Here is a 49,548-nt window from a genome sequence, read left to right on the forward strand (position 1 = left end):
TGTCCAAACGTTTTCCGTTCGCGGTTTATTACACTGTAGAAAATACAGACATCATCGTTTACGCTGTGTTGGATTGTCGGAGTAATCCGGCTTGGATAGAAGGAAGATTAACAGACAATGAGTAACGTAAACGGCATCATAAAATTTGTCCAAAAATTTATGCGTTAAAACATCTGCATCAGTAATGAAAAGCTGGATGTCCAGCAACTGAACTGAATGCTATTAAGGTATCTTTTAAGAAAAAGGATGGTACGCTTTTAACATTGACTCATGCCATACAACTTTATCACTAGAGGGCAATCCCTCGCTAAGTGACTTTTTAGCTATCATTAGGACGATGGAGCTATGGCAAGGATAGAACCATTCCACCATTTATAAATAATCTTAATTTGATAAAGAATAATAAAAGTGTTCACCGATTACCATGCCAAATATTTTGCTTTTGAATTAACACGCCAATGTGCAAGTGATGGCGTAGATAGGTTATCGCAATCGTTATTCGATGCGACTGTTGACCTAAATCCCCATCAGATCAATGCCGCTTTGTTTGCGCTTCATAATCCTCTCAATAAAGGCGTTATCCTTGCGGATGAAGTCGGCTTAGGAAAAACGATTGAAGCTGGTTTGGTGCTTTGCCAGTATTGGGCGGAAAGAAAACGAAAATTACTGATTATTTGCCCCGCCTCGTTGCGTAAACAATGGGCGCAAGAATTATTAGACAAATTCAATCTCCCTTCACAGATTTTAGATGCGAATATCTGGAAGCAATTAAAAGCCCAGGGCATAAATAACCCCTTCAACAACAAATGTATCAACATACTCTCTTATCATTTTGCTGCGCGATTAGAAGAATTACTGCTTGTTGAGCCTTGGCATTTGGTGGTCATGGACGAAGCACACAAGTTGCGAAATTCATACCGCCCCAACAATAAAATGGGTCAAGCCTTAAAACGCGCCCTTCATGGCAGGCAAAAATTATTATTAACCGCTACACCACTGCAAAACTCCTTGCTTGAGCTTTACGGATTATCGACATTATTGGATGAACATTTGTTTAGTGACGAAAAATCCTTTCGTCAGCATTACATGGGGAACGGCGGTATTGCTCAGTTAAAAGATCGCCTGAAAGGATTTGTAAAACGGACATTACGCAAACAAGTCCTTGAGTACATCCGTTATACCCAGCGTAAAGCCATAACCATACCGTTTACGCCATCCCAGGCAGAAATGCATTTGTATAATGGAATAACGGCAATTCTTGAACGTGAAGATAGCTACTCTTTACCCAAACGCCAACGGCATTTAACCGGGCTTATCCTTCGTAAACTGTTGGCATCGAGTACCCATGCGGTGCTTAACACATTAATTACCATAAGAAATCGGCTTGTTAACCTTTCAAATAATCAACAAGATGATACCGACATTATTGCGGATTTGATTGAAAACGACGATTTGGAATCCGATTACCTTGACGAGTTGGAAAGTGAAACTGTTGATGACTCAGAACAAACTATCGACCAAAAACAACTCAAATGCGAAATTGAAGAAATCAACGGACTGATCGAGCAAGCAGAAAAAATATCTGAAGACAGCAAAGCCAAAGCCTTGTTGATTGCCTTAAATAAAGGCTTTAAACAAATGGCCGCAATGGATGCACCGCGCAAAGCCGTAATTTTTACCGAGTCCAAACGCACTCAGGAATACTTGCAAGCTTATTTGTCCGCTAATGGTTATCAAGAAAAATTGGTGACTTTCAGCGGCACTAACAATAGCCCTGAAACGACGGTTATTTATCAGCAATGGCTACAAGAAGTTAAAGGCACTAACAAAATTACGGGTTCCCCCCAAGTAGACAAACGCACAGCCTTAATTGACCATTTTCAAAATCATGCAGAAATAATGATTGCAACTGAGGCTGGCGCAGAAGGCGTTAACCTGCAATTTTGTTCCTTGGTCATCAATTACGACCTGCCTTGGAATCCGCAGCGAGTTGAACAGCGCATAGGCCGCTGCCATCGCTACGGGCAAAAATTTGATGTTGTTGTTATCAATTTTCTTAATCAAAGCAACTATGCCGACCAACGGGTACTGGAATTATTAACCGATAAGTTTCATTTGTTCGACGGCGTTTTTGGGGCATCTGATGACGTACTTGGTTCTATAGAATCCGGTATTGATTTTGAAAAGCGGATACAAGCAATCTACGAAACTTGCCGAACAACCGATCAAATTGAATCCGCTTTTGCCCAACTCCAGAAAGAAATGGAAGTGGACATCAGTAAACAAATGCAGGAAACCCGTCAGCAATTGTTGGAAAATTTTGATGAGGACATCCACGATTTATTAAAAGTACAGCTCGATCAAGCCGAACAAAGGCTCGACAAAATCAGTCGATGGTTTTGGGCTGTCACCAAACATCGCCTAAAGCCACACGCCGATTTTAATGAACAAGATTACCTTTTCAATCTCAATACTTATGTCATTAATGAAGCACCACAAGGACGCTATCAATTACTGAGGCGAACCCATAAGCAAAATCCAGTCAGTGTAAACGCTCATGTTTACCGTTTGAACCATCCGTTAGGTGAATGGGTACTAGAAACCGCAAAACAACAAGCCACGCCCAGCGCACATATCACATTCGACTATACAGCGCATAAAGCAAAGATTAGTGTCATCGAAGCATTGTTGGGAAAATCCGGTATCCTAAAACTTCAACGCTTCAGTGTTGAAGCCTTGGAACAAAACGAGGATCACCTTTTGTTTGCCGCCGTTACCGATGATGGCGAAGAGTTACCAGCAGAAACGGCGCAAAAGCTTATGCTACTGCCTGCCAGCCTATGTCTTCCGCAAGTGCTGAGTGATTGCCAACAACTGGATACCTCACTCATTAGTGCCCAGAATGACATCATAAAAATGGTCAATAGCCGTAATTTGATGTTCTTTGAAGATGAAGTCAACAAACTCGATCTCTGGGCTGACGACTTAAAGTACGGCCTAGAACAAAGCATTAAGGATATTGACCAACAGATAAAAGAAGTGCGCCGAAATGCCAAAATTGCGCCCACACTGGAAGAAAAATTAAATTACCAGAAAAAACAACGAGAATTAGAGCGGGATCGGAGTCAATTACGCAAAGAACTTTTTGATCGTCAGGATAAAATTGATGAACGTAGAGAAGCCCTAATTGGGCAACTTGAAAGCAAATTAAATCAAAAAACCGAAGCAGATGATCTGTATATGATTAAGTGGTCTATTATCTAAGTAAAAGCCGACTTCAACATCCCGCTTGAGGCAAACATGACCAATCCCAGTGAGAGATTAATGACAAAAATCATTCAGCAACTACAGGCAGAACAAATTCTGACAGAACAGGAAGCCAATAAAATTGCTGGCAAAATACTGTCAGGGAAAATCAGAGCAGAAGATTGGCGATTAGCAATTGAATTATCAATGGATAAGGGCGATCAAAATGCCGAAGAAACCCACCCTTAAAAAACTTACAGTTCATGCATTACGCGGGGCTATGCAACCCGTTGAAATCGAATTTCATAAGCCGCTGACATTGATATATGGTGAAAATGGCACAGGGAAAAGTACGCTTTGTGATGCCTTAGACTTGCTGGGTAATCAGAAAGTAGGTTCGGTTGAAGGGCGGGGTCTAGGTACAACCAATGTTTATTGGCCTTCGATAGAAAAGACCAAAGGAGACATTTATGTCGAATTAGAAACTAAGTCGAATACTTGGCGGGCGACCGTTAGCACGAAAAATGTCAATATAAATCCTTCTACTGATGTGCCATCCGTGCATGTTTTACGTCGGGCGCAGATTTTAGATTTAATTCAAGCAAACCCTGCTGATCGTTTTAAGGTTATAAAACCTTTTATAGATATAACTGAAATTGAAAAATCAGAAACCGAATTACGCAGTTTGTTAAATACGTTAGAAAAGGAACAAACAGAGGCAAGTACTAGGCTGGGAGAGAACAGGGTAACAATAGAAAGTTATTGGCAACGCCTAGCAAACAGTAAAGGATCAGTATTTGAATGGGCAAGACAAGAAACACAAACAAATCTTGATGGCTTTGACAACGAAATCAGCAAGCTGAGACAACTTGAACATACATTAAATAATGTCAAACGAGAACAACAAAATTATCAACAAGCTCAAGAAAATCTAACAAAAACCCAAACAGAAGTTACTCAAGAACAGCAAAAAGTTGAAACAATCACTCAACAAGCCCTGCCAGGAACGAAGGAAGTTTTAGAAATACTCCAGGCAGCGAGTAGACATTTTTCATCTCACCCGATAGTAGAAAAGTGCCCACTATGTGAGAGTTCAGAATTTGCCAATGGACTTCCTGATAAGGTCGCACAAAAAATCAGTCAGTTAAACATCCTTGATCGGGCGATAGTCAGCAAAAAGCAGGTAGACGCAAAATTTAGCAACGATCAAAATAAGAAAGAATCAGAAGGCAAAAAATTAACGGAAACAATAACTGCACTTAGCCAAAATATTGAAGACTGTATTAGTTTTTCATTATTACAAGAAAGTAAAACCCAAGAAATTATTTCTATATTGAAACAACAACTTTCTAACTCTATAGACCTAATTTCATCCCCGATTCTTAATCAAGCTATTGATTCATTAATCGGTACTATCAATCAAAGACGTGACGACATAGCCAATTACAAAGGTGAAATCAATGGCTTAAAGTCAGCTTTACAACAATACGATACCAATATTGAAAATCAACGAGCTTCATCAATACTACTGCCAGCTTTAAGGCAAGCTCTACAAATTCATGAAATCCAACGTAAGCAATTTGTTGACGACATACTCAGTAAAATTGCGAATGAAGTAGGTCGTCTCTATGAGTTGCTACATCCAGGCGAGGGACTTAATAAAATCGCCCTTATGCTTGATCCAAAGAAAAAAGCATCTCTTGAAATTGCGGCTAATTTTTTCAGTCTCGAAAATGCGCCACCCGCAGCTTATTTTAGTGATTCTCATTTGGATACATTGGGATTGTGTATATTTATCGCTATCGCTGCATTGAATAATCTTGAAAACACCATTCTCGTGTTGGACGATGTGCTTGGGAGTATTGATGAGCCTCATGTCGAACGATTGGTTGAGATGATTTATAGCGAAACAGAACGTTTTATGCATTGTATTATCACAACGCATTACCGCCCTTGGCGTGAAAAATTCCGACTTGGACAATTAAGAAACGGGCAATGTCAACTAATTGAACTTGGAAAATGGTCGCATTCAAATGGGGTTTCTATCGGAGTGAAAGGCGCACCACCTGTTGATGAATTAAGAAAATTAATTCAAGCAAATCCACAAAGCCTTCAACTTATCTGTGCGAGTGCTGGTGTTTTACTCGAACAAATTTGTGATTTTATAACTGAAAAATATGAATGTTCAGTTCCAAGAAAAAAGCATGGGCATACGTTAGGCGATCTGTTGCCATCGATAAACAACAAGTTGCTTGCTGCGTTACGAACAGAAACTAAAAAAGCTGATGGGAGTTATTTAAATCATACTCTGGGTAGCAAACTGGAAGAACTCAAAAATATTTCATCTACAAGAAACATCTTTGGCTGCCATTACAACGTATTATCACAGCACCTTCCTGAGCAAGATGCCCAGCGTTTCGGACAACTGGTTTTAGAAGTAGCAGAGTGCTTAATTTGTCCTGAAGAAGGCTTGCCATCCTCTGATAGATCAGGTTCTTATTGGGCAACAAAAGACGAAACGCTACGGTTACACCCCTTACGAAAACCATCTTAAAAAACTAAATGAATAATAAACAAAAGTTAGAGCTAACTTGGATCGGCAAGGACAAGCGGCCTAAGTTGGAGCCGAGGATTTTATTGGAAGACCCAAGTTTGTCGTATCATGCTAAACATAAGGTAAGCGATAACGATCAGTTCGATAACAAGCTAATTTTTGGCGACAACCTGCTGGCGTTGAAAGCGTTGGAGCAAGTGTATTTTGGAAAAGTTAAATGTATTTATATCGATCCTCCTTACAATACAGGTAGCGCGTTTGCCCATTTTGATGACGGGTTGGAGCATTCGATCTGGCTGTCATTGATGCGTGATAGGCTCGAAATTCTCAGGGAATTGTTGGCAGAAGATGGCAGTATTTGGGTATCTATCGACGACAACGAAGCTCATTATTTAAAAGTCATGATGGACGAGGTGTTTGGTAGAAGAAATTTTATTGCTTCAAATGTTTGGCAAAAACGATATTCAAGAGAGAATCGTGAGGCAATTGGTGATGTACATGAATATCTTTTTGTTTATGCTAAACATCCAGAGGTTTTTAAGGAAAATCGTAACTTAGTTACTTTGACAGAACAACAAGCAAAGGTTTACAGAAATCCTAATAATGATCCACTTGGTCGTTGGCGACCAATTCCAATGACAGCCCAAGAAGGACATGCAACATCAGAACAGTTTTATGAAGTTGTAACCCCCATCTGGAAAGAGACATCGACCACCTGAGGGCCGTTGTTGGGGGATAGCACGAGCAACTTATGAAAAACTTCTGTCGGAAGGTAGAATATATTTTGGAAAAAATGGTGATGCGCAACCTAATATTATTAGGTACTTATCTGAAGTAGCCGGTGTTGCTCCTTGGACATGGTGGCCATCAGATGAGGTTGGGCATACAGATGAATCAAAAAAAGAAATTCATAGTCTTTTCGGTAAAACGGCGGCTTTTGATAGTCCAAAACCAGAGAGGTTAATTCAGCGTATTTTACATATTGCGACTAATCCTGACGACCTTGTACTAGACTCTTTCGCCGGTTCAGGCACTACTGGCGCAGTCGCGCATAAGATGGGTCGTCGATGGATCATGATTGAACTGGGCGAACATTGCCATACCCACATCATTCCGCGCTTGCAAAAAGTTATCGACGGCGAGGATCAGGGCGGTATCAGCAAGACCGTCAACTGGCAAGGTGGCGGCGGTTTCCGTTATTACAAACTCGCGCCTTCCTTGTTGGAACAAGACAAGTGGGGCAATTGGGTGGTGAATAAAAACTACAACCCGGCAATGCTGGCCGAAGCCCTGTGTAAGTTGGAAGGTTTTACCTATGCGCCTTCCGATAGCCAATGGTGGAATCACGGCTATTCATCCGAACAGGACTTTATTTACGTTACCACGCAAAACCTGTCGCATCAGCAATTGGTGGAACTGTCCGAGGAAGTGGGCGGCAATCGTTCCCTGTTGGTGTGTTGCGCGGCATTTCGCGGCAAATCCGAACAATTTGCCAATCTAACGGTTAAGAAAATTCCCAAAATGGTGTTGTCGCGCTGCGAATGGGCGCATGACGATTACAGCCTGAATGTTGCCAACTTGCCGCAAATGCAAAAACCCGCCGCCGCACCGGAGCAAACGGATTTACTGGGAGACGAGGCATGAAACAGAAAATTTTACAAAGTATCGCCGGACGCTTAAGTTTAAGGCAACCGCAACGGGATTCCTTGGAAGCCTTGTTGAGGGCGATTGAAGCAAGCCCGGATATTCTGCATCCAAAACGCGATGTCGCAACCGTTTTGGAAATCATTAAAAATGAATTCCCTAAGCTGTCTGATTTTGAACGTGAGTTTCCCTCCCTTTGTTTTGCCTTGGCAACCGGGGTCGGCAAAACCCGGTTGATGGGTGCTTTTATCAGCTACTTGCATCTGGCGCATGGTATTAACCATTTTTTTGTATTAGCCCCCAACCTGACGATTTACAACAAGCTGATTACGGACTTTACTCCCAATACCCCAAAATATGTCTTTAAAGGCATTGCCGAGTTTGCCGTTAATTCGCCCGTGATAATTACTGGCGACGATTATGAGGTTAAAGGCCGTCATGCTGGCGATATATTTTCTGCTGTGTCCATCAACATTTTCAATATTTCTAAAATCCATTCAGAAGTGCGAGGAGGCAAGTCGCCTAAGATTAAACGATTGTCCGAATATTTAGGCGATAGCTATTTTAATTATTTGTCTGAGTTGTCAGACTTGGTTTTGCTGATGGATGAATCGCATAGGTATCGTGCCGATGCCGGAATGCGGGCGTTGAATGAATTAAAACCATTACTGGGTTTGGAGCTGACGGCAACCCCGTTTACTGAAAGCGCACGAGGGCCGATTCCCTTCAAAAACGTCGTAGTGGATTATCCCTTAGCCCGCGCCATGGATGATGGTTTCGTTAAAGAGCCTGCTGTGGTGACTCAACGGAATTTCAACGCTAACCAGTATTCCAAGGAAGAAATTGAGCGCATTAAATTGATGGATGGCATTCGCTTACATGAGGCCACCAAGGTTGAATTACTGACCTACGCACGGGAAAACGATGTGCCTGTCGTTAAGCCGTTTATGCTCGTTATCGCCAGGGATACCACACACGCTGCACAGTTATTGGAGTTAATGGAATCGTCGGCGTTTTTTGATGGACGTTATCAAGGCAAAATAATTCAGGTGGACAGCAGCAAATCCGGTGCTGCCGAAGAAGAGATGATCGCCCGTTTGCTGGCGGTAGAAAGCCAGGATGAACCAACGGAAGTGGTAATTCACGTCAATATGCTGAAAGAAGGCTGGGACGTGACGAATCTTTATACCATTGTGCCATTACGAGCCGCCAATGCACGGACATTGATAGAGCAATCAATTGGCCGTGGTTTGCGCCTGCCTTATGGTAAACGCACAGGCGTAGCGACGGTGGATCGCTTGAATATTGTCGCCCACGACCGTTTTCAAGAAATTATTGACGAAGCGAACAACCCTGAAAATCCGCTGCGTTTGAAACAAGTGATTCTGGAAGCACCGACCAATCAAGATAAAACCGAAAGTGTGGCGGTAATATCGAATCTTGGAATGCTAGTAGGTAATTCATCATCAGGCATGGTTTATCCCTCTTTAACTAACAAAACGCCTATTTTTCAAGGCGTAGCAGAAAAAGCGGTCGCACAAATTGCCATTGCCGAATTGAATAAATTGCAACATCAACCCGCTATTGCTGCAACCAGTAAGGCATTGCTAGGGGAAGCTATTCAGTCATCGATTGTCAAAGCCGTTACTGAGCATCTGAATTCCAGCCAGCAATCCGTATTTGATGACGATAAGACGATAGATGTTGCGAAGATCGTTGCCAAAGCAACCCTATTGATGGTTCAGCAAACTATTGATATTCCGCGTGTAATTGTTGTACCTAAAGGTGAAGTCAGCTATGGCTATAAGCCGTTTACTTTAGATTTAAGTGGTTTGAATCTTCAACCATCCGAACGGGATATTTTGATTCAAAGTTTGCAAACCAATCAGCAGGTGTCGATGGCATCCCAAATTGGCTTAACTGAAGCGAAACCGGAGAATTACATCGTTTATGCGTTGATTGATTTTGATGATATTTCTTATGACGAACATGCCGATTTACTGTATGACTTGGCAAAACAGGTTATTGACCATTTGAACGCCAGTGCCTTATCCGATGACGAAATTCATAATGTGTTGAGTAACCATCGTAATTTAATCGCCCAAAACATTCATGCACAAATGGCCGGACACTTTTGGGAAAAGGCTGATACCTATGAAGTGGAAGTGCGGAGCGGATTTACGCCATTAAAAGATTGTGCTTATACCGTGTTAGAAGGCCAAGCGGTGCAGTCTTATCGTCAAACCGTCGCCGATAAAACCAAGATTAAGCAGGTATTGTTTGGTGGATTTGAAAAATGTTTGTATCCCGTACAAAAATTTGATTCTGATACTGAACGACGCTTTGCCGTCATATTAGAACGTGACGCGCAAAAGTGGTTTAAGCCCGCCAAAGGTCAATTTAAAATTTATTACAAAGACCGTAACGAACACCCGGAATATGTACCCGACTTTATCGCTGAAACTGAGCAATGCGTGTTGATGGTGGAAACCAAATCACTGGCGGAAATGACTGACCCAATTGTCCAAGCCAAAGCCGAAGCCGCAAAAACTTGGTGCAAAAATGCCAGTGAATATCTGCTTAAAAATGGCGGAAAATCCTGGAAATATTTACAGATACCCCATGATGAGGTCACGGAAAATCTTAAGCTGGAGGATTTTGTCCGAAGGTTTTGATTGATAAGGTTAGTATTATGAATTCCCTTTTTGCGATGACAAAATATTACACAATTTAACCCAACAACCTTATTTTTAAGGATTAAAGCCAAACAAAAAAGACAACTCCACAAGGTTATGCACAAAATCTGTGGATAACTCTAATACATTGGAAAAAGGTAGCATAAAAATCTAACTTAATGCTTTGTTCCAACTTATGACCCTATTAGCTATCTTCTACAATCCCTATTACTTGATGAATAACCAAAGCATAACAATTGCCGAAACCAGCGCCATTATCGAAGCGGCAAAATTAACATAGAGCATTGACCTCATAGTTTTTAACTGGCTATTTAAAGACCTTAAATTCTTTGAAGCCCTGAGTTGTTGCTCCATGGCGATGTTACCGCTTTTGTCTGCAATTTCCATGACAAGGTTTTCAATCTGCTGTTCAATCAGCTCGCCGACAAGATGACGGTGGCTGTTTTCCATGCTGCCTAGAATCGCCTTAGCTTTACTTTCCATGTTCTTGCTCCACAAATCAGCGGCTGCTTCCAAATTGACATGGAATTCATGAATTAACACTTCTTGCTTGCTGGCGAATTCGTCCATTAATAAACCGTTGATGGTTTGCAAAACCAGGATTGGATCGTTATTGCCAAGGGCAATACCGTGCTTTACAGCAACAGCACGTATGATGGCTTCCATGCCATCGTCTGACCGATCAGTTTTTACCTTAGTTGCTTGATTCGCTGGGCTTCTATCAATGCCCCGACTTAACAATCCCTTGCTCATAAAATTACCGCAGCATCCAGTCTCTTAAAAATATCGTCTTGTATGATTTTTAATCTTTGCCGGGTCATGATTGTTTTACTTGGATCGTTGATTGCTTCGTCGAAAGTCAGGTTTTGATTGAGCATTGCGCTTAGGTCATGGCCGAAGGTTTCTTGCTTATGCTCCGGTATTTGGATCAATGCAGTGATGGCCTCCTTATTCGCCTTATAAACAGCCATCTGCTCAAATGTTTTACCATCAGACTTCACTTCGCCCCAGTAGGGATTGAGCCAGACAATAAATTTGGTATTTCCCTTTAAGTGGTGCGCCATTTGAGCAAAGCCCACTAAGGTGTCGTTTAACGCCTGTCCGCCTGTGATGACGGTATGGATGATCAACTCATGGCCGAGGCTTTGTAATATTTCCGGTATGCCCATCTCCCTAATGTATGTTGATAAGGCAATGAATGAACTCGCACCGTTATCAATTACCGTGTCGCCTTGTGATTGCACTATTAATTCTATAATTTCATCGAATTTACGCTGGTTGATTTCATCGTTCTCGATAATGTCTAGCGACATAACAGGCAAACGGTCATATCGGCTGAAAGTCTTATTGATGGGGTCCGTATCAATTAAGGTCAGCGGCTTCTTTGGATCACTGTGCTTATAGATTAGATATTGCGTGAGTAGGCTTGCGATCAATGATTTTCCAACGCCGCCCTTACCTTGGAGAATGACATGTATTTTAGACATTAGATTAAATCCTTTGGGTTGATTTTGGGGTGATGGGACATACCATCGGGTAGATTTAACTTAGTAGGCTCTACCTGATGAATGGACTCAACGCTTTGAGATGCCGAATTCAGCGTACCAGTCTTGATTTTGGTGGGATCATTTGAAGTGGGTTTACCTCCTTGCTGTGCTTTCTCGCTATGCCGAGTTAAATTTTGTTTTCTGAGATACCTGGAAAAAGTCACGTAATGAACCGTGATGATGTTTTCTTCCGTTAAGGCTTCCCAGAGCGCCTTAGCGGTATAGCCTTTCTCTAAATAGGTTTTAATCAATTCCAGGTTCGCCAAAAACTCCACATAGCTGAGATTATTTGATTGTTTCGCCCGCGCAACCAGGGCTTTTTCGAGGGCATTGGCTTTTGTTGACTCAGACATTTTTTAACCTCATCGGAAATTAGTCCACATCAATCAGGAATATATTTGGATACTAATCGCAACTATGTGAAACTGATAGACATTAAGTAATTAATATAAATATAACATGTTATTATGTGATATTATTGTAACTATATGGTTATAATATTAAATTATCATAATATATTGACAAATACAATAATTTTAAGTAATAATATAGCTAAAGTTACACAGAAAAAGCGGGCAGGATAGGTGAAGTTGGCCAACCGTTTCACGGTTACCAACTTCACAATTCTTATTCGCGCTTGCAGCGCTCAACGAACATCCTGCCCTGCGGGACAACGTCAGAGAAAAGTGAGGTGGAGAATGAAGTTCGACTCAGCACCCAACCGCAAAAGCACCACACCGATCAAGGTGTGTTGTACGCCTGATGAACGGCAAGCCATTGCTGATAAAGCCGGACAATGCGGACTATCCGTTTCCAACTTCTTGCGGACTGTTGGCTTGGGGTCAGGTGTGGTCAGTGTGGTCGATCATCGTAAAGTCGATGAACTGGTGCGGATCAACGGCGACCTGGGACGGCTGGGTGGCTTATTGAAATTGTGGTTAGCAAACGAAGCCCATTTTCAATCTATCAGTGGACAGGGTTTCAAAGACCAAATCTTGGCTACGATTTCTGACATCAATGCTAACCAAGCAAGCCTGAAGGCTATCATCAAGCAGGTGGTCAAGTCATGATTGCAAAAGCCATCCCGATGAAAACAGCAGTAAAGAGCCACTTCGCTCACTTAGTGGCTTATATCACCGATGAGCAGGACACAACTTTCCGCTTAGGGGCGGTTAATGTCTCCAATTGCTACAGTGACGAAGCTGAGGATGCCGTTTTGGAAGTCCTCAATACCCAGATGCAAAACCGTCGGGCAACTTCTGATAAAACTTATCACCTGATTATTTCCTTTCGTGCTGGGGAAGAACCCAGTTCTGAAACCCTGAAAGCGGTAGAAAAAGAACTCTGCGTAGGGCTTGGCTTTACAGACCATCAACGGGTCAGTGCCGTGCATTGCGATACCGAAAACCTCCATATCCACATTGCCATCAACAAAGTCCACCCGGTCAAGCACACGATTCATAATCCCTTCCAAGACTATAAAACCCTGGCGAAATTGTGTGCCAAGCTGGAGCAGCAATACGACCTGGAAGTTGACAACCACCGCACCCAACGAAACCATACCGCTGGCAAAGCTAGGGATATGGAAGCCCATGCCGGGGTAGAAAGCCTGATTACCTGGATACAACAAAATGCCTTGGCTCAAATCAAGCAAGCTAATACCTGGGAAGCATTACATACTGTACTTTATGAGAACGATCTCCGTATTAAGGCTAGGGGCAATGGCCTTGCCATAAGCACTCTGGATGGCTCATCAATCGGGGTTAAAGCCAGTTCAGTTGCCCGGGAATGTTCAAAGAAACAACTGGAACAACGCTTAGGCAGTTTCCAACCCGCAAATGAACAGACTCTTAAAGCAGTCAAGGTCAAACAACGCTATGAACGGTCGCCGTTATTGAGTAATTCAACAAAACCGGAATGTCTAAGCAAACAAAATAAACAAGGTAAAATCAACAGTGTCGAACAATTTAGCGCTTATCAGACACAGATAAGAGAAAAAACCGCTAATCGAAACGATGCCTTGCACAAGGCAAGGACACAGCATAAAGACCAAATACAACAAGCTAAAGACAAGGCCGCAAGCAAACGCCGCTGGATCAAAGCCCTCATCCAACCCGGCATCAACAAAAAACTGCTGCTTGGATTGGTAAGTAAATCCTTACAAGCTGACATAAAGCAAATAAACACGACCTATCAACATACCCGGCAGCGGGTGTACAACCAACACCGGCGACAAACTTGGCTAGTTTGGTTGCAAACACAAGCCACAAACGGCAACCGGGACGCATTGCAATTGTTGCGGCAAAGGCATGTCAACAGTGACCAACGCGGGAATTACCTCGTTAAGTCGAAATACAAAACGGCGGAAGAACCAAGTCATACACCGTACGATCCTTCGTTACCCAAAGCCAAGGTCACCAAAAAAGGTACAGTGTTTTATCTGCACAATAAAGCCGTCATTAAAGATGACGGTAACCGCTTCCATGTTGCCGCCGATGCCAATCAGGATGTATTAACGACTGCACTCATCCATGCCAAACAGCGTCACGGTTACCAGCTTTCCGTCCACGGTAATGAATTGTTTCAGGAAAACGTGGTAAGGGCATCCGTGAAGGCTGGACTGAACATCAGTTTCGACCAAGCTAATTTAGAACAGCGGCGGGTGCAGTTAAGTGCCGAGAAACAAATGTTCGGCGATGGCGCGGTCAAGATTTTAACAGCCCAACAAAGCTTGGGCAGGAGGCGGTGATGGAAATCATGTCAATGGTGCGAGGGTTATGCTTATTGCCAATTATTATTGTTTATGGGGCATGGCTGTTATGCCAGTTTACGCTGGGTTTAATTATGCTTTTATTGGTCGCTTGGCTGATCCATACGTTATTCGGTATTGCCGGAGATGTCGTGCTGGCATTGCCGGTTATTTATGTCTTGTCATATTTGTTGCCGAATCCTCGATTTGGCGACATAGCCAACACGTTCAATTTCAAGATTAAAGCGAACGGTAATGACAAGGTTTTGCCAAAAGCGCAGGTTGTGGATTTTAAAGCCTACCGTCGTGGTACAAAGCCATGATAGACAAGTTCAACAATTCGATTGGCCCATTGGCGCATAAATCGGGCGGCGGTTCCAATAAGGGATTACGGGCGTTAGTGGCAATTACGATTCTTTTGGCAGGGCTGCAAACCGCAACCCAAGTATTTGCCCTTGAATTTCAATATCACCCTTCTCTGGGTTTTAACCTGTTCCATATCTACCCGCCCTGGGCAATCATTGGCTGGGCTTTGCATTGGGGGGATGCCTATTCGCCCAATCTACTACGCGCCGGAAATTTCGGAATTTTAGTGGCAGGAGTGGGATTGCTGTTGCAGACGGTTGTCATCATGGTGTTAGATAACTCAGCGAAAGCTAGCCTTTATATGCACGGTTCGGCACGGTGGGCTAATCTGAAAGACATTCGCTTGTCCGGGCTGTTACCTCGACCCAGAAAATTAACAGAATGGCTTTTGGGTGTAAAACAATTTAATAGTGCTGGTGTTTTTGTCGGTGCTTGGCAGGATAAACGCGGAATAAACCATTATTTAAGGCACAGTGGCGGCGAGCATGTGTTATGTATCGCACCGACCGGTTCCGGCAAAGGTGTTGGCTTGGTCATCCCGACGCTTTTGACTTGGTTGCAAAGTACGGTCATCACCGATTTAAAGGGCGAGTTATGGGGTGCGACGGCTGGCTGGCGAAAGCATCGTGCCAACAATAAGGTGTTGCGCTTTGAACCGGCTGCCAGAGATTCTGTGCGCTGGAACCCGCTGGATGAAATCCGTCTGGGGACACAATATGAAGTGGGCGACGTGCAAAACCTGGTCAATTTGATTGTCGATCCCGATGGTCGGGGCTTGGAAACCCACTGGCAAAAAACCTCCCATGCCTTGCTGGTCGGCGTGATGATCCATGCCTTGTACCTTGCCAAAAAAACCGGCGCAAAAGCCACCTTACAACAGATCGACCGGATACTGTCAGACCCAGAAAAAGCCTTGACCGATTTGTGGCAAGAGATGCGCCACAACTTGCACCGAAACGGAAGCCAACACGAATTGGTGTCATCCGCCGCGATGGACATGATAAGCCGTCCCTTGGAAGAGGCCGGATCGGTGCTGTCAACCGCCAAATCCTATTTATCATTATATAGGGACCCGGTAGTGGCTGAAAATATCGGCAGTTCTGATTTTTGCATTGGTGACTTGATGAACCACGACTCACCGGTAAGCTTGTATATAGTCACCCAGCCGAACGACAAGACCCGGCTACGCCCCTTAGTCCGTATCCTTATAAATATGGTCATCCGGTTTTCGGCGCAGGGCTTGACCATCAGTGATGGTATTCCAAAAGCTTCCTATAAGCATCGCTTGTTATTGATGCTCGATGAATTTCCGGCCTTGGGCAAGTTGGACATCTTGCAAGAATCCTTGGCCTTTTTACGGGGTTACGGCATCAAGTGTTATTTGATCTGCCAGGATATTACCCAGCTTAAAAGCCGTGAATACGGCTATGGCTCGGACGAATCAATCAGCTCGAATTGCGCCGTCGTCAACGCCTTTGCCCCCAACCGGATTGAAACCGCCGAACACTTGTCCAAGCTGACCGGGCAAACCACCATCGTCAAGGAACAAATCACCACCAGCGACCACCGTGCCAGTATGCTGTTGGGCAATGTGTCCCGCACCACCCATGAAGTGCAGCGTCCCTTATTGACCCCCGATGAATGTATGCGGATGCAAGGGCCGGTCAAAGACGGCCACGGCATGATCGAAAAACCGGGCGATATGCTGGTGTTTATGGCAGGTTACCCCGCTATCTATGGTGTCCAGCCCCTGTATTTTAAAGACCAAGCATTAATGGCGCGGTCACGCATATCCCCGCCGGAAAAAAGCGATACCTTAAAAACCAGGTTTAAACCCAAATCTTCCGTCTGTAACGATGCCAAACTGTTACCTGAAGAAGCATCTGGGGCGGCAGGTCGGGTAGACACTGGGCATGAGCATTCCATACAAAGAGGGGCAACAACCCATGTCCGCTCATCCAGTAGATAAGTTTAATGCTCTGGCCACATCTTCGCGGCAACAACCGCGTTATCACCGGACAATAAATGTGTTAGCAGCTTTGTTGTTATTAGGCTTCTCAACCCTATTCCTAAGCGATTGGCTGGGCTTACGCTTAAACATGACGCGCAGTGTTGCCCAGGGCTTTTATTGGGTGGTCAATAAACCACCGGAAAAAGGCGATTTCGTGTCGTTTTGCCCTGCAAAAAATTCCCTGACCCAGATGGCGCATGAGCGTGGCTATATTGGTTTCGGCAATTGTCCAGGCCACTACGAGCGTTTATTAAAAATCGTTGTAGGCGTATCAGGCGATAAGGTAGAACAACATAAACAAGGAATTTATATAAACGGAACATTGCTGCCGCAGAGTGCCGTCCTGCCTCAAGATGGTTTAGGTAGGCCATTGCTGCCGTTTAGCAACACGCCCATTGTACTAAAGTCCGATGAACTCTGGGTGATGACAAACCGCAGTCCCTTATCCTTCGATAGCCGGTATTTCGGCCCGATACGGTTAGCCCAAGTCAGTGATGTGGTTAAACCCTTATGGACTTGGCGGTAAGTCTGTTGCATCCGTTAAGCTGCACAATCCAAATACGGAGGTAGAGATGAAACAAAAAATAAATCGTAATCATTCGGATGATAAAGCTGTTGCCGATGAAGTTTTAATCGACAAATTGACCGATGCCATGACACCGGGATTTGCATCCGAATTTGACCCGGATGAGGCCGAACGTGCTGGTGCTTTTGAAGAGGATGCCTTAAATGAAGCCGATGCCTTGGACAGTTGCATTGATTCTGAACATGAAGGTTAGCGGTCATGGCGAAAACACCGAATCCAGGACAATTTGATTTATTTGATGATTGGCTTGTTGTCGAGGAAGTCGTATCGCCTTCAAATAACTCGACCCAAGCCATAGAAAATGAAACAGTGGTAACGATTGCGGCCATTGAAAACGCCCGTTATCAACTCGCCCAGCGTTTGGCAAATAGGTTGGACAACGATGGTGAGATAAGCACGAAATTGTTAACTGACGAAGCCAACCGTGCTTTCGGCGGTACCCAAGCGGAAGGCGTTTACTCGACAAAAGATGCTTACGATGCCATGGAAGCCGCTTTCAATATCCATCTTATCAGGACAGAAAAGGCTGATTTCACTCTTCAAAATGCGGCATGGGCAAGCAATAAAGCTGCCGAACTAACAAACCGCATCCAAAAATTACCCACGCAAACCAAACGCGACGAAGAAATGGACGAGTTCCAGCAATTCAGCACACCGCCAGCCTTGGCTTTTGTGGCCAATTGGGTGGTGGATGTCAAATCAACCGATGTCATGCTAGAGCCGTCTGCCGGTACGGGCGACTTGGCTATATGGTCGATAATTGCCGGTGCTGAGGTGATCCTGAATGAATTGTCCGTAAGGCGGCAAGTTTTGCTTGCCGACCAGTTCCCCAATTCAAGCTTATATAAGGAAAACGCCGAACAACTGGATAATGTCCTGCCAAGCGAAATAGTGCCGACAGCAGTGGTGATGAACCCGCCTTTTTCATCGACCGCAGGGCGTGTGCAAGGCCAGCGTGACACCGCAAACGGTGCGAGGCACATAGAACAAGCATTAAAACGGCTGCATGACGGTGGCCGATTGGTTGCTGTTGTCGGCCAGGGCATGGCAGCAGACCGCCCTGCGTTCAAGGCGTGGTGGAGTGCTATCGAGAAGAAATACACTGTCCGGGCAAACATAGGCATCTCTGGCAAAGAGTATGCCAAGTATGGAACCACGTTTGACAACCAAATTTTGGTCATCGACAAAACCGGCGCTACGACCCAACCGATTCTGACAGGTTATGTCGAGTCGGTTGCCGAATTACCTAATTTACTGGAGGGCATAAAAAATGACCGTCAACATCTACAACCAAGCATCCATCAACCAGCAGGCGATGAAGATACTCAAAACATACCAGATAGCCTTCAACCCGACAACCGAATTGGCGGCGCTGGTACTGATACGGGCAGCACTGGATCAGAACCTGTTGGCAACAGGGGAGATAACCGAACCCAACCTGTTGATAGCCAAACTATCGGCGAATCCCCAATTAGCGATGTCATTAATGACGGAAGCGGAACCGGGGATGGCGTTCGAACTCGACCTGCCGGACTCACTGGCGGAAGCGGCGGCGATGATAATGGAGGAAATAGTGGCCTCATTGAAGGCAATGAAGTCACCAGCATAGCCATAGAAGCCAAGCAAGGCGAAACCGCCGAATTCTCCGAATCCGTATTCTCCAATTATACCCCGCAACGCCTGACCATTCCCGGCGCACAAAAGCACCTGGGGAAATTGGTGCAGTCTGCGGCTATGTCCGCTGTAGAGCCGCCGCCACCAACCTATGCCCCAAAACTACCGGCTAACCTGATACAAGATGGTTTGCTGTCGATTGCCCAACTTGAATGCCTGGTCTATGCCGGACAAGCCCATGCCGAGCTATTGCCGAATGGTTCACGGAAAGGTTTTTTTATCGGTGATGGCACTGGCGTAGGAAAAGGCCGGGAAATATCCGGCATCATATTGGATAACTTGATGCAAGGCCGTAAAAAAGCCGTATGGGTTTCCTTTAATGAAGGTTTGATTGAAGACGCTAAACGTGATTTTGCAGGTATCGGCGGCAATCCTTTGAAGATATTCTTTCAAGGCAAAACCAAGGCTGGCAACCAAATCACTCAGCATGACGGCATCCTGTTTACGACCTATTCGACCTTACGCGGTGGGGAGAAAAAGCAAGCCACTGACCTAGGGCAGACGACGGGTAAAACCCGCGCCCAACAGATCATTGATTGGTTGGGTGATGGCTTCGACGGTGTGATTGCGTTTGATGAAGCGCACAGCATGGGCAATGCCATTGGGGTGAAAGGCAAACGCGGCAACAGAAAACCCTCACAGCAAGCCTTGGCAGGGATCAACTTACAACGCGAACTGCCGAATGCGCGTGTCGTGTATGTCTCCGCGACAGGCGCAACTGAGATCAGCAATTTAAGTTATGCCGACCGCTTAGGCTTATGGGGAGAAGGCACACCGTTTGCCGATGTGAATACCTTCATTGCGGACGTTTCCAAAGGCGGTATCGCTTCAATGGAACTGATAAGCCGCGATATGAAAGCGATGGGCATGTATATCGCCCGTTCCCTGTCTTATGACGGGGTAAGTTACGAACGGTTGGAACATACTTTATCTGAATTGCAGGAAGATATTTACAATGAATTGGCTGGCGCTTGGCAAATTGTATTAAACAATGTCGATGCGGCACTTGAAATTACCCAGGCAGGCAGTAACGGTAATGCCAAAAGTGCTGCAATGGCGCAATTTTGGGGCGCACACCAACGTTTTTTTAACCAAGTCATCACGTCCTTGCAAACGCCCCTTGTCATTGATGATGTCAGGCGACAACTGGATGCTGGCAATGTCGCCATCATCCAGTTGGTCAATACCAATGAAGCCGCACAAGAACGTATCATTGCGGAAGCGACCGCACAAGATACGGGACTGGAAGACCTTGATTTCACGCCGCGCCAGATGTTGATGGATTACGTTCGGAACGGTTTTCCAGTGGCGGCATACCAAGAGTCAACGGATGAAAACGGCAACAAAATCTACGTGCCGGTTATGGATTCAGACGGAAACCAGGTTTTTGACCGCGAAGCCATTGCCTTGCGCGATACCTTGTTAGAAACGCTGAATCAAATTCGTGTACCTGAAAATCCCATGGATTCCATCATCAACGCCTTCGGTACCGATGTGGTGGCGGAAGTCACTGGCCGAGGCCGCCGTTTTGTCCAGACCCGCGATGATGACGGTAACTTCAAGGTCGTTGAAGAAAAACGCGGTAAACATTCATCCAGGGCGGATGCCGAAGCCTTCCAAAACGACAAAAAGAAAATACTCGTGTTTTCGGGTGCAGGCGGCACTGGTTACAGCTTCCATGCCGACAATACCGCCACAAATAAACACAAGCGCATCCATTATATTTTACAACCGGGATGGCGGGCAGATTCGGCGGTGCAAGGCTTTGGTCGTACCCATCGGACAAACCAAGCCCAAGAACCGCATTATGTCCTGCCGACCACTAACCTGAAAGCACAAAAGCGCTTTGTGTCTTCCATTGCGCGTCGGCTGGATCAATTAGGCGCATTGACACGGGGGCAAAGGGAAGCAACCGGACAGGGTATGTTTACTGCTGCGGACAACCTTGAAAGCGAATATGCAACCACGGCCTTAAACATTTTCTTTGGCGATCTTTACCGTGGTGCGACCAGCTTGTCCTTCCAGAATGTGACAAAACAAATGGGCTTGAATCTATTTGATTCAAACGGCTCATTCTGTGAGACCAAAATCCCGGCGATCCCTCAGTTCTTGAACCGGTTGTTGTCGCTTAAAACCGACCAGCAAAACGCGGTATTTGATGAATTCGAGAAAAGGCTCATAGAAGCCGTCGAATATGCCAAGCAACACGGCTTGTATGACAGTGGCCTACAGACCTTGAAAGCGGTGAGCATCCAGAAAACCCGCGACGATGTGGCTTATGAAGATAAAGCATCCGGCGCACAAACGCGTTATGTCGAACTGGCTGTCACCCATGAACTTCATTATTACGATTGGGCAGAAGCACTTCAGTTAACAAGTAAGCGACTGCAACTAGCCAATGATTTAAGCGGTTGGTTTGTATCGGAGTATAGCAAGCATAAAGGTGATGTCTTCTATTTGAAAGATATTGGTGAGCGGATCAATTCGGATGGAAAGACAGTTCGACGCGGTGTCATTTATTCCATAAAAAAAGATGGCCATAGCTATGTCGATAATGCCGATGTGATTCACCGTGGTTGGGATTACCGGACTGTTTCGGTTAATAGCGTAAACAGTTACCAAAAAGTCACCCTGTCCAGGGCGATTGATGAAGTCGAAGCCCAAAAATTGTGGACGGCACAAGTTGAAAATGCACCGAAGACGGAAACCAAGACCACGAGAATGATCGTCGGTGTCATCCTGCCTATCTGGGATCGGGTCGAGGGTTCTGAAAAGATTTATCGCTTGCAGACCGATAACGGCGAGTTGCTGCTGGGACGCTTTGTTAGTTCAAAATCTGCAAAGCAGACGCTTAAGAACCTGGGGTTGGAATCCAGTCTGTCGAATATGACGGCTTATGAGCTATTCACTGCCGTTAAGGATGGCAGCAAGGCCATCCTTTCCAACGGTTGGGAAATCTCCACCGCAAAGGTCAACCATGAAAACCGTATCGAAATTAAAGGACGAAGCTACCTCACTGAAGCCGAAAAACGGGTGCTTAAAAACCAAGGTGCGTTTATTGAACGGATCAATTGGCAAGAACGGGTGTTTATTCCCACAGGCGGAAAAGGGCTGGAGGCGTTCGAGCGCATCACCCAATCCAAACCTGTCGTCGATTTAATAGAAAAAAACCGGAATAAGGAAGCCAATGAGATTGAGCAAGATTATGGCATTCCAAAAACACCAACAACCGAAACCACACATTCTCAAGCCAGTGGCGGTTCATCCACCGAGATTGTAAGAATTTTCAAATCATACCGTGATAACCCACAGGAGGTTATACCAATGAATGAAAACAAGAGACCATTCCATGAAACCGTCGCCGAAAACTTAATCAAGCAACTTGAACAAGGCACTGCACCCTGGCAACGGCCTTGGGAAGCTGGGGAATCTGGCTCGTTTGTGCCGTTTAACCCACTCACCGGCAATCGCTATAAAGGCATCAATGCCTTACAGCTTATGTCACAGGAGCATGACGATCAACGTTGGATGACTTACAAGCAAGCCAGTGAACTGGGTGGACAAGTCCGCCGGGGTGAAAAAGGCACATCTATTCAATATTGGAAATTCACCGAAGAACACATCAAAAAAGACGAACACGGCAAAGCTGTTTTGGATGAGGAAGGGAATCCGGCAAAGATTACTGTCAAACTGGAAAGGCCACGGGTGTTTTATGCGACGGTATTTAACGCCGAGCAGATTGAGGGTTTGCCCCCGTTACAGAAAAAATCACAAACCTGGGATGCTATGGAACGTGCCGAAGCCATTCTATCGTCATCAGGTGCTTTGATAAACCATAGTGCCGGTGGCAGGGCATTTTACCGGCCATCGTCCGACAGTATTTATTTGCCCGAAAAAGGCCTATTCCCCAGTGCAGATAAATATTATGCCACAGTCCTTCATGAATTGGGCCATTGGACAGGCCACGAATCACGCTTGAACCGTGACTTGGCGCATCCGTTTGGCAGTGAAGACTATGGAAAAGAAGAATTACGCGCCGAAATCTCAAGCATGTTGTTAGGAGATACCTTGGGAATCGGGCATGATCCTGGACAACATGCCGCCTATGTCGGTTCTTGGATTAAGACACTAAGGGACGATCCCCTTGAAATCTTTCGGGCGGCGGCTGATGCTGAAAAGATACAGGCGTATGTAATGGGGCTTGAGCAAACGCAAGTACAAGAGGTGGCAAATAACCAAGAGCAAAGCCAGCGACAAATCGAGATTGATACTAAGCGTTCACAGGTTACAGAATCTATCTTTACGACATTGCCGAAAGACCTGTCACTGTTATCGAATGCCACCGCAGCCGATTATGAGGAAGCCGTTAGGAACGCAAGATTAGAAGATAAGACCTATCTCCAAGTCCCATACCAGCAAAGAAACCAAGCCAAAGCATTAGGGGCAAAATGGGATAGGGGAGTACAGTCGTGGTATGTTCCGGCTGATGTTGATGTAAGCCTTTTTATTCAATGGCCTCATACCGATAACGTAGCCAAAACAGACCGCCAATACTTAGCCGTACCCTATACAGACCGAAACAGTGCAAAAGAAGCAGGGGCTATATGGGATAAAACAGCTAAATCCTGGTATGTAGGCGACAATGCGAATATGGACATCCTGAAGCAGTGGTTACCGGAAAACATAAAAGACCAACAAACACCAGCACTGACACCTCAACAAGAATTTACTGACGCATTAGCTTCGTTGGGTTGCCAGATAACGGGCGAGCATCCGATCATGGACGGTCAAACCCATCGAATTGCAACCGAAGGCGATAAGCCAGGGGAACGAGCGGGATTTTATGTTGCTTATCTTGATGGACACCCCGCCGGTTATATCCAAAACAACAGGACTGGCGATTCGTTAAAATGGAAAGCGAAAGGCTATACCTTGAGCGAAACGGAAAAAGCGCAGTTGCAAGCCCAAAATGCCACTAAGTTACAAGAGCGCGAAGCCACACTTAAGGACAAACAAGATGCGGTTGCCAACTCTGTTCGTAGGTTGTTGGAAATTGCACCGCCTGCACCTGCCGATCATCCTTATTTACAGCAAAAGCAAGCCAGACCAGGCAATTTGCGGGTTGTGCCGGAAGACAATACTGAATTACCGTTAGATATAAATATTCTTATTGTTAAAAACAGGAGAGAGTCACAGCAATTGCGAAAATCCTACCCAGAAAAACTGGTTTTTACCGCAGGGGATTTGTTGTTGCCTGCTATAGACAGCAACGGTGAAATCCGGTCTGTCCAAACCATACAAGGCAATGGCACGAAGCGGTTTGCAGTAGGAGGCGCAAAACAAGACACCTTTCACGTCGTTGGAGGACAAGGATTTGATGCACTGGCTCAAACTCCGGCTATTGTCATCGGTGAAGGTTATGCAACGGTGGACACTTTATCACAAGCACTTGGCTTTCCAATCGTTGCCGCCTTTGATTCCGGCAATCTTCCATCGGTAGCAAAATTTATGCGCGAAAAATTTCCTGACAAGCCGATTATCATTGCTGGCGATAACGATCTGCATCAAGAAATGACAGATGGCCGTAACCCTGGGAAAGAAAAAGCACTCGCAGCCGCAAAATTGGTCAATGGCACAGCTATTTTCCCGATTTTCGCACCGGGCGAACAGGCATACCCGGCAACGCTAAACCTGGTCACGCCAGAAAAAGCACGTAAAGGCGAATTGTCCGATGACCAGAAAACAGCGATAGCGAAAATGAAGAGTTTTACCGATTTCAATGACCTCGCCACCAAAAGTGCTTATGGCATGGCTGGTGTTGAACGGCAAGTAATCAATCTTGTAAACCGCATCACTGCAAACAACCTTGAGCAGAACGAATTAAAGCAGCAACAAGCTAAAGAAGAAAAGAACGGACAGCAACAGGTGCAGCGTAAAGCAATGAGGATATGAGCAACCGATGTTTAAAATGCGGTAACAATTTCATTTTTTATTGATAGCGGACAATGGCGACTTATTGTGAAACCATTGGCTGAAATCACGGAATCGACCCACAAGAGCCATTCAGATATAGATTTAAGCTTCTCGATACCGGTCACTGTCATAGTAAGTAGCAAACGACCCAAATCGGACAGTCAAATGTGAGCTAATGCAGGACGTTTCAAAATTGTGTTTACAAAAAGACTTCGGATAAGTGGGCTTTTATATCTAACGGTTAGTTTTTTGATGATTCAACAAAAAAATGTCGTTCTATTGATTAGAGCCTAGAATAAGTGAATTAAAACAAAGCTATTTCCAAATTAACATTAGTTGCTAATTTTTGGTTTACAACCTATATATTCAATATAAACAAATTGTCATGCCTGAAGAACAAAAAGTAAATACAACTCACCTTAACTATATCAAAACTCGCGATGATTCAGATATTGTGGTATTTGAAACAAGTGATGATGATAAATTCAAGTTATCCAAAAAAAGTACGTGTTCATGGATAGATGGAGAACAAGAATTCACAAAGAAAGAGCTGCGCCCCCGCATTGAACCTTGGCTTACTTCACTTTTTCAGTCAGAACACCTCAATCTTTTAATTGGCTCTGGGTTGACCCATGCCGTTCACCATTTGGCTACAGGTAAGAACGCCGCAGGAATGGGGGAGGTTAAATTCAATAACTTCTCCGATAAAATCAGTAGTGCTTCCAAAAGTTCAGCAAAGTGTTCTGGTCGTGAAGAGGGAAATTTTGAAGATCAAATCAGGGTTGCCAACGAGTTGTTACGCGGGTTAGAGGTTTTAGAGGATAAGAAGGCTGATCAACTTCGTGATGATATAACCAGTATTCTTACGAATTTTTCACAATCCATACTGACAAGTGAAAAAGGGATAGCCGAGGCACAAGAAGAGCGAGAAAAAGCCTTTAACATACTTATCAACTTTTTGATGAGTTTTGCTAGTCGCACAGGAACACGAGATAGGCTTAATATCTTTACCACAAACTACGATCGTTTGATTGAAGCAGGGGCAGAACTGGCAGGATTGCACCTACTGGATCGTTTTTTAGGTAATCTGATGCCAATATTTCGTTCATCACGGCTGGATTTGGACATGCACTATAATCCGCCAGGTATTCGTGGCGAGCCACGCTACCTTGAAGGAGTGTCACGTTTTACCAAGCTACATGGCTCAATAGATTGGGTGCAAGCAGATAAAGACATTCGTCGAATAGGATTGCCTTTTGGTGCTAAAAGCGTTGACCCTTACTTGAAATCACCTGCACTTAAGAACGCAACGGCACACCAACTCATGATTTATCCAAATTCCGCGAAGGACAGGGAAACCGCCGCCTATCCTTATGTTGAATTATTCAGAGATTTTGCAGCCGCTACTTGCCGACCCAATAGCACTTTGGTGTGTTACGGTTACAGTTTTGGAGACGAGCATATCAACCGCATTATTGAAGATATGCTGACCATTCCCTCTACCCATTTGGTCATTATTTCTTATGATGATCCTTTGAACCGGATTATCAAGACCTATGAAAAAATTGGTCGCCCGCCACAAATTAGTTTGCTGATTGGCAACCACTTAGGTGATCTGAAAATATTGACTGATCACTACTTGCCAAAATCCGCAATTGATAAAGCCACTTTCCGCATGAGTGAGTTACTTAAGCAACGTTTGGGTACTCAAGAGCCAGACACAAAAAGCACTACAATTGCGCTGCCGCAAGTAAGTCCTGATGATTCTTTAGAGGATTTAATCTAATGAGCCTCTCACCACTTGCCTACGCTGATTCTCTCCGAATTGGCAGTATAGACTTTGTATCACCCGATGAAATCAAAGTATTGCTGGATATTGAAGCCCCAGATTCTTTAGCATTGAATACAGGTACTCCGCGCCCGTTTCCGCGCATTAACGGTTATGTGCTTATATCCAGCGATGACGGCTATCTGGTCGCTCAAGTAGAGTGGATTACGGTAGAACGTTCCCAGTATCCTAAGCGTAAAGGGATGCAAGACTTTGGACTGATAGACTTGCCCTATCCACTGCGAAAAATGAGCCTAAACCCATTGGGGAGTTTGCAATATGATGGTAGCAAAGATAAGGATGGTGATGATCGCTATATTTTTAAACGAGGCGTTGAGACTTTCCCATCAGTGGGTGATGCCGTACTGCTGCCCACACAAAAACAACTGCGTTCTATTGTTGAGTCTGGCGACAATCGCCATGTAAAAATAGGCATTAGTCCATTGGCGGCTAATGCCGAGGTTCGCATCGATCCTGATCGATTATTTGGTCGTCATCTTGCTGTATTGGGTAATACGGGCAGTGGTAAATCATGCACTGTAGCAGGCTTGATTCGCTGGTCAATGGATGCAGCAAAAAAAGAATGTAGCGAAGGAAAAGAACCCAATGCCCGTTTTATTGTACTCGACCCCAATGGTGAATATGCCCATGCGTTTAAGGATGATAAGAAAGTCAGAGTTTATGCAGTTGAACCTACAACCGATATAAAGCAATTGCAAGTGCCTTTGTGGTTTTGGAATAGCGCAGAGTGGAGTGCGTTTACACAGGCAAGTAGTAAGACACAAAGACCAACTTTGATTCAATCACTTAGAACAGTACGAGATGGACAGATTGAAACCGCGCTCACACCCAGTCATGAAATGCGACGATTTTTACGCACTATTGTCAGCATTATTCAGATAGAGCGTAATGCTGGTTCGCCTTGGGCAAACTTTCCTAAGCCAAAAAATTTCATGGAAAAAATTAAGAAATGGAATGAAGGTTTAGAGGTTAATGAATCTTTTGCCGATATTGAAAAAACAGAGCTTGAAAATCTACGAAATAAAATTTCTGCCTTTGAATCGGCTCGAAGTGGTCAATATCCCTCTTGGGATTTTACTAGATCAGAAATAGATGAATTTTTGCAATTGGCAAAAGTGGCACATTCTACTTTTGGGGGAAGTGATACAGATGTTCTTCCTATTGATGCAGATATTCCAAGAGCATTTACTGGGGATGCGCTTCTGCGAAGTGTGGAAGCAAATGCCGAAATGTTAAATGTATCTGAATATGTTGAAACAATGCTTTTGCGTATCCGCACAATGCTTTGTGATACCCGTATGAAAACGATTACAGGTAATGCTGAAGGTGTTACATTGGATAGCTGGCTAAGTGACTATATTGGTAGTGATGGAGCATCCAATGGCACTGTCACGATAATTGACCTTTCCCTTGTCCCTTCCGAAGTTGTTCATATCATCACCGCCGTGATTGCTCGTATGACTTTTGAGTCTTTACAACGGTATCGCAGATTGGATAAGGAAAAGAAAACCTTGCCAACCGTGCTGGTCTTAGAAGAAGCACATACTTTTGTCAAACGCTATAAGGATGACGCTGAAAACCATGATGCTACGACTATGTGCTGTCAGGTGTTTGAAAAAATAGCCCGCGAAGGTCGAAAATTTGGTTTGGGATTGGTTTTGTCTTCTCAGCGTCCTTCCGAGTTATCACCGACTGTTTTATCTCAATGCAATAGTTTTCTGCTGCATCGTATCAGTAATGATCGTGATCAGGAATTAGTACACAAACTTGTACCTGATAATCTGCGTGGACTGTTACGCGACTTACCATCACTACCTTCACGAAATGCCATTTTGCTAGGGTGGGCATCTGAATTACCCGTGCTGGTGCAAATAAATTCATTGCCAGAAAAGCAGCGCCCAAAATCGGATGATCCAGACTTCTGGGGTGTTTGGTCTGGTAAAACAGAACGAAAAGTGACTTGGAAAGAAATTACCGATGATTGGCAGAATGTTAATAATTAAGCAAAAGGCTAAGTTTCTTTTTAATCTTTCAAGTTATTTTTATAGCAAAGCACGACAGACATTGAGCAACATAGCAACCGCCACAGGATTTTTGCCCCTGACCGTATGTTGGCACATTGCCTAACTTTATTCATCGTTATAAAGCGGTCAGTCGCGACTGGAAGAACTTGGCCGGAGACCTGCTATTCATTCGAAAAAAATGATAATTCCTGAATGTCGGCTTTAAATTATGTTTACCAATGTATTGGACATTTAGGATTGGGATGATTAGAATTAATTCTTGACCCTGCATTGACCTGAAATTTATTGGCACTAGAATCTGACAGTAAAAGCAGTATATATTATTGATTATTATGGAGCCAATGGCGGGAATCGAACCCGCGACCTACTGATTACGAATCAGTTGCTCTACCAACTGAGCTACATCGGCTTATGATGCGACTGCTTAAAAAGTAGCATAAGCTTGAAAACACAGCATGGGCTATTCAAATAGCTTATAGAATGCGGTATTTAGCAATATTTCCGTTTGTTGTACAACTTTTTCCTCACACAGCATTTATTTCGATTTGTTTATCAAGGATTTCAACCGGACATCTTCTCAATGAACGTCAGCGCACCCAGTAAAGCAACATCTGCATTGATGCAGATCTTTACGGGGATATTCTCCAAAACGACCTTTATACGTCCCTTATTAAGAAAGCCCTTCATGAATTCGCCATTTTTTAATACCGGAAAGATTTTTCCAGCGATGCCTCCTGCTAAATAAACACCAGCACTAGGTAAGCATTTTAAGGCAAGATTGCCTGATTCTGCACCGTATATCCTGCAAAAAAGATTGAGTGCCTCCACGCAAAGCTTATCATTTCCCTCAACTCCAGCCATGCCAATGACTGCCGCTGGATCATCTGTAAGCATTTTATTTTCTGTGCTTATATTGACGGGAGCAAATTGTATCTGTTTTAGGTAGTCGTAAATGTTTACTAAACCATGCCCTGATAACAATCTTTCATAGCTGACGTGCCCATCATATTTTTGCATCAGGTGGTTTAACAAACCAATTTGTTGCTGATCGCTAGGGGCGAAATCAGCATGACCTCCCTCGGTGGCAATCGCTCGATGAGTAGCTCCATCCCATATCATCAGGGCTTCGCCTAGACCTGTACCCGCAGCAATTACCGCTATATTACCCACTTGTGATTGCACGGCATTTGGGTTTAGTTCTACAAAATCGTCTTCCGGCAATGCCAATAAACCCCAGGCTGTGGCCTCCAGATCGTTCAATAACCAGACATTGGGGGCATGTACAGATCGACTGATTTCGTCCCGACTTAATATCCAAGGTAAATTGGTCGCCGCGCAATCGCCATTGACGACGGGCCCAGCGACCCCAATACAGACTGACGATATTGCTGCATCAACATCCAACAAAAAGGCCGCTAGCAACTCAGTGAAAGTTTTATAGTCTGCACTGGCATACAACGTTCTTTTCGCGCAACCCCATCCTCTGCCAGATGGCTTAAACAACGCCAAAATAGTTTTGGTACCACCAATATCGCCAACGAGAAGCATTACTCAGCCTTATAGCTACTGAATACTTGGTGCTGATTTTTTTTATCGAAACTGATGACTTGATAGGCATCTTTTTTGCCACCCATTTCCATACCTGGCGTACCAGTCGGCATACCTGGAACGGTTATACCGACAACATCGGGTTTATTTTTCAACAGCGTCCTGATGTCGTTAGCGGGTACATGCCCTTCAACGACGTAGCCGTTAACTATGGCTGTATGGCATGAAGCCAGTTCTTGGGTGACGCCGTATTTATTTTTTACCGCCTGCACATCGTCCGAAACAACATCTTTCACATTGAAACTATTTTGTTTTAGATGTTCTATCCACTTTCCGCAGCAACTACAGGTTGGGCTTCTGTTCACCATAATATCTATCTTTTCATCAGCTTGCGCAGCTTCTGCCCAAGCAAAGCCAGCACTAAACAGTAATGCAATGGCTAGAAAATGTTTCACTTTTTTCATAATCAACACTCCTTTTTTCAAATCAGCTTATCAGATCCGATGGTACTGTGGGCTATTTTGATGAACCGCATCCACCATCGCTTTCACATGCTCGGGATTGATATCCGGCAAGATGCCGTGTCCCAAATTAAACACATGCCCTGAACCTTGACCATATTTTTCCAGAATAGTTTTGACCTTCTCAACAATATAATCGGGCTGGGCGTAAAGCGTGATCGGATCCATATTGCCTTGCAGCGCGACTTTTTCGCCGACTCTGGCACGGGCTAATTGGATATCAGTTTGCCAATCCAGCCCCAACGCATCGTAATCGGCATCTAGCATGGCTTCCAGCCATTGACCGCCACCTTTTGTGAACAGGATGGTAGGAATTTTGTGTTCGCCCGTACCTGTATTCAACAGGGATCGTACTTGTTTTGCATAATATAAGGAAAATTCGGCATAATCTTCGGACGTTAACATGCCGCCCCAGGTATCAAACAACATAACGGCTTGAGCACCAGCAGCAATTTGTGCATTCAAATACGCTGCCACCGATTGCGCCAGCTTATCTAACATAATGTGCATGTGTTTAGGCTGCTCGTACATTAGACCTTTGGCTTTTTGAAAGCTTTTACTGCTGCCGCCTTCTATCATGTAAGTTGCTAATGTCCACGGGCTACCGGAAAATCCGATTAACGGCACACTACCGTTCAACGCTTTCCGAATCAAACGGACCGCATCGACTACATAACGCAATTCCATTTCAGGATCAGGGATGGGAAGTTTATTGATGTCAGCAACTGTTCTTACGGGATTTTTGAATTTCGGCCCTTCCCCTTCTGTAAAATAAAGCCCCAAACCCATTGCATCGGGAATGGTCAATATATCGGAAAACAGTATAGCCGCGTCAAAATCAAAACGGCGCAAAGGTTGCAGGGTGACTTCACAAGCCAACTCTGGATTGGTGCATAAGTCAAGAAAACTTCCTGCTTGCTCCCTGATTGCCCGATATTCCGGCAAGTATCTTCCGGCTTGGCGCATCATCCAGATTGGCGTGTATTCCACTGGCTGTTTCAACAGCGCACGGATGAAAGTATTATTTTTTAGTATTGTCATTTCTATTCGGATGTATCAGTTTGAATTTGAGTTATAACGTTAAGCTCTCCTTGGACTGCATTTATCTTACGCAGCCAAGTTTTCTGCAATTCTTTAGGCAAGTTTTTACTTTCTAAATTAGCTTGTTCGGAGCTGGTAAACGAGCCATAAAGTAAGATAAATCGCTCCCTACCTTTCTTAGTTTTGGTTTTCAGGTATTTCAAGTTTTGGCTTAATTCTTGATGTCTTTGCATCACTTCGATGATGGTTTGCTCGTTCGACAATGCCATTAGTTGTAAGGTGGTATTTTCGACAGGCTGCTCCATCAGCCAATGCCCGCCTTCATCCAAAGGAATGACTGTATTTATTGGTATTTGATCTGCCGCCGTGACTTGTTTAGTTACCTGAGCCGTCGACTGGTTAAGATTTTCACTCGCTTGGGCAGGTACGAGTGCGTGCTGCAATTGAGTATCGTCACGCTTTAAGCCCTCTTCAATCATCTCCTGACTGTGTGAGTCATTGATAACATCATTCCTGATTTCCCCCGAAATGCTAGTATTTGATGTTTCGATTGCTTGCTGCGCTTGTTGCGACAACGATACTTCTGGTGATTGAGCAACCGGACTTATCGTGTCCGCAGTTTGTCCGGCGGTTATATCACTTTGATTGTTTTCGGTAGCTGCCGACTTAGGGCTAACAATTCTTGGCCTGGAACTCCACCATTGCACACCCAGCGCTACGACAATCAAGCCGATAACGGCATAAATTAGGATGGACTTGGAATAGTCAATTTTATTGTGGCTATTGTCATTGGGTAATTGGGTAAGAATGTTTCCCGGTATGCCGTGAGTTTCACGATAAAGTGTTGCCACCATGCTTTCATTGATGGCACTGAACTGAATTCTTGGCCTGGGCAATGTCGATAAATACTCCAAAAATTCACCACATTGTTTTTCTGATAGCGGTGGAATTTCTATTTGATAACAATCTTCTACAGCAGGATCTGTGCCATTTTTTAAATATAGCTCACTGTGAGTCAGCGCAAAAACAGCCCTGATTACCGGTTTATCTTCAATATAGTTGACGATTTTTTCAATCAATCCTGGTGCCAAGTTACCCGCATCATCAAACACCAGCACAACTCGCATATTCCAGCCAGTCATTCGATCAAAGACATTTTCCAACGATTGGAACTTAATATCAGGCATGTTCTGCCTTATTTTTTCGCCCAATAATTCTTTAATCTTTTGAAGACTTAATTGGCTATCAGCCTGCACCCAACAAAACATCCAGGATTCTATTGTGGTTTCCTGAAAACCCTTGAGTAATAAGGTTTTACCAATACCTTCTGGACCACAAATAATAATCGCATGTGCCAAGTTAGTAATGAGGTGATTTAACAGCTCAAGTTTCTCGGTACGTTCCCTGGTAATCAACGGATAGCTGGGGGCGGATGGTTTTATTTGAGTGCTCAATGGGAATCACATTGTCGTTTTAATTAGCTTCTGTAAAATGCTAGTGTTGTGTGTAGTAAGCTTTCATCAACGCCCACAGGTAAAGTCGCCAGGCCAATGGCTTTTAGCAAAATCAACCTGACTTCTCCATCGACATTCTTTTTGTCTACCGACATAAGTTCTAAGAATTGCTCAGGACTTAGCGCATTAGGCGGGTAAACCGGAAGCTTGGCTCGTTTGAAAAGGGCAACAATCCTTTCTACGTCACTATCTTTTAACCAACCTTTTCGCCTGGAAAGATCGGCAGCCTGGCACGTACCAATCGCAACCGCTTCACCGTGCAAGTATTCGCCATACCCCATGCCGGTTTCGATAGCATGACCAAAGGTATGTCCTAAGTTTAGCGTCGCTCTTATCCCTGATTCCGTCTCATCTTCGGCAACGACCTCGGCTTTATTGACACATGACCGCTCTATGGCAAAGGCCAAGGCTTGTTTATCTCTCGCCAATAAAGCGTCTATATTGGCTTCCAACCAGCTAAAAAATTCAGCGTCCCTAATTAAGCCATATTTAATGATTTCAGCAAGTCCTGCGGACAATTGGCGATCTTCAAGGGTATCTAGTACATTCGTATCAGCAATGACGCACTGCGGCTGGTAAAAAGCCCCTATCATATTTTTGCCGAGCGGATGGTTTACACCCGTTTTCCCACCTACGGACGAATCGACTTGTGCCAACAAAGTCGTCGGTATTTGAATGAACGGGATACCACGCTGGTAACAAGCGGCGGCAAAACCGCTAATATCGCCAATAACTCCGCCACCCAAAGCAATCAAAGTCGCGCTTCGACCAAATTTGTTTGCCAGTAAGTCATCAAATATTTGGTTAAGAACATCCAGGGATTTATGTTGTTCGCCATCTGGCAGTATAACCTGCGTAGTTTTATATCCCTTAAGCTGCGCTAAAACCCTATCCAGATATAAAGGCGCAATTTTTTCATCAGTCACCACCAAGACCTGTTTGGCTTTAATGTGCCTGGTATAAAGCTCAGCCTGATCTAGCAAGCCGCAACCTATGTATATAGGGTAACTACGATTACCTAATGCTACCTGGAATGTGTTCATGTTTATTGATTGACCGCGCTGTATTCTTCGAGAATGCGGCTAACTACCGTTTTACTTTTATGGATGCCGGTATCTATCTTGAAATCAGAACAGGATAAGTACAAAGGTTGACGTTGTTCAAATAATATTTGTAACCTTTCCTTTGGATTATCTGTCTTTAATAAGGGTCGCTGGGTGTCTCGACGGGTGCGCTCTAAAATTCTTTCCACAGAACATTGCAAATAGACGACATAACCATTGTCTTTGAGTGCCTTGCGATTTTCTTCACGCAAGATAGCACCGCCGCCAGTGGCAAGGACGATGCCTTTTAATTGTGTTAGCTTTTGGATCATTTTCTGTTCGCGCCCCCGAAAACCTTCCTCGCCCTCAAATTCGAAGATAGTTGGGATATCAACGCCAGTGCTTTCTTCAACTGCCTTGTCGCTGTCATAAAACGGCATCGACAGGGCTTTCGCCAATTGCCTACCTATGGTGGTTTTGCCAGCCCCCATAAGGCCTATCAAGTAAATGTTCTCCAATGTCATTCAGTGCCGTTGTTTCAACGCAATAAAAAGGGGCATTATGCCCCCTTTTCGCCCTAAGTTGAAGCGGTCAGTTTATCGCTACGTTATCTTTGACAATTTTTGGTGTGACAAAAATCAACAATTCACTTTTGTTGTCTGTTTTACTAGTTTTCTTAAACAAAAAACCCACTCCAGGTAAATCGGCAAAAAACGGTACGCTAGCAACAGCACTACTGAGTGTTCCTTCATAAATCCCACCCAAAACAACGGTCTCCCCATCCATCACATGTACGTTGGTTTCAAGCTGCCGCGTATCGATGGCTACACCACCACTGGTCGTGGCACCTGGAGAATCTTTGCTCACTTTTAATGCCATTACTACGCTACCACTCGGCGTTATTTGCGGAAGCACATCCAGCGTTAAGGTAGCATCTTTAAATTCCACAGAGAATGCTCCCTGACCCTGCTGAATTGGATAGGGAAGCTGAGTACCCTGTTTTATGGTTGCTTGGCAACGGTCAGAAGTCATCACCCTGGGATTAGATAGAAACTCGGCCAGACCTTGATCCTGCAGAGCAGATAACTCAAGGTTTAACACATAATCAGCACCTCTTGCTAAGGTCATACCCAATGCACCGTAAGGACTACCAACACCAAGATCCACTAGCCTATCAGTTATTGTGGTTGCACCAGTTGTGCTGTTTCCAGCAGTTCCTGAACCACCAATTCCAAATGATGATGTCGGTTTTCCATTTGCATCTGTTGACAACACTGCCTGCTTAGCAACACCAAACCGCACACCTAGATTTTTCGAAAAAGTATTGGTTGCTGTAGCAATCCTTACCTCTATCATCACTTGTTTCACAGGGACATCTAGCCTGCGGATCAGCTTCTTAGCTTCCTCCAAACGCTTTGCTGTCTCGCGCACGATTAAAGTGTTTGTCCTTGCATCGACAACTGCAGAGCCACGGCTGGATAACACCCTAAACTGATCGTTTTGGGTACTATTGCCACCGGCTCGGCCAGACGAAGCCCCACCGCCTGATGAACTGCCAGCTGCTGATGAACCTCCACTTGACGAACTTCCACCCGATGAACCTCCACCTGATGCCTTACTCGCACCGCAGGCTCCAAAAGCACCGGTATCCTGCCCGTTCAACAAATTCCTGAAATTTTCCGCCCTGGCATAATTGATTCTTATGTATTCTGTAAGCAAAGGTTCCAGTTGTTCCACAACCTGTTCAGTCGCCTGTTGTTTTTCCTTATATTCTTTTATTTTGCCCACTGGCGCAATCAAGATCACATTGCCGGATTCAAATTTTTCCAGCCCTTTGGTCATCATGATGAAATCCAACGCTTCATCCCAAGGCACATCATCCATCTTCAAAGTAATGGTTCCAGTGACCTCATCGCCAGCCACTACATTCTGCCCAGTAAATTCAGCCAGGATGGCGATTACACTACGTATATCTATATCCTGAAAGTTTAAGGACAGCCTGTCTCCTTTGTACTTTTCTCTTTTACTGTCCAGTAATTCTTTCTCTTCATTAGTTAGTGGTCGAAACTCAACCGTCAACAAGCCTTCCGACTGGAACAGGGAATAATCATAAAGTCTATTTTGCATTCCAACCGTTATTGTTGTTTCCCTACTGGTCGATGATGCACCAATCGTCTTGACCGGCGTTGCAAATTCGGAAACATCTAATCTCTTTGTTAAGTTATCAGGAAGCCGAGTATTGATAAAACTTAACACCACATTACCGCCTTCTTCCTTGGTATTGACGATGGTATCGGGGTTAGCCAGAGATACCAGAATACGCCCTTCGCCATTGTCGCCACGCTTAAAATCTATGCCTCGTATACCTTGCTCAGGCATCAAACCTGCCGCTATCGACGATGGTGTTGATTTCCTGACAAATGGCCTCGTTGCCATTGCAACAGGCAACGATTTCGCTGACTGCCCATTACTTAACGACAACAATACTTTATTGCCTTCAACTTTGGTATCGAATGCTGTTGACTCAAGCAGATTAATCACCACACGCACCCTATCTGCGGCTTCTGCAACATAAATACTACTCACCGCACCTTGATTGATGGGATACATTTTTTTATCAAGGCCATTTGCCACGCCGGGGAAATCGAGGGCAATCCGTGCGGGGTTATCGGTTTGGAACACCTTAGGCGCACTAGCTGGGCCACTCATTTCCATCTGTATTTGAAACTTGTCACCCGCTACGGTGGCAACATCAATAGCAGTGATAGTAAGACCGTCAGCTTTAACAATTGCACTTTGGAATAGTAATAACAATAAGCTCAAACTAATGGTCGCAACTCGTGACCTCGGCATTTTGCCCCACATAATATAACCCTGTTTATTATTCATTTATTACCCTCAAAATCACTCTGTCAACGCTAATGAAGCTTGTTGTTCACGCCAAGTGCCAGGCTTATCAGGAACAATTTCCATTAATTCAATCTTATCGGTCAGTATGCGGATAATTCTTCCGTAATTCTTACCCATATAATTCCCAACTTGTACGCGATAAATGGTTTTATCGCTTGCTTTCACCAAGCCCCATAAATTGGCTTTCATCACTACCGTACCTACCATTCTCAAACCATCTAGTGGAAATGCTTCCAACTCTTCTTTACGCCTTGAGGTATCGGGCTTTATGCCGTCGCCAATTGAAAGTCCTGTATCTTCAATCTCTTCTGATTCGCTAATCGCTTTAAAAGGGTCGCGTAGACCTTCCGGTTTAAACACAAAAGTTTCAACAGACTTAGCTTCCGGCAATGGCTCAATGGTTCCTTTTGGCCTAGCCTTCACCTCTGCAGTGTATTGCTGTAAGTCAGAAAAACCGCCCTCACTGCAGCCTACAAGCAAAGCCGACAATAACAACGAGAACAATAGTAAATTTAATCGACTACGAATTAACAAAAGTAATTTTTTGTCGCCCATTACTTCTTCCCCCGTTTTCTTTTGTCTGCAGGAGTTTTTATCTCAGCACTTTTCTGCTCGTTATACGTCTTGACTATTGCATCCATGACCATCGTTTCTTCTGTACCCTCTTTGATAACTGGCGTGATTTTCACATCATGAACAGTAACAATCCTGGGCAGTGCCGCCAAGCCACTGACAAATAGACTAAGCTCCTCATATTTTCCGATTACTTGGATAGTTATTGGCAACTCCGAATAGAAATCCTTTGCAATTGGTGCCCCAGGCTGAAACAACCTGAATTCCAACCCGCTCGCCAATCCAGTTTGCGATATATCGACCAACAGGCTTGCCAACTCCTCTTCCGTAGGCATCTGCTTGATCATGATTGCCAGCGAGGTTTCAATCTGTGCTAGCTGATCGCGATAATCCTGAAGATTAGCTGATTTTTTTTGCTTGTCTTCAAATTCAGCTTTTAGATCGAGTTCCTTTTTCTCAAAACCCTGAAGCGCTTCTAACTGCCCAAATGTATCCAAATAAACACCCGCTCCGGCAACAACCACGCAAATAATAGCAATGACTAAGGCTTTTACGGATACCGGCCATACTCCTGACGCATTAATATCCCAATCAATTTCCGACAAGTTCATTGCGCCACCTCTTTTTCCGTTTCCGCTTTTTTCTTACCCAGTGTGGCACGCAAAATAAATTCGCTGTTCTGCTCACCATTGGCTTTGTCTTGCGATTTGATCACATCAAGCTTGGGTGATTGCAACCATGGCGAAGTTTCAACAGCTCGCATGAAAGCAGAAACACGGGCATTTGATTGCGTTTTACCTTCAAAAGTCAGATTAGCACCTGTTTGGGCAAACTTGGTGAGAAAAACGCCGTCAGGGGTTGCCCTGGGGATTTCATCAAATAAATGCACAATTTCAGGCCGACTTTCCTGTAGTCGTTGCACGAGATCAATCTTGGACAACAGCTTACTTTTTCGTTCCCCGATAGATTTGACTTCTACGATCTTAACATCCAGACCGACAATTTCATCTTGCAACAGCTTATTCCTTTGCTCCTGATGCTCCTTCAATCCATCAATGTAAAAATGAACCAAACCCAGAGCAAGAAGAGTGATCAATGCCGCTAATCCTGCTAATGATATAAATTCTTTTTTCTTTTGCTGCCGCAGCTCTTCCCGCCAAGGGAGTAGATTGATTTTTGCCATTAATCGAAACTCCTTAAAGCCAATCCACATGCCAACATTAATGCGGGCGCATCAGCACTCAAGGATTGTGGCTTCACTTTATTGGAAAGTGCCATGCTGATAAATGGATTTGCCACATAGGCCGTAATTCCTAAGGTTTGTTCCATCAGCGTCTCAATTCCAGGAATGGAAGCGCAGCCACCGGCCAAAACGATTCCGTCAACAGTCCTGTTCGCACTTGACGATATAAAAAACTGCATGGATCTGGAAATTTGCTGCACCATTGCTTTTTTGAACGGCTCTAAAACGTCAGTCATGTAGCTCTCGGGCAATCCGCCACGTTTTTTTGCCAATCCCGCTTCTTCATAGGAAAAACCGTAACGACGCTGAATTTCTTCAGTAAGCTGCCTTCCTCCGAAGCCCTGTTCTCTAGTGTAAACAGTATGCCCATCATGGACAATGCTCAAGGTTGCCATTGTTGCCCCCACGTCTGCGACAGCATAGGTTTTACCCTCAGTCGAACCGTCCAGTTGGTCAATAAGTAACGCAAAAGCATTTTCTATTGCAAATGCCTCAACGTCTACAATTTTCGTTTTTAAACCGGCTTTAGTTAAAGCCTCTACTCGATCATTGACATTTTCTTTTCTCGATGCCACAAGCAATACATCAAGCATTTGAGGATTAGCTTCATTAATCCGCTGCACTTCAAAATCAAGATTAACTTCATCAAGCGCGTAAGGCACATATTGAGATGCCTCATCCAAGACTTGATCTTCAATCTCTTCGTCTGCCAAAGAAGCAGGTATCGTTATAACTTTCGACATAACGGCTGAACCAGAAACAGCAACACAAGCCTGCCGCAATTTCGTTCCAGATTGTTTAATGGCAACCTTTACTGCTTCGGCGATAATATCAACATTGGCGATATTTTTATCGACAAATGCCTCTTGAGGCAATGGAGCCACTGCATAACTTTCAACACGGTAACGAGTACCCAGTTTGCTTAATTCCAGTAACTTAACAGCGGCAGTGCTAATATCCAGACCGAGTACCGCATTCTGTTTCTGATTAAACCAGCTCATGAAACGCCCTTAAGTTTTGTTAAAATTATCCCAGATTGCACTTTTGATGATTCGAATGCCATCACGCAAGCTAAATTATTACTCGCAGAAGTATAGTAGTGTTTTTTGTTTTCATCCTAAAAAATATTCAATTTATTTGTTTCTTATGTTGCTATATACTCGCAAGGTGATTTTTAGAAGGTCTCTAAAAACAAACAAGTATAGCGACATCTTATAAAAATTCCTTGCTTTGGCAAGCTAAAATAAAAAACTTATCCGGATTAATTGTGTCGATAAAAACGCAAAATGGCAGCATACTAAAGTGGTTCGCTATTTTTTTTGCAGTTATAGTTCTGAGCTTGCTTGGCACAGGCTACTACCAATACAACAAGCTGTCTGCAAGTCTTCCAGATGTTACAACCTTGCATGATGTCCGCTATGAAATGCCCCTAAGCATTTACAGCAAAGACAAAGTGTTGATGGCGCAATTTGGTGGTAATAAGCGCATACCTGTCAAAATCGAAGATGTTCCCAAAACATTTGTGAATGCGTTTATAGCTGCTGAAGATGATAGTTTTTTCGAGCATCCTGGCGTTGACTACAAAGGCTTGATTAGGGCGGGCATACAACTTTTGCTAACCGGGAAAAAAAGGCAGGGCGGCAGCACCATTACCATGCAGGTAACGCGTAACTTTCTGCTCACCAATGAAAAAACGTATACTCGTAAGCTTAAAGAAATCATTCTTGCCTTAAAAATCGAGCGTGAATACCCCAAAAATAAGATTCTTGAGCTGTATTTGAATCAAATATACATGGGACACAGCGCTTATGGCATCGCAGCCGCAGCACAGACTTACTACGGCAAATCCCTGCAAAACTTAACCCTGGCCGAACAAGCGATGATAGCTGGCTTGCCTAAAGCACCCTCAGCTTATAACCCAATCACTAATCAAGACCGCGCTATAGACCGACGTAATTACGTGCTGCAAAGGATGCTAGAACTTAAGTATATTTCCCAATCCGACTTTGACACTGCCAGTAACGAAGCTTCAACGGCAAAGCTACAATATCACTCCTCTGATATCGCGGTTCCTTATATTGCAGAAATGGTCAGGCAATTCGCTTATGAAAAATATGGCGAGGGCGCTTATACATTAGGGCTAAAAATTTATACAACCATTGACCCCGCGCTTCAAAAAGCAGCTGACCACGCTCTTTGGAACTCACTACATGCTTACGATGAGCGCCATGGCTATCGAACTAAGAAGCCTATCGCGGTTGACGGCAAAGAGATACTGCTATCATCCACCGCTGCTATCATCGGCGATACCTTAGCCGCAACTGTCACCTCCATAGGTGACAATAGTCTCGAAGCAAAACTCTATAATGGCAAAGCCATCGAAATTCCCTGGAAAAAAAGCAAATGGGCAGCCGCTAGAGCTCAAAAATACCTAAGCAAAAATGATCCCATAAGAGTAAGGCCATCAAAAACCGGAATATGGATGTTGTCACAAGTCCCTGAGGTTGAAGGGGCTTTTGTCTCGATGGACCCTTCCAATGGGGCTGTTTTAGCACTGGTTGGTGGCTTTGAATTCAATCAGAACAAGTTCAACCGTGCCATTCAAGCCAAAAGACAGCCAGGATCTGGTTTTAAGCCGATTATCTACACAACCGCTCTGGAACAAGGTTATACCGCCGCCAGCCTAATTAATGACGCACCACTAGCGATATACGACCCCAGTCTAGGCAGAATCTGGAAGCCAGAAAATTCCACTAAAAAATTCTACGGCCCAACCAGTATTAGAAAAGGTCTGACTTTTTCAAGAAATATGATTGCCATCCAGCTCTTGAAAGAAATGGGCATCGCCAAAGGCATCGCAACTGGCTTACGTTTTGGCTTTAAGAAGGAACAGTTACCTCCTGGCTTATCGCTGGCTTTAGGTAGCGGCTACGCATCGCCACTGCAAATGGCCAGGATGTATTCAGTCTTTGCCAACGGCGGCTTTCTGGTAGACCCTTACTTTATTGAACGCATAGAATCTAACGAAGGTAAGGTGATTTATCAAGCCAACCCTAAAACCGCTTGCTCCTCATGCAAAAAAACCGAGCAGAAAGATCAAAATCAAGCACCTCGAATTGTTTCTCCCGGTATTAACTTCATCATGAATTCGCTTATGCGGGATGTCGTAAAACTGGGCACTGCAACGGATGCCAGGGTGTTAGGTCGTAGTGATTTAGCGGGGAAAACAGGGACTACGAACGATCAACGTGATGCGTGGTTTAACGGTTTTACGCCTACACATGTTGCATCAGCTTGGGTAGGATACGACAACTTTAAGCCGCTAGGACATTATGAAACAGGAGGGGCAGCGGCATTGCCGATGTGGATAGAATACATGCGTACTGCCCTGAAAAAAACACCTGTCGCAATCTTTAGGCCACCCAATGACGTTTACAAAAAGGGAGCTGACTACGTCCAAAAAGGTGTTGTGCTCAAAAAGATAGCAGCCATTCCTTCAGCCAAAAAAACTGCTGCAGAAGCAACAAAGCGATTGATTAAGGAAAAGCCTATGGAAGCACTATTTTAGCACTTCTAAATATCTAAACTAAGCACTACCAAAAAGTAGATTCTGAAAAACTTATTTTCCGTACTTCTTGCGGAATTTATCGACACGACCAGCGGTATCAACAACGCGCTGTTTACCGGTATAAAAAGGATGGCATGAAGAACAAACTTCTATTTGCAAATCCTTAGTGAGTACCGAACCGGTTGTAAAAGTATTACCACAACCGCAGGTCACGGTAATTTGTTTATATTCAGGATGTATTTCTGGTTTCATAGCTGTTAATCCGCTGGTAAGGTTACTTGCTTGTAATTTAACCCGATATAATACGTTTTTCGTCATTAAACTGCAACTTCCAATTATCCCATGCGAATCATTACCTTGAATGTTAACGGCATCCGTTCTGCAGAACGCAAAAACTTTTTCCCCTGGATGCAAGCTCAACAACCTGACATCGTATGTCTGCAAGAAACCAAAGCACAACTACACCAGCTTGATTCAGGCGTTTTTTGCCCACAGGGCTATCACTGCTTTTATCACGATGCCGAAAAAAAAGGCTATAGCGGTGTCGCTATTTTCAGCAAAAAACAACCTTTAGAGATAATTCAGGGCATCGGTTGGCCAGATATTGATGCCGAAGGCCGCTTTATAGAAGCCCGCTTCGACAATTTAAGCGTGATCTCGCTTTATTTGCACTCAGGATCATCTGGTGAAGAGCGACAAGCCATCAAATTCAGCTTTATGGATCGCTTTATGCCTTATCTTAAAAGCTGCGCGGAGAGCGGGCGAAACTATATCATCTGCGGCGATTGGAACATCGCCCACAAAGAAATTGACTTGAAAAACTGGCGGGGCAACTTAAAAAACTCCGGTTTTTTGCCGGAAGAACGTGCCTGGATGGAGCAACTGTTAACTGGTGGTCATTGGCTGGACGCTTTCAGGGAGATCAACCAAGAAGGCGAGCAATACACCTGGTGGTCAAACCGGGGACAAGCCTGGGCTAAGAACGTCGGCTGGCGGATTGATTACCAAATCGTCAGTGCCGCTCTTAAAGGCAAAATCAAGGCAACCAGCATTTATAAGGATGAGCGGTTTTCAGACCATGCGCCGCTGATTGTGGATTATGACTTGTAACATCTCGGAAGATATTAGCCCATAAACATTGCGAATTAGAAGCATGATTGAATACCCCAAACTTCGAATTGCATTCCTACAAACCACAGACAAAATAGACTGAATAAAGCGAAAGCTATTCCGTATGCGACTCGATGGTTAGGTTTTAGTGATAAATAAATTGCCATAGCACCCAAGATTGCACTGAAAAACATAAGAAGGAAACCTAGATTCTCCAATTCTAGACTTCTAATTGGATCACCATGCGAACCGCTTTTCAAATCACCAACACAACCAGCTTTGTAGGTGACAAAGAAAGATAAAGCCACACCAAAAATAAATAGCAAACCTAATCCGGCACTCCAATATTTTTGAAGATTTTGCTTATTCTTGTTCATTCCACGGCGCGACCTTAAACAATAGCAACATCCCTGGAATGGCAATAAAAAAACAAATCAAGAAAAAATTTTTCCACCCTACCCATTCCACCATATAACCAGTAGCAGCATTGGCAAACGTACGCGGCACGGCGGCAAGGCTGGTGAATAGAGCGAATTGAGTGGCGGTATAAAGCGGATGCGTGGCACGCGCTATGAAAGCCACAAAAGCCGACGTTCCCAAACCAACACCCAAGGCTTCAACACCAATTGCTATAGCTAACCAAAGCAAGCTATGCCCAACCATCGCTAGATAAGCAAAGCCTAATATGGCAAGCATCTGCACTGCACCAAAAATCCACAAGGCACGGTTGATACCTAAGCGGATCATCCACAACCCACCCAGTAAACCACCGATAACACTAGGCCACAAGCCCGCATTTTTGGCGATCAAGCCAATCTCGGTCTTGCTGAAACCCATGTCGAGATAAAATGGCGTTGCCAATGCCGTCGCCATGCTATCGCCCAGCTTATAAAAAAAGATGAACGCCAATATTAACAACGCGGGTTTTATGCCACGACTGCGGAATTCTTCAAAGGGTTCTACCACAGCATCCCTAAGGGTTTTAGGAGCGCCCTTAAGCTCCGGTTCATTGACACAAAGCGTCATGAGAATACCGGGCAACATGAATAAGGCGGTGATGATATACACCAAATCCCAAGGCAAATGGTCAGCCAATACCAGGGAAAAAGCCCCAGGTACCAAGCCGGCAATTTTATAAGCATTCACATGGATGGCATTGCCAAGCCCTAGCTCATTGTCCAACAATAACTCACGACGGTAAGCATCCAACACAATATCTTGCGACGCACTAAAGAACGCGACAATGACGGACAAATAAGCGATAGCCCATAAATCCAGCTTGGGATGTAAAAAACCGAATGCTGGAATGACCAACAATAAAGCGACTTGAGCAATGATTAACCAACCGCGCCGCCGCCCTAGCGGGGGGATGTAGCGGTCAAACAGTGGCGACCAAAGGAATTTCCAGGTGAACGGCAGTTGGATTAGAGCGAACAAGCCGATGGACTTCAAGTCTACGCCTTCGGTACGCAACCACGCCGGAACAAGACTTATAAGGATGTAAAGCGGCAAACCAGAACTGAAGCCAGTGAATATACAAATCAGCATCCGTCGATTAAGAAGTGCTTCGCTGATATTCGTTTTATCTGTCATCGAATGCCTCTTAAGAATGGGAAACGCACAAATCTACACAGCAAAAAAGATGATGTGAATGACAAGGATAGTTTATTTAAGAAATCGTCTGGATAGATCATGGAGGGGGAATGCTGATTAAATCAGCATTCCCCAATATAAAGGCAAGATCGAAACCAAATCAGTTGATCTCGACCTAAAACAGACTTACTGGCGGTAGTGCTAAATCAACCTGTCAGCCATTAATTAGATAATGTGCAAAAATACTGGCTGCGTAACCTGCCGCGATTGCTGGAGTCCATTTTAGATGACTGAAAAAAGTATACTTATGGTTAGACTGACCCATTAAAGCAACGCCAGCAGCCGATCCGACTGACAATAACGATCCACCCACGCCAGCAGTCAACGTCACCAACAGCCATTGATATAAATCCATATCCAAGTTCATGTTGAGCACTGCGAACATCACAGGAATATTATCAACAATCGCAGAGATCAAACCAACCAAGATGTTTGCTGTGGTTGGACCGAGCGTGTCATACATCGCGCTAGAAAGTAACTCCAGATAACCAATATAGCCCAGACCACCTACCGCAAAAACCACGCCGAAGAAGAACAATAAGGTGTCCCATTCGGCATGACGGACTTTATTGAATATATCAAATCCGCCATTTCCTCCTTCAACTGTATAGGTGATTTTTAACCAGTAGCCGTAAAACATCAAGGCTGAAAGACCAACCATCATCCCCATAAATGGTGGCAAATGCAGAACCTGCTTAAAACTTACCGCAGTTGCAATGGTCAAAAGGAACATTACGCAAATGGTAATTGCGCCCGGCTTTAATTGCACGGCGGCTTCACTGGAAGCCTTCGGTTGCTCATCGGGCACTGCGAAATACATCACTGCCGCAGGAACGCCATAATTGACTGCCGACGGAATAAACAACTTAAAGAAATCAAAAAACTCAGCATATTCAGCTTGCCAAACCATTAACGTCGTAATGTCGCCGAACGGACAGAACGCACCGCCTGCATTTGCCGCCACCACGACATTGACAAAGCCGATGCTGACAAACTTGGCGTTATCCGCGCCAACTGCCATTACCACTGCACCTACTAACAAAGCAGCGGTTAGGTTGTCCGCCACCGAAGACAAAAAGAAAGTGATAATTCCCGTTATCAAAAATACTTTCCGGTAACTAAATTGCTTTCTGACCAACCAGGAACGCAAAGCCTCAAACACGTTTCGTTCAGACATGGAATTGATGTACGTCATTGCGACCAACAAAAACAACATCAACTCGGCATATTCTTTCAGGTTGTATTCGAATGCCTTGTGCATATCTTCGGCAGACACACCCGCTTCCTTCGCAAGAATAGCGGCATGACCCCAAATAATACCAGCCGCCAAAATCACCGGCTTAGATTTCCGTAAATGGGTAAATTCTTCAGTCATAACAAAGCCGTAGGCAATGATAAATATCAATACCGTATAAATGCCCCGTTGTGTTCCGGTTAACCCAAGCGTTTCAAAATCAGCAGCCATAGCCATTTCAGGCAACAACAACATGAATAACAAGACGAATAAAAATCGCGCCACAATCCCCTACCTTTGTTTATTATTATCGAAAATGAAAAAACCAAAAATTCAAACGCGCAATGGTATCACTATCCAATTAATTTTGTCATTTTAAGACGCACAGTATATGATTAAAGACTTAATAATCGACCGTAAAAAGCCTTAAATAAAAGCACACCATGTATCAGTACAACGAAATCGACCAAAAACTTGTGGATGAACGGGTTGCCCAATTCCGGCGGCAAACCGAACGGTTTTTGAAAGGCGAGCTAAGCGAGGATCAATTTCGGCCTTTACGCCTAAAAAATGGCCTCTATATCCAAATCCATGCCCCAATGTTGCGGATTGCCGGGCCTTATGGTTTGCTGAACACCAAGCAATTCAGGAAACTGGCGCATATCGCCCGTACCTATGACAAAAATTACTGTCACTTCACAACTCGACAAAACATCCAATTTAACTGGCCTAAATTGGAACAAGTGCCCGATATTTTGGCTGAACTAGCCAGTGTGCAAATGCACGCCATCCAAACCAGTGGCAACTGCATGCGTAATACTACCTCAGATCATCTAGCTGGCGTATGCGTTGATGAAATTGAAGATCCACGGCCTTATTGCGAAATTATTCGGCAATGGACGACCTTGCACCCTGAGTTCGATTACCTGCCGCGCAAATTTAAAATTGCCGTCAGTGGCGCGTTGCATGACCGAGCGGCGACGCAACTGCATGACATCGGCTTGCACTTGGTCAAAAATGAAGCCGGTGTAGTCGGTTTCAAAGTATTGGTAGGTGGCGGCTTGGGTCGAACGCCCGTTATCGGCCAAGTTATCAAGCCTTATTTGGAAAAGAAGTATTTGCTTTCGTATTTGGAAGCCATCCTTAGAATTTACAACTTGTACGGACGTAGGGACAATAAATACAAAGCTCGAATTAAAATCCTGGTCAAAGAAGCCGGATTAGCGGAATTTAGCCGTCAAGTCGAAGAAGAGTGGGAGCACACCAAAGATACATTAGTGCTAACTGATGAGAGGATTGCTTCTGTAAAAGCCCATTTCACCCCTCCGTCCTATGATGGAGGGGCGGCGTTAGATGAAAGTTTTACTGTTCATCATAACGACAATCCTGCTTTTGCTACGTGGTACAAGCACAATACTGCCGACCATAAAGTTGCTGGCTATCGCGCCGTATTCTTGTCTTTGAAAGCACCTGATGTAGCACCCGGAGATATGACGGATACCCAACTCGATGCCGTGGCAGATCTAGCTGACCGCTATACTTTCAGCGAAATCAGAGTGACGCACAGGCAAAACCTAGTATTTGCTGATGTCAAACAAGCGGATTTATTTGCTCTCTGGCAACAACTAGATCAACTAAAACTTGCCACCCCTAACATCGGTACAGTAACCGATATGATCTGCTGTCCTGGCCTGGATTTTTGCTCGCTTGCCAACGCCGGTTCTATCGGTGTCGCCAAAGAAATCAACGAGGCATTGGATGATATGGATTACATCCACGACATCGGTGACCTGAAAATCAACATGTCCGGCTGTATGAACGGCTGCGCCCACCAAAGCGTCGGGCATATCGGCATTTTAGGTGTGGATAAAAAAGGCACGGAATGGTATCAACTAACCTTGGGCGGTTCTTCCGACAATGAAGCCGCGCTCGGCGAACGCTTAGGGCCTGCAGTCGCTAAAAACGAAGTGACCAAAGCCATCACTAGCATCCTGGATGTTTATGTCAAGCAACGTCAGGAAGAAGAATCTTTCCTGGACATGGTGAAACGCGTCGGAATCGAGCCGTTTAAGGACAAGGTTTATGCAAATCATTAAAGATAGTCAGATAACAAACGATTCCTGGGAATATAAACCAGATGATGCCGATCTCGGCAACGGTGACGTGACAATATCCTCAGCTAGATTGCAGCAGCAACAAGGCATCGAATTAAGCAACCGTGAAGGGAAATTAGGTGTCCGCATAACGCCTTCCGATTCTGTTGAAGGTATTGCTGATTTTTTGCCTGATTTGGCACTCGTCGAATTGCATTTCCCAGAACTTAACGATGGCCGCTTATTTTCCCATGCGTGGCTGATCAGAAACCGCTACCACTACACCGGTGAAATCAGGGCAACTGGGCATTTCATACCCGATCAAGTTTTTTACTTATCTCGTGTAGGGGTCAACTCGTTTTATCCAGCGAATCCTGGACATTTATCAGCAACACTTACCAGCTTGAAGGATTTTTCGGTGAAATATCAACCGTCTGTTAATTGATAACGATGTCATGCTGAAATGGTTTAATTAAACAGGACACATCTAGAGGCAGATTTATAATGTCATTGGAGGTGAACATGAATAATCAAACAAAGCGCCCCAATCCTAAATTCACATTAGAATTTAAACAAGA

The 49,548-nt window shown here is 44.4% G+C and carries 37 protein-coding genes, 1 tRNA gene and 1 pseudogene; 20 read left to right on the forward strand and 19 right to left on the reverse strand.

Annotated elements, in window-relative coordinates; translation table 11 throughout:
- The first annotated feature begins 408 nt into the window (after positions 1–408).
- The 7 genes and pseudogenes from ABL924_RS05875 to ABL924_RS05905 all read left to right on the forward strand — a co-directional run bounded on the left by ABL924_RS05875 (position 409) and on the right by ABL924_RS05905 (position 10,119).
- Positions 409–3,264, forward strand: coding sequence for an SNF2-related protein (locus ABL924_RS05875; protein WP_349026143.1), 2,856 nt, complete (start codon positions 409–411; stop codon positions 3,262–3,264).
- Positions 3,265–3,324: 60 nt separating this feature from the next.
- Positions 3,325–3,495, forward strand: coding sequence for a hypothetical protein (locus tag ABL924_RS05880; RefSeq protein ID WP_349026144.1), 171 nt, complete (start codon positions 3,325–3,327; stop codon positions 3,493–3,495).
- Entirely contained in the window at positions 3,473–5,800 is a 2,328-nt protein-coding gene (locus ABL924_RS05885) for an AAA family ATPase (RefSeq protein WP_349026145.1), read from the forward strand. The genes ABL924_RS05880 and ABL924_RS05885 overlap by 23 nt, the downstream gene beginning before the upstream one ends.
- A gap of 8 nt (positions 5,801–5,808) precedes the next feature.
- Positions 5,809–6,519, forward strand: a complete 711-nt coding sequence (locus tag ABL924_RS05890; protein ID WP_349026146.1) for a site-specific DNA-methyltransferase — start codon at positions 5,809–5,811, stop codon at positions 6,517–6,519.
- A 97-nt stretch (positions 6,520–6,616) separates the two neighbouring features.
- Positions 6,617–6,844: pseudogene (locus ABL924_RS05895) on the forward strand (DNA methyltransferase); the annotation flags it as partial.
- Positions 6,845–6,874: 30 nt separating this feature from the next.
- Positions 6,875–7,444: a hypothetical protein gene (locus tag ABL924_RS05900; RefSeq protein WP_349026147.1), complete on the forward strand. Its 570-nt coding sequence runs from the start codon at positions 6,875–6,877 to the stop codon at positions 7,442–7,444.
- Positions 7,441–10,119: a DEAD/DEAH box helicase family protein gene (locus tag ABL924_RS05905; protein ID WP_349026148.1), complete on the forward strand. Its 2,679-nt coding sequence runs from the start codon at positions 7,441–7,443 to the stop codon at positions 10,117–10,119. Before ABL924_RS05900 ends, ABL924_RS05905 begins: the two co-directional genes overlap by 4 nt.
- Positions 10,120–10,347: 228 nt before the next feature.
- On the opposite strand, the gene ABL924_RS05910 is transcribed toward ABL924_RS05905, so the two are convergent.
- The 3 genes from ABL924_RS05910 to ABL924_RS05920 are packed head-to-tail and all read right to left on the reverse strand — an operon-like array spanning position 10,348 to position 12,040.
- Entirely contained in the window at positions 10,348–10,893 is a 546-nt protein-coding gene (locus tag ABL924_RS05910) for a hypothetical protein (RefSeq protein ID WP_349026149.1), read from the reverse strand.
- Positions 10,890–11,627, reverse strand: a complete 738-nt coding sequence (locus ABL924_RS05915) for a conjugal transfer protein TraL (protein WP_349026150.1) — start codon at positions 11,625–11,627, stop codon at positions 10,890–10,892. The genes ABL924_RS05910 and ABL924_RS05915 overlap by 4 nt, the downstream gene beginning before the upstream one ends.
- On the reverse strand, positions 11,627–12,040 hold the full coding sequence (locus ABL924_RS05920; protein WP_349026151.1) for a TraK family protein: 414 nt from the start codon (positions 12,038–12,040) through the stop codon (positions 11,627–11,629). The genes ABL924_RS05915 and ABL924_RS05920 overlap by 1 nt, the downstream gene beginning before the upstream one ends.
- A gap of 345 nt (positions 12,041–12,385) precedes the next feature.
- Here ABL924_RS05920 and ABL924_RS05925 point away from each other — a divergent pair, with 345 nt between their 5' ends.
- From ABL924_RS05925 to ABL924_RS05965, 9 genes are all read left to right on the forward strand, one after another.
- Positions 12,386–12,757, forward strand: coding sequence for a conjugal transfer protein TraJ (locus tag ABL924_RS05925; RefSeq protein WP_349026152.1), 372 nt, complete (start codon positions 12,386–12,388; stop codon positions 12,755–12,757).
- Positions 12,754–14,436, forward strand: coding sequence for a TraI/MobA(P) family conjugative relaxase (traI, locus tag ABL924_RS05930; RefSeq protein ID WP_349026153.1), 1,683 nt, complete (start codon positions 12,754–12,756; stop codon positions 14,434–14,436). The genes ABL924_RS05925 and traI overlap by 4 nt, the downstream gene beginning before the upstream one ends.
- Positions 14,436–14,759, forward strand: coding sequence for a hypothetical protein (locus ABL924_RS05935; RefSeq protein WP_349026154.1), 324 nt, complete (start codon positions 14,436–14,438; stop codon positions 14,757–14,759). Before traI ends, ABL924_RS05935 begins: the two co-directional genes overlap by 1 nt.
- Positions 14,756–16,771: a type IV secretory system conjugative DNA transfer family protein gene (locus ABL924_RS05940; RefSeq protein WP_349026155.1), complete on the forward strand. Its 2,016-nt coding sequence runs from the start codon at positions 14,756–14,758 to the stop codon at positions 16,769–16,771. Before ABL924_RS05935 ends, ABL924_RS05940 begins: the two co-directional genes overlap by 4 nt.
- Positions 16,749–17,339, forward strand: coding sequence for a conjugative transfer signal peptidase TraF (gene traF / locus ABL924_RS05945; protein ID WP_349026156.1), 591 nt, complete (start codon positions 16,749–16,751; stop codon positions 17,337–17,339). The genes ABL924_RS05940 and traF overlap by 23 nt, the downstream gene beginning before the upstream one ends.
- A 46-nt stretch (positions 17,340–17,385) precedes the next feature.
- Positions 17,386–17,592, forward strand: coding sequence for a hypothetical protein (locus ABL924_RS05950; RefSeq protein ID WP_349026157.1), 207 nt, complete (start codon positions 17,386–17,388; stop codon positions 17,590–17,592).
- 5 nt (positions 17,593–17,597) lie between these two features.
- A complete protein-coding gene (locus ABL924_RS05955) occupies positions 17,598–25,025 on the forward strand; it encodes a strawberry notch-like NTP hydrolase domain-containing protein (RefSeq protein ID WP_349026158.1) in 7,428 nt (2,475 codons plus the stop codon).
- Positions 25,026–25,431: 406 nt separating this feature from the next.
- Positions 25,432–26,832, forward strand: coding sequence for an SIR2 family protein (locus tag ABL924_RS05960; RefSeq protein ID WP_349026159.1), 1,401 nt, complete (start codon positions 25,432–25,434; stop codon positions 26,830–26,832).
- Entirely contained in the window at positions 26,832–28,898 is a 2,067-nt protein-coding gene (locus tag ABL924_RS05965) for an ATP-binding protein (protein ID WP_349026160.1), read from the forward strand. The genes ABL924_RS05960 and ABL924_RS05965 overlap by 1 nt, the downstream gene beginning before the upstream one ends.
- Positions 28,899–29,252: 354 nt before the next feature.
- On the opposite strand, the gene ABL924_RS05970 is transcribed toward ABL924_RS05965, so the two are convergent.
- From ABL924_RS05970 to ABL924_RS06025, 12 genes are all read right to left on the reverse strand, one after another.
- A tRNA-Thr gene (locus tag ABL924_RS05970) sits at positions 29,253–29,328 on the reverse strand.
- Positions 29,329–29,480: 152 nt separating this feature from the next.
- A complete protein-coding gene (gene glk / locus ABL924_RS05975) occupies positions 29,481–30,467 on the reverse strand; it encodes a glucokinase (protein ID WP_349026161.1) in 987 nt (328 codons plus the stop codon).
- A complete protein-coding gene (locus ABL924_RS05980; protein ID WP_349026162.1) occupies positions 30,467–30,931 on the reverse strand; it encodes a DUF411 domain-containing protein in 465 nt (154 codons plus the stop codon). Before ABL924_RS05980 ends, glk begins: the two co-directional genes overlap by 1 nt.
- Before the next feature lie 30 nt (positions 30,932–30,961).
- Positions 30,962–32,029 carry a uroporphyrinogen decarboxylase gene (gene hemE, locus ABL924_RS05985; RefSeq protein WP_349026163.1) on the reverse strand — a complete coding sequence of 356 codons (1,068 nt, stop codon included), beginning with the start codon at positions 32,027–32,029 and terminating at the stop codon, positions 30,962–30,964.
- A 2-nt stretch (positions 32,030–32,031) separates the two neighbouring features.
- The gene (locus ABL924_RS05990) at positions 32,032–33,483 is read right to left on the reverse strand and encodes a hypothetical protein (RefSeq protein WP_349026164.1); all 1,452 of its coding nucleotides are present in this window, start codon (positions 33,481–33,483) and stop codon (positions 32,032–32,034) included.
- A 23-nt stretch (positions 33,484–33,506) separates the two neighbouring features.
- The gene (gene aroB / locus ABL924_RS05995; protein ID WP_349026165.1) at positions 33,507–34,586 is read right to left on the reverse strand and encodes a 3-dehydroquinate synthase; all 1,080 of its coding nucleotides are present in this window, start codon (positions 34,584–34,586) and stop codon (positions 33,507–33,509) included.
- A 2-nt stretch (positions 34,587–34,588) separates the two neighbouring features.
- Positions 34,589–35,110, reverse strand: coding sequence for a shikimate kinase AroK (gene aroK, locus ABL924_RS06000; protein ID WP_349026166.1), 522 nt, complete (start codon positions 35,108–35,110; stop codon positions 34,589–34,591).
- Positions 35,111–35,177: 67 nt separating this feature from the next.
- A complete protein-coding gene (gene pilQ / locus ABL924_RS06005; protein WP_349026167.1) occupies positions 35,178–37,475 on the reverse strand; it encodes a type IV pilus secretin PilQ in 2,298 nt (765 codons plus the stop codon).
- 15 nt (positions 37,476–37,490) lie between these two features.
- Complete coding sequence (locus ABL924_RS06010; protein ID WP_349026168.1) at positions 37,491–38,051, reverse strand: pilus assembly protein PilP; 561 nt, start codon at positions 38,049–38,051, stop codon at positions 37,491–37,493.
- Positions 38,051–38,680, reverse strand: coding sequence for a type 4a pilus biogenesis protein PilO (locus ABL924_RS06015; protein WP_349026169.1), 630 nt, complete (start codon positions 38,678–38,680; stop codon positions 38,051–38,053). Before ABL924_RS06015 ends, ABL924_RS06010 begins: the two co-directional genes overlap by 1 nt.
- The gene (locus tag ABL924_RS06020; RefSeq protein ID WP_349026170.1) at positions 38,677–39,252 is read right to left on the reverse strand and encodes a PilN domain-containing protein; all 576 of its coding nucleotides are present in this window, start codon (positions 39,250–39,252) and stop codon (positions 38,677–38,679) included. The genes ABL924_RS06015 and ABL924_RS06020 overlap by 4 nt, the downstream gene beginning before the upstream one ends.
- On the reverse strand, positions 39,252–40,313 hold the full coding sequence (locus tag ABL924_RS06025) for a pilus assembly protein PilM (RefSeq protein ID WP_349026171.1): 1,062 nt from the start codon (positions 40,311–40,313) through the stop codon (positions 39,252–39,254). The genes ABL924_RS06020 and ABL924_RS06025 overlap by 1 nt, the downstream gene beginning before the upstream one ends.
- Before the next feature lie 266 nt (positions 40,314–40,579).
- Here ABL924_RS06025 and ABL924_RS06030 point away from each other — a divergent pair, with 266 nt between their 5' ends.
- On the forward strand, positions 40,580–42,880 hold the full coding sequence (locus ABL924_RS06030) for a penicillin-binding protein 1A (RefSeq protein ID WP_349026172.1): 2,301 nt from the start codon (positions 40,580–40,582) through the stop codon (positions 42,878–42,880).
- A gap of 51 nt (positions 42,881–42,931) precedes the next feature.
- On the opposite strand, the gene rpmE is transcribed toward ABL924_RS06030, so the two are convergent.
- Positions 42,932–43,132: a 50S ribosomal protein L31 gene (gene rpmE / locus ABL924_RS06035; protein ID WP_349026178.1), complete on the reverse strand. Its 201-nt coding sequence runs from the start codon at positions 43,130–43,132 to the stop codon at positions 42,932–42,934.
- Between the two features lie 90 nt (positions 43,133–43,222).
- On the opposite strand from rpmE, the gene ABL924_RS06040 reads away from it, so the two are divergent.
- A complete protein-coding gene (locus ABL924_RS06040; protein WP_349026173.1) occupies positions 43,223–43,990 on the forward strand; it encodes an exodeoxyribonuclease III in 768 nt (255 codons plus the stop codon).
- Between the two features lie 35 nt (positions 43,991–44,025).
- On the opposite strand, the gene ABL924_RS06045 is transcribed toward ABL924_RS06040, so the two are convergent.
- From ABL924_RS06045 to nhaD, 3 genes are all read right to left on the reverse strand, one after another.
- Positions 44,026–44,367 (reverse strand): hypothetical protein, encoded by a 342-nt coding sequence (locus ABL924_RS06045; RefSeq protein ID WP_349026174.1) that lies wholly within the window; start codon positions 44,365–44,367, stop codon positions 44,026–44,028.
- Positions 44,354–45,583 (reverse strand): AmpG family muropeptide MFS transporter, encoded by a 1,230-nt coding sequence (locus tag ABL924_RS06050; protein ID WP_349026175.1) that lies wholly within the window; start codon positions 45,581–45,583, stop codon positions 44,354–44,356. The genes ABL924_RS06045 and ABL924_RS06050 overlap by 14 nt, the downstream gene beginning before the upstream one ends.
- A 214-nt stretch (positions 45,584–45,797) precedes the next feature.
- A complete protein-coding gene (gene nhaD / locus ABL924_RS06055; RefSeq protein ID WP_349026179.1) occupies positions 45,798–47,108 on the reverse strand; it encodes a sodium:proton antiporter NhaD in 1,311 nt (436 codons plus the stop codon).
- A gap of 212 nt (positions 47,109–47,320) precedes the next feature.
- Here nhaD and ABL924_RS06060 point away from each other — a divergent pair, with 212 nt between their 5' ends.
- Positions 47,321–48,973 carry a nitrite/sulfite reductase gene (locus ABL924_RS06060; protein WP_349026176.1) on the forward strand — a complete coding sequence of 551 codons (1,653 nt, stop codon included), beginning with the start codon at positions 47,321–47,323 and terminating at the stop codon, positions 48,971–48,973.
- Entirely contained in the window at positions 48,960–49,415 is a 456-nt protein-coding gene (locus ABL924_RS06065) for a DUF934 domain-containing protein (protein WP_349026177.1), read from the forward strand. Before ABL924_RS06060 ends, ABL924_RS06065 begins: the two co-directional genes overlap by 14 nt.
- Positions 49,416–49,548 lie beyond the last annotated feature (133 nt).

The sequence above is a fragment of the Methyloglobulus sp. genome, from assembly GCF_040079455.1.
Lineage (GTDB): Bacteria > Pseudomonadota > Gammaproteobacteria > Methylococcales > Methylomonadaceae > Methyloglobulus.

Bases quoted from the DNA above. Each gene is read 5' to 3' on its own strand.
- ABL924_RS05885 (WP_349026145.1), top strand. From the start codon at position 3,473: ATGCCGAAGAAACCCACCCTTAAAAAACTTACAGTTCATGCATTACGC.
- nhaD (WP_349026179.1), bottom strand. From the start codon at position 47,108: ATGGCTGCTGATTTTGAAACGCTTGGGTTAACCGGAACACAACGGGGC.
- hemE (WP_349026163.1), bottom strand. From the start codon at position 32,029: ATGACAATACTAAAAAATAATACTTTCATCCGTGCGCTGTTGAAACAG.
- ABL924_RS05940 (WP_349026155.1), top strand. From the start codon at position 14,756: ATGATAGACAAGTTCAACAATTCGATTGGCCCATTGGCGCATAAATCG.
- ABL924_RS05905 (WP_349026148.1), top strand. From the start codon at position 7,441: ATGAAACAGAAAATTTTACAAAGTATCGCCGGACGCTTAAGTTTAAGG.
- ABL924_RS06020 (WP_349026170.1), bottom strand. From the start codon at position 39,252: ATGGCAAAAATCAATCTACTCCCTTGGCGGGAAGAGCTGCGGCAGCAA.
- ABL924_RS05900 (WP_349026147.1), top strand. From the start codon at position 6,875: ATGATTGAACTGGGCGAACATTGCCATACCCACATCATTCCGCGCTTG.
- ABL924_RS05980 (WP_349026162.1), bottom strand. From the start codon at position 30,931: ATGAAAAAAGTGAAACATTTTCTAGCCATTGCATTACTGTTTAGTGCT.
- ABL924_RS05950 (WP_349026157.1), top strand. From the start codon at position 17,386: ATGAAACAAAAAATAAATCGTAATCATTCGGATGATAAAGCTGTTGCC.
- pilQ (WP_349026167.1), bottom strand. From the start codon at position 37,475: ATGAATAATAAACAGGGTTATATTATGTGGGGCAAAATGCCGAGGTCA.
- ABL924_RS06025 (WP_349026171.1), bottom strand. From the start codon at position 40,313: ATGAGCTGGTTTAATCAGAAACAGAATGCGGTACTCGGTCTGGATATT.
- ABL924_RS05920 (WP_349026151.1), bottom strand. From the start codon at position 12,040: ATGTCTGAGTCAACAAAAGCCAATGCCCTCGAAAAAGCCCTGGTTGCG.
- aroB (WP_349026165.1), bottom strand. From the start codon at position 34,586: ATGAACACATTCCAGGTAGCATTAGGTAATCGTAGTTACCCTATATAC.
- ABL924_RS05915 (WP_349026150.1), bottom strand. From the start codon at position 11,627: ATGTCTAAAATACATGTCATTCTCCAAGGTAAGGGCGGCGTTGGAAAA.
- ABL924_RS05960 (WP_349026159.1), top strand. From the start codon at position 25,432: ATGCCTGAAGAACAAAAAGTAAATACAACTCACCTTAACTATATCAAA.
- ABL924_RS05935 (WP_349026154.1), top strand. From the start codon at position 14,436: ATGGAAATCATGTCAATGGTGCGAGGGTTATGCTTATTGCCAATTATT.
- ABL924_RS05890 (WP_349026146.1), top strand. From the start codon at position 5,809: ATGAATAATAAACAAAAGTTAGAGCTAACTTGGATCGGCAAGGACAAG.
- ABL924_RS05955 (WP_349026158.1), top strand. From the start codon at position 17,598: ATGGCGAAAACACCGAATCCAGGACAATTTGATTTATTTGATGATTGG.
- ABL924_RS06010 (WP_349026168.1), bottom strand. From the start codon at position 38,051: ATGGGCGACAAAAAATTACTTTTGTTAATTCGTAGTCGATTAAATTTA.
- ABL924_RS06060 (WP_349026176.1), top strand. From the start codon at position 47,321: ATGTATCAGTACAACGAAATCGACCAAAAACTTGTGGATGAACGGGTT.
- traI (WP_349026153.1), top strand. From the start codon at position 12,754: ATGATTGCAAAAGCCATCCCGATGAAAACAGCAGTAAAGAGCCACTTC.
- ABL924_RS06045 (WP_349026174.1), bottom strand. From the start codon at position 44,367: ATGAACAAGAATAAGCAAAATCTTCAAAAATATTGGAGTGCCGGATTA.
- traF (WP_349026156.1), top strand. From the start codon at position 16,749: ATGTCCGCTCATCCAGTAGATAAGTTTAATGCTCTGGCCACATCTTCG.
- aroK (WP_349026166.1), bottom strand. From the start codon at position 35,110: ATGACATTGGAGAACATTTACTTGATAGGCCTTATGGGGGCTGGCAAA.
- ABL924_RS06050 (WP_349026175.1), bottom strand. From the start codon at position 45,583: ATGACAGATAAAACGAATATCAGCGAAGCACTTCTTAATCGACGGATG.
- ABL924_RS06065 (WP_349026177.1), top strand. From the start codon at position 48,960: ATGCAAATCATTAAAGATAGTCAGATAACAAACGATTCCTGGGAATAT.
- rpmE (WP_349026178.1), bottom strand. From the start codon at position 43,132: ATGAAACCAGAAATACATCCTGAATATAAACAAATTACCGTGACCTGC.
- ABL924_RS05965 (WP_349026160.1), top strand. From the start codon at position 26,832: ATGAGCCTCTCACCACTTGCCTACGCTGATTCTCTCCGAATTGGCAGT.
- ABL924_RS05925 (WP_349026152.1), top strand. From the start codon at position 12,386: ATGAAGTTCGACTCAGCACCCAACCGCAAAAGCACCACACCGATCAAG.
- ABL924_RS05910 (WP_349026149.1), bottom strand. From the start codon at position 10,893: ATGAGCAAGGGATTGTTAAGTCGGGGCATTGATAGAAGCCCAGCGAAT.
- ABL924_RS06015 (WP_349026169.1), bottom strand. From the start codon at position 38,680: ATGAACTTGTCGGAAATTGATTGGGATATTAATGCGTCAGGAGTATGG.
- ABL924_RS05880 (WP_349026144.1), top strand. From the start codon at position 3,325: ATGACAAAAATCATTCAGCAACTACAGGCAGAACAAATTCTGACAGAA.
- ABL924_RS06040 (WP_349026173.1), top strand. From the start codon at position 43,223: ATGCGAATCATTACCTTGAATGTTAACGGCATCCGTTCTGCAGAACGC.
- glk (WP_349026161.1), bottom strand. From the start codon at position 30,467: ATGCTTCTCGTTGGCGATATTGGTGGTACCAAAACTATTTTGGCGTTG.